Here is a 57,137-nt window from a genome sequence, read left to right on the forward strand (position 1 = left end):
GTGTTGTCGAGCGTGTCGGAGAAGGTCGTTCACCATGCGATGGTGGAGTCGGGCGAGCAGTCGGAGGTCGTCGGCAGGCCAGTCGGCGAGTGCGTCAGCCATATGTCGACGGTCGACGGCCCGGACTGCGTCTACCACCTCATGTCCGGCGTAGGTGATTTGAATCAGATGCGCGCGACCGTCGTTGGGATCGGCGATCCGGTTTATGAAACCTGCGTGTTGCAGGAGTTGCAGTTGACGAGTGATATGCGGGGCTGCGACGTCGAGCCGTATGGCAATTTCGCCGGGCCTCAATGGGCAGTCGGCGTCGGCCAGAACACGCAGTACCGTCATGGCGGCGCGGTTGACGTCTACACCCGCTTCGATGCAGGCCAGGCCATGTCGGCGCATGCGGGTCAGCAGATACGCGATGCGCGTGGTGCCGCGCTCCAATTCGTACGCATCGACCGCCTTATCGCTGGTGCCAGGCTTGGCGTGATCGGCGTACGCAGCGGTGGGAAGGATCATCCGTCGTAATGCCCGCCGTCGATTCGCAGCGTTGCGCCGGTGATGTAGCCCGACCGCGGGCTAGCGAGGAAAGCGACGAGTTCCGCGTATTCCTCAGGTGTGCCGACGCGACCGATGTCGTTCTGCGCCAGCGAGGCCTTCGGCGCGATCTCCTCGAGCGTGTCTCCCCAGCCTTGTGCCTTGCCCATGGCGAGCAGAGCATTCAGCGAGCCAGGGGTACGAATGCCGCCCGCCGCAACGGCATTCGACGTGACACCCGAGTGCTTCAACTCCCGGGCGAGTGAGCGGGAGAGAATATTGCGCGCAGCATTCGCTGCGGCGTAATGAGGTTGCGTGGCGGTCGGCATTTCGCCGGTGACGCTGCTGATCTGGATCACGCGCCCCCATCCGCGCGCCCGCATCTGTGGTACCAATCGCCGGATCATGCGCGCACTCGAGATCACGTTGATGTTATACAGTTCCGCCCACTGCTCGGCTGTGGTGTCCGCCCACGTCGCCCACGGATCGAAGACGCCGACATTGTTGACGAGGATGTCGATCGGCCCTCCCGTCAGCGCATCTGCCACCACAACCTCTGCTCCGACGTCTGTACCGAGATCGCCGAGCGTGGTACTCGCCTCGCCGCCTGCTTCACGGATTACCTTTGCCACCGCCGCCGTTCTGGACGAATCCCGCCCGTGCACGACGACGACGGCTCCTTCCTTCGCGAGGCACAGTGCGATCGCCTCACCCAGTCCACTGCTCGATCCAGTGATAAGTGCCCGTTTACCAGCAAGTTTCAGATCCATATTATCACCGTCTACGCCTTGTTCCGTTGATTAGCGAGTCCTGATCTGCACTGGTAGCCCACCCGCAAGCGAGGTGATGATACGCATCCGATGCCGGGGTTCCCAGCCCTCACGGAGTTGGAATGTGTACCGCTGCAATATCACCGCGAGTGTCGACAGGGCCTCCATATTGGCGAGACGGAACCCGATGCATTTTCGCGGACCGGCATTGAAAGGGAGGTAAGCGTTCCTGTTGATCTTGTCTGTGAGGAAGCGATTCGGCTCGAACTTGTCCGGTTCGTTCCAGAATCGGGGATCGCGATGGATTCCGTACGCGGAGAACAGGACTCGGGAGCCCTTGGGAATGAAATATCCGCCGATCTCGTCGTCCTCGATCGCGGTGCGCATGTTGGCCATCGACGATTGGATACGCTGCCCCTCATCGAAGCATGCCTTGAGATACGAAAGGCGCCCCACATTTGCGTACCCGATCGGTGCTCCGCCGATCGAATCGACCTCCTTGTATGCGCGCTCGAGCGTCGACGGGTTGGAAAGCATCAGGGCGAGTGTCCAGGCTATGGCTTCAGTGGTGGTTTCGAATCCGGCGAAAATCATGCCACTCACTTCCGAGAGCAGCCTGGCTTGTTGCAAATGCGGGCATTCGTCGAAGCTCATCTCCAACAGAGTGTCCAGGAGATCCGGCTCTGCGCCTGAGCCGTCCGCTCTCCGCTGTGCGATGAACCTCTCGAGATCGACGTGTACGGCGGCAAGTCCGGCTTGTCCCCGTCGCTGAAAAGGGCGCGGAAGGAAAGCCGGGAGATCATGCATCATGGAGCGATTCGCGGCGTAGCGGCTGAAATCCCGTGCAGACCGGACGTAGCTGTCCAGCTCCCCGGTCGCCATGATCACTCCGAATACCGCGCGCATCAACCCGTCCAGGACGACGGTGCCGAGTTCATGCTCGAGATCGATCCAATCCGCGGTATCGGCGTACTTCGCCCAGGCATCGACACGGGCAGTGACCCCTGATGTCAGCTTGGGGGTGATTCGCTCCAACGCCTGTTCCGTGAAGTGAGGGTTGAGCGGTCGGCGAACCTGTCTCCAGTCCTCGCCCTCCAAGAACGCCAACGACAGCGGTTGACCGTCCGTGAGCTCCTGGTAAGACTCGCCTTTGACATAGCGATGATGGTGCCGGACCAAGATGTGGTCGACGTGATCCGGGTGGCTGACCAATGTCACCGGTGGGTTATCGCGTCCCGGCACCGGCAGGTCGACTACATCGCCGTACCGGCGAGACACCTCGGGTATGACCGCGTACGTTTCCCGACGCCTGGCCACAACCAACTTCAACAGGGTCGCCAAACTTGGTCCCGGCGGCCGATTTTGGGCCGTATGACTTTGAGTTACCGATGAAGCTTTACTCATCTCTCCTCAATTCACGATGATCAGAATATTGTGTTCGGTTCCAACGCTTTTGATACATGTACTAGTCAGCTGCTCCAACCTTGGTCTCCTCGTTCGCAGCCGAAGTCGGTGCCGCGGAGGGTGGTTTGCTGGAGGCGAAGAACGCTGCGGTGACGGCGCAGACCACCAACAGGCCGACCGGGAGGTAGAGCGAATCGGACAGCGCCGAGCTGAAGGGCGCCTTGATGAAGTCGGGGAGATGGCCGCCTGCGTCGGTCGAGGCGCTGGGGAGTGCATGTGCCGCCATGCGCGCGGCAAGTAGTGCACCGATGCCCGCGCTGCCGAGTGCCGAGCCGAGCTGGCGGGTGGTGTTGTAGATGCCCGAGGCCGCACCCATGTACTCGAGCGGCAGGGTCCGCATGGTGGTCGCGGGCAGAGGCGCCCAGATGAATGCGTTGCCGACACCACAGACCGCCCCCGCCACGACCACCAGCGGGATGGATCCGTTCGGAGTGACGAGGGCGATGAACCACCACACCCCCACCGCGAATGCGGTGAAACCAAACGTCAGCAAATAACGGGGTGGCACCTTGTCCGCCAATTTGCCGACCAGCGGCGACAAACTGCCGGACACGATCGCCATGGGTGCGACGACCAACGCAGCCTTGGTCGGCGACAGATCGCGTACCGCCTGCAGGTAGAAATACGACGGCACTATTTGCGCCGTCGCTGCCGCCGCCAGCGCGCTGGTGACGACATTCCCGAGCGCGAAGTTGCGGTTTCGGAAGACACTCAGCGGTACCAGCGGCTCGAGGCTGTTGCGGTTCTGGTAGATCAGGAACATCACGAGGACGGCGAGGCCGCCGAGGATCAGGCCCCAGATCCAGCCCGCCCAGTGGTAAGCGTTGCCTTCCTGAATACCGATCACGAGCGCCGACATCCCGATTGCAACCAACACCATCCCCACGATGTCGAAACGATGGCTGTTGGTCGGTAGCACCGGAATCAACCGCGCGCCCAACACGAACGCGATCACCCCGATTGGCAGATTCACATAAAAGATCCACTGCCAACCGCCATTATCGACGAGCAAACCGCCGAATATCGGGCCGATCAACGCCGCGATGCCCGCGACGCCACCCCACACACCCATTGCCGCACCGCGCTTGTCCGAAGGGAAGATTCGACCGATCACCGCCATCGTCTGCGGCGCGATCAATGCCGCGCCGAGGCCCTGCACCGCTCGCGCGGCGATCAGCGAATCGATGCTGCTGGCCATTCCGCACCACAGCGACGCCAGCGTAAAGATCGAAAGTCCGCCCAGATACATATATTTCGGCCCGAACCGGTCGCCGAGACGGCCGGTGATGAGCAGCGGCACCGCGAACGTGAGTAGGTACGCGCTGGTCACCCAGATGACCTTGGACAAGTCAGTGTGCAGACCGGTCATGATCGCCGGATTCGCAACTCCGACGATGGTCATGTCCAGCAGTATCATGAAGTAGCCCATGCACAGCGCGCCCAACGCCGCCCAGGGATTTATCCCATTCCCGAACTGTTGATTCGAAGCCACGCCCCGACCTTTCCCCTGACCGCCCGGATCGCGATGGCACACCCGATGATTGGGTGGTACATCGTTGCCCCGTCAGCATTCTCGCTGAACTACTCGCGATAGTTATTTCAGCAGTGGACATTAGCACTATGTCGCGGTGGCGAGTTGACATAATGCTGCCAAGGCAATGGCAGTGTCCTGCCATCGTCGATATTGGTGCGAATAACAACGGTTAAGCATTTGCGAAGAGGTCGGACGTGGCCTAATGTGAAATCGAGCCCGACGAGACGGGCAGCTTCCTTCTGGGTAGGACTTACCCAATGGGGCGGGATTCTTCAAACACTGAAGTCGACTTTCGGTCATATGTTGACCTTTGTCGGCCTCATTATTTTCAAGGGGAATGTTGCATGACCATCGCATATTTGCTCGGGGGACAAATTCCGTTAGCTGCGGGATTAGTCACGGAATACTGCGTTCGATTCCCTGCTATCCGTGAAGTATTCGAGCAGGCGGCGCGCTGGACCGAACTGGACACGTCGGACCTGATCGCCGGCAAGTTCGACGGAGAAGGCGAACTCGTCCAGAGCTTCGGCGCCGTGCGCCAGGCGTCACTGATAGTGGGGATGCACGATGTGCTGGCGAACCGCAACATCCGGCCGGATGTCATCGGCGGGCTCAGCCTCGGCGGTTTGGTGAGCGCCTGCCTCGCTGGCGGAGTTGATCGACAGCAACTGTTCGAGATGCTGCACTACCAACGCCTCATCCCCGAGGTGCCAGCCGACTCGCCACTACAGGGGATGGCCGTGGCAACCTTGGCGGAGAGTGGCGTCATCGAGGAATACGTCAGCCCCGTCCGGCCCGGGATCTACCTGGCCGCGGACTACGGCGTCGTGCCCGGCGAGGACAAACGAGTCATCGTGCTCGCCGGATATCGAGCGGACTTGGCCGCTCTCGCGGCCGAACAACCTACTCGGATCCGAATGTTGGAGGAGTACGTCGGCGCCTTCCATACCCCGCTCGTGCAGCATGTAGCGGATTTCATGGCGCACCATATCTCCGGGATGACCTTCCATGATCCGAAGATCACCCTGTGTTCGCCCCATCAGACCGGCGTCATCAAGACAGCCGACGAGGTTCGCGAGTTGTTCCTCACTCAGTACCTCAACCCTATCCGGGTGCACCTTCTCATGAACGAAGTCAACCATTTCGGCGCAGAGGATGCGATCGTGCTGGGGCCCGGGATGCCCCAAGGCTACGTCGCTAATCGGCTCACCTTGAAGTTTGTCCTCTCAGCGTACGATCTGGCCACTCTCTGAGGACACTGCCGCCGAGACCCCCGCCCTGGTGCGTTCGCCGCGGCGATGATGTTCGCGCGGATGCTCGCCCGTGGCTCACAACAACTCTCGAGCATTCGCGCGACATTTCACAGTTTCAGTGTGGCCGAGTCGCGCCCGGCGCCTATCCGTTGCCGCTACTACCGAGAAGGGCCCCGGAACCACTGGTTCCGGGGCCCTTCTCGGTAGTAGCGGGGACAGGATTTGAACCTGCGACCTCTGGGTTATGAGCCCAGCGAGCTACCGAGCTGCTCCACCCCGCGTTGGGTGTTCACTACCTTACAGACACGCTGTAGTAGGAACCTAATCGCCTGGTGGTGGATGATTTTCCGGGAAGCGGGCCACTCCGAGCAACACCCTCATGATCTCCGGATACCGATCGATGAGAAAGGCCCGGAACCGAGCGGTTCCGGGCCTTTCTCGTAGTAGCGGGGACAGGATTTGAACCTGCGACCTCTGGGTTATGAGCCCAGCGAGCTACCGAGCTGCTCCACCCCGCGTCGGTGAATACAACATTACACAGAGGACGGGAGATGCACCTAATCGGGTGGTCAGAGGGGGTTTTCAGGCCTCGGCGGTAGCTGCGGGGACGAGGTCCGGGGCGGAGCGGGACGTGGAACGGGCGGGGGCGGTGGCGAAGTGGCGGGCGGCGAGCATGAGGGCCAGTGCCGCGGCGAGCATCATGAGGAGGACCGCGACGGAGGTCCAGAACATCGTGTCGTAGAGGGAGATGTCGGCGCGGATGATGGCTCGGCGGGCGAAGGTCATGGGTGAGATGTCTTGGAAGGGGCGGAAGGCGGGGGGTGTTGTGCCGGCGGGGAATACGCCGCCGAAGGTGAAGATCTGGAACATGTAGAAGGCGAAGGCGGCTATGGAGCCGGTTACTCGGCCGAAGAGGATGACGAAGAGTTGGGTCGTGGTGGCGGCTACCGCACCTACGAGGGCCAGGACGGCGATCATGGCGGGCCAGTTGTCCGGGGACCATCCTGTCGAGCGGCCGTAGATCGCGGCGAGGGCGGCTACGGCGATGACGGCTGCCGTGCCGACGGCCGCGCCGCGGAGAAGAGGGGTGGCGGAGCGGAGCAGCGGGGTGCGGCCGGTCGCGTGGCCTCGCAACGGGCGCAACAGCATCCAGAGGATGATGGCGGCCAGGAAGGTGCCCATGACGATGAGGGCGGGGGCGGCGCCTCTGGCGATTTCCTTGTGGCTGCGGTCGCCGCCGCGGACCAGTTGGCTCGGCTCCTGGTTGCGGATGTCCATGGTGATCGGCTGGGCGATCACGTCGGCGGAGGCGTTGGGATCGGTGATGTGGGGGGCGGCGGAGGCGCCGTCGCGCAGGCCGGTGTCGAGCTGGATTGCGCCGTCGTCCAATTGGGTGACGCCGGAGCGGAGTTCGTGGCCGCCGTCGGCGAGTTGACGCAGGCCGGTGGAGAGTTCGGTGGCGCCCGCGCCGAGTTGGACCGCACCGTCACGGAGTTGGGTCGAGCCATCGGCGAGGGCCAGGACGCCGGCGCGGTATTCGGCCTTGGGGTCGGTGAGCTGGCGGGCCAGTTCCTTGGTGCCGTCACGCAATTGGGTGAGCTGGCTGACCAGGGAATCGGGGTCGCCGGGGTGGGCCTGGCCGATCAGGCCCTTCAGCTGGGTGGCGGCATCGGCCAGGGACGGGTCGGGGTTCTTGCTCAGCTCGTCGAGCAGCGGATTCAGTTGGGCCGCGAGCTTTCCGGCGGGCTCGAGTGCGTCGAGGAGGGGCGTGATGACTTGATCGACGCCGTCGCGGATCTGGGTCGCACCGGTGCCGAGTTGATCGGTGCCGGTAACCAACTCGCGGGCTCCGTCGGCGAGTTGCACGGTGCCGGTGTGGAGTTCGCGGGTCCCGGCCACGAGTTGGGTAGCGCCGGTGGCGGCCTCGTCGAGCCCGGTCGAGAGTTGCCCGGAGCCGTCGGCGAGCTGGGCGGTGCCCTGCGCCAACTGGGTCGCACCCTTCGACGCGTCGGCGATGCCGGTGCCGAGACTGTTGACGCCGACCAGGATCTGCGAGGCGTAGCCGCGACCGATGGTGGCGGCGATCTGGTTCTGGGCGTCGGCGATCACACTGTTGGCGACGGCGGGACCGAGGGTGCCGTTGAAGTCGTTGTACCAGACCGCGATTCGGGCGCGCTGCGGGACGGGATCGGTCACGCTCAGCACACTGCGGGTGAAGTCCGCGGGGATGACGACGGAGAAGGCGTAGCGGCTCTCACGCAGGCCCTGCACGGCTTCGGCGCTGCTGACCCGATGGAACTGCAGCTCGCCGCCGGACACCAGCGTGTCGAGAATCTCGGTACCCATATTCTGGGCCTTGCCGTCGGAGACGCCGCCGACATCGTCGCTGGCGACCGCCACCGGGATCTGCTTCAGGTACAGCTCCGGGTCCCACATGATCCACATGTAGACCGCCGAGATCAGGGTGGGGACCACCAGGAACAGCACCACGAGCACCCGAAGCGGTTTCGAGGCCCGGCGCGTCTCGAGCAGCTCGCGGATGCGAGCGCGAATGGATGTCGATCTGTCTGCCACGGCGAAACCCCGATACTGCCCAGTGAAACGGTCGAGCCCAAGCTAGTTGGTCGCTCGTCCAGTATGGGTGGAATCGGGGAAATTGTCCTGCCGAGTCAGCGAATCGCGTCCACCACCAGCGCCGTCGTGTTATCGGTGCCGCCTCGCCCGAGCGCCGCACCGACCAGTCGCTCCGCGGCCGGCCCCGCCGAGGACCCCTGCGCCAGGATCGATTTGATGATCGGCATGCCGAGCTGCTTGCCCACCCCGTCACTGCACAGCAGCAGCCGCCCCGCGCTCGACCCGGTGGACGTCCGGCCGATATCGCCGGGGCGCACCGTGCGCACCGACGTGGTCACCAGATGCCGCATGCCGGGCAACGGGTCGTGCCCACGCGCCCGGAAGTATTCGGCCACCGTGTGATCGGTGGTCATGCGATGCAGGACGCGGCCGTTCCAGCGGTAGGCCCGGCAGTCCCCGACCCACGCGATATCGCACGGCCCGTCCGGCTGCCCCCGACTCGGCAGCACCGCGACCACCAGCACGCAGTCGGCTGCGGACTCGGGTAGCTCGTCCACCAATCCCCGCTGCGCGGCCAGGATTCCAGCCTCCGCGCCGTCGACGACCGCCACCTTCGCCGCGATCGAGGCCGCCAGTCGCGCCGCCCGGGCCGCGGCCAGATGATCACCGACCCCGTCGGCCACCACGAAAGCGCTACGTCCACTCCCCATATCCGTGAACGTGGCGAAGGCGTCCGCATTGACGGTCCGCCGCCCCAGCCGACTCACCCCCGACCCGGCCACCCGGACGAGCGGCGGCCCCGCGATATCGGCCTCGACGGCCGCGATGTCTCCCACCTCGATGGCTTCGGTGTGCACGACCCGACCTCCTGGGACTCGGCCTCACGGGGTGCTGTCGACCAGCACTACCCATTCAACGGGCGAAACCCCTGCTCCGCTCCCGAATTGCCTGTGGGCTTGCTGAGGAACCGCCGAACCGACCCCGCGAATTCAGTGCTACGCCGTGTAACGGATACCATCGCACCCGTGGCCAAGCTCAAGGTTTCCGTAGACGTCCCGATCCCGCCCGACCAGGCCTGGTCGCACGCCTCCGACCTGCCCGAACTGGACAAATGGCTGACCCTGCACGAAGGCTGGCGCGGACCGATCCCCGACGACCTCACGCCCGGTACCCGGCTCATCGGCGTCGCCACCGTCAAAGGCTTCCGCAACCGGGTCACCTGGACGGTCAAGACCGCCGAACCCCCGAACCGCCTGATCCTCAACGGTTCCGGAATCGGCGGCACCAAGTTCGGCATCGAACTGCGCGTCGCACCGAGTTCGACCGGCTCGCAGGTCACCGCGAACTTCGAACTGGGCGGCGCACCCCTGTTCGGCCCGATCGGCTCGGCGGTCGCACGCGCCCTGCGCGGCGACATCGAACGGTCCCTGGAACGATTCGTGCAGCTCTACGGCTGACACGCCGCAGGCACTAGAATCTGGGCATTCGCACAGAATGCCCAGATGCCTGTGCACCGAACAGAGTTGGGGAGGCATGGGCAGTCCCGCGCGCGAGCAACCCCGGCAGGAACGCAGCCGGCTGCGGCGCGAGGCGCTGGTCCGCGCGGCGCTGGAGTTGATCGCCGAGCAGGGGCCCGCCGCAGTCACCCATCGCGGGGTGGCCGCCCGCGCCGAACTGCCGGGGGCGACGACCGGATACTTCTTCGCCTCCGTCCAGGATCTGATCGACGAAGCGCTCGCGCTGCAGGTGCGGGACCGCATCGCCGAATTCGGCCCGATGTTCGAGCACGCCCTCGCCGAACGACCCACCCTCGACGAGCTGCTGCGACTCATCGCGGTCACCGCCGCCCGTTCCCGCACCGCGGTGATCGCCCAGTTCCAGCTGTATCTGGACGCCGGGCGGCGACCCGAACTGGAGGGTCCCGTCACCGAGGCGCTCGAACAGTTCGAAGCGCTCGCCGCGCGGGTGCTGCGCGCCTGCGGGGCCGTCGATCCCGAGGAGGCGGCGGGGCAGATCGTGGCCATGATCGACGGTTTCCTGCTGCATCGCCTCGGCCGACCGCGCACCCGGGCGGTGGAAGCCGATTCCCTGCATCAGGCGTTGCGCGCGCTGGCCCTGTCGCATCTCGCCGGTCCCGAACGCGATTCGGCCGACCGGCTGCTGCAACGACGCGTCGGGCCGGAACCCGAGTAACTCTCGCAAACCCGAGCGGCGCAGCGATTCACCCAAAGATCCTGTACAAATGCACAGATTCCCATAATCTGTACATCCGCACAGATTTCAGCCTCGACCGAGATGAGGACATATGCGTTCGGCACTGACCGGCCTCGCCGCCGCGGCCGCCACCGTCACGACCACGCTCCTGACACCCCTATCGGCGGCCGCCGCCCCGCAGGACTACGACACCTACGTCGCCCTGGGCGACTCGTTCGCCGCCGGACCCTTGGTGCCGACCCAGAACGGCGACGCCGGAACCTGCCTGCAATCAACCGACAACGGGTATCCAGCACAACTGGCCGCCACCCTCGGCGTCCGGAACTTCCGCAACGTGACCTGCTCCGGAGCCAAGGCCCAGGAATTCGGCCAGGCCGGTCCCGGCTGGGGTCGCGGGGCGACACCCCAGTACGACGCCCTGCGCGCCGATACCGATCTGGTCACCCTCACCATCGGCGCGAACGACGCCGGATTGTTCCAGGATCTGATCGGCTGCCTGAACCCGTTGCCGGGCAACGCCGCCCGCGCCTGCGTGGACCGGTTCACCGCCGGCGGCGTCGACCAGCTCGCCGCGAAGGTGGACGCGGCCGCCCCCGTCATCGGCGGCGCGCTCGACGAGATCGCCCGCCGCGCACCGCACGCCCGCATCGTGATCACCACCTACGCCGACTATCTGCGGCCCGGTGGCTGCCCGAGCCTGGCGGCCCCCATCGCGCCGCGCGACGCCGACTACCTGCAGACCACCATCGACCGGCTGGGCGACCGCATCGCCGAGCAGGCCGCCACCCACGGCGCGACCTTCGTCGACCTCCGCCCCGCCGCGCTGGGCCACGACTCCTGCGCCGCTCCCGAGGATCGCTGGATCGAGCCCCTGGTACCCGCGTCCGCGGCCGCGCCGTTCCATCCCAATGCGCGTGGCGGGCAAGCGATCGCGGCGGTGATCGCGAACGCGCTGTGAACGCATAGCGACCGGGGCGGCCGAATCACCCGAATACCCCGCCCCTCTCCCCCGCCGGTAGGACAATTTCCCCGAGACGCCGCCGCCGTGCCGCCCGCACGATCCGCAGCCGTCGCCGACCGGGGAGGGATTCTCGTGACCGATGAATCATGGCGCGCCGGAACGATGTTCGGTCGCTACCGGCTCGACCGGATGATCGGCCGCGGCGGCATGGGGGAGGTGTACGAGGCCTTCGACACCGTCAAGGGACGAACCGTCGCGCTGAAGGTGCTGACCGAGCGGCTCGCCGACGATCCGCGGTTCCGGCAGCGGTTCGAGCGCGAGGCGCATGTCGCGGCCCGGCTCAAGGAAGCCCACGTCATCCCGATCCACGACTACGGCGAGATCGACGGGAAGCTGTTTCTGGACATGCGGCTCGTCGAGGGCATGAGCTTGCGAGAACTCGTCGCGGACAACGGTTTCCTGCCGCCCGCGCGCGCCGTCGCGATCATCGCGCAGGTGGCTTCCGCCCTGGACGCCGCGCACCGGGACAGCCTCGTGCACCGCGACGTGAAGCCGGACAACATCCTGGTCGCGGACGACGACTTCGTGTACCTGGTCGACTTCGGCATCGCCAATACGATGACCTCCGAACGGATGACGACGATCGGTGCGGCGATCGGTTCCTTCTCCTATATGGCCCCGGAACGATTCGCCGACAGTCGGACCACACCCGCCGCGGACACCTACGCTCTCGCCTGCGTCCTGCACGAATGCCTCACCGGGTTGAAACCCTTCCAGGCCCGGACGGCCCCGCAGCTGATGCACGCCCACCTGTACGCGCCCCCGCCCGCGCCCTCGATGATTCGGCCCGGGGTTCCGCACGCTCTCGACCAGGTGGTCGCGCGCGGTATGGCGAAGGATCCGGCCGACCGGTTCCCGACCGCGGGAATGCTGGCCGCGGCCGCCAAAACCGCCGTGGCACACGAGCCCACGCCGGGCATGACCACCATCGGGTCGATGCCGATACCGTATCCCGGTGCGCCGCAAGCAGGTCCACCGCACGCGACTGAGCCGCAGGCCGTACTTCCGCACGCGGGTCCGCCGCAGGCGCAGCCGCGTTCCCGCCGGAAGACACTGCTCGTCGGCATCGTCGTCCTCGTCGCCGCGCTGATCGCCGGGCTGGTCACCTGGCAGGCGCTACGCGGATCAGGCGGTTCGGAACCCGATCTCGCCGCGCTCGACGTCGGCCACTACGCCACCACACCCCGCAAGTTCACGGGGTCGCCCACCGTGGAAGAGGGCCGCGCACTGGCCGCGAGCGCGATCGCCGAGGGGATCCCCGACCCCTTCCAGCTCGATACCTCCCTCGATCACCGCTACGGGACCGCGCAGACGAGTCCGGCCGCCGCCGCGACCATGATCGCCGGAACCAGCACGCCGCTCACCCAGCCGGTGATGGAGAAATACGGGATGATCAGCTCCTACGGGGTGGTCGGTCTCACCAAGCGATTCTCCGATTGGACCAGCAAGCCGGAGGGCAACATGCTGCTGGTCCTGACCATGTCCTATCCGAATCCGGACGCGGCCGCCCGCGCGGCGACGGAGATGGAGGCGGTCGACTTCGCCGCCAGCCCCGACAACGTCCGGATTCCGATCGCCGGATTCGCCCAGGCGCACGCGCACTACCGGCCGACCTCCCCGACCATCGGAGCCACCTGGTCGTACCGCACCTTCGTCACCGCGGTCATCGCGGCGCTGGATGTGACGCGATTCGACGCCGGCGCCCTGGCCCAGCGCGTCGGGCAGGTGTTCACCGCCCAGTCCCCGCTGCTGGACAACGTGCGCATGGTCGTGGAGGCATCGCTGACCATGCAGACCCGCGATCCGGATCAGATGCTGCGCCGCGCGTTCGTCACCAACGACCAGCCGATCTCCCCCACGTACGACAGCATCGGCCCGCGCGCGGCGTTGTTGTGCGAGAACGCCCAAGCGCATCGGGACCGACTGTCCGAGAAGGCCGGGATCGATCGGTGCGCGAACACCACCGAGAGCAATGTGCTGCGCGCCCGCGACGAGGACGCGGCGCTGACGTTCCTCGCCGCGACGATCGAGTCCGACCGAGCCGAGTACATCAAGCGCGACATCGACTCCCCCGCCGAGCTGGGCGCGGCGCGCTGCTTCGAGGCCAAGGACGCGATCTGGGCCGGCGACGCCAACGTGCGGTTCCAGTGCGGCGTGAGGTTCGGCAGACATGTCGCCTTCGTCTGGAGCAATGACGAGCAGGACGTGCGCCGACGCGCCAACGCTCAGTACGTGATCTTGGCGAACAGTTAGGCCGACAGGCGAAACGGCCCGGCGCCAGTCGGTTCCAGGCCGTTTCGCCGCTCGGTGTACGGACGCGAACCGGTCGTTCGGGTCAGGCGACGACGGCCGCGAGGTCCGGCACCGCCGTCAGCGTGACGATCTTGCAGTCGTCGTCGAACTCGAACAGGTCGGTGGAGGCGAAGTCCGGCAGTCCTTCCACCCGGACCCGGATCTGCATGGCGGCGAACTTGCCCACGACGGTGATCGGAGTCAGCAGGCTGACCGTGAAGGGCGTGCCCTCCCGCTCGGCGAAGAATCGGCGGATCTCGTCCCGACCCCGATTGGTGTGGACGCCGATGGGTTCGTGTTGCACGGCGTCGGGCGCGAACAGGTCGACGAGAGCGTCGGTCCGGCGAGCGGTGATCAATTCGACGTAGGTCTCGACGACGGCGCAGATCTCGTCACGAGTGGGCATGGAGGGACTCCTGTTCGGTCTGACTGACATATTGGCAGCTCGGAAAATGTTCGGGTACAGGCGAATTCACGCCACGACGCCCGTTCGGCGCAGCTCGGCGAGGATGCGGTCGGCCGCGGCCTGCGGGGTGAGGGTGGTGGTGTCCAGGCGGACATCGGGGTCTTCCGGCGGCTCGTACGGCGAGTCGATGCCGGTGAAGTTGGCCAGCTCCCCGCGCCGGGCCTTTTTGTAGAGGCCCTTCGGATCCCGTTGCTCGGCAACGGTGATCGGGGTATCGACGAAGACCTCGCAGAATTGATCCGGTCCGATCAGCTCCCGGGCCGCCTCGCGTTCGGCGCGGAAGGGCGAGATGAACGACGCGAGCACGATCAGCCCGGCATCGGCCATCAATCGGGCCACTTCGGTGACCCGCCTGATGTTCTCGACCCGGTCCGCCTCGGTGAAACCGAGATCCCGGTTGAGCCCGTGGCGGACATTGTCACCGTCGAGCAGATAGGTGTGGCAGCCGAGGGCGTGCAGCCGTCGCTCGAGTTCGTTGGCGATCGTCGACTTGCCCGAACCCGACAGCCCGGTGAACCACAACACCTGCGGGCGATGGCCGTTCAGCGCCTGGCGGGCCGGACCGTCCACATCCACCGCCTGCCAATGGATATTGTCCGAACGCCGCAGCGAGTGCGCGATCATGCCCGCGCCGACCGTGGTGTTGGTCAGCCGGTCGATCAGGATGAACCCGCCGGTGTCGCGGTTGTCGGCGTAGGGATCGAACGGCACCGGCCGATCGAAACTGATGTTGCAGACGCCGATCTCGTTGAGCGCCAAGGTGTTCGTCGCCGTCTGCTCCAGCGTGTTGACGTTCACCTTGTGCTTGGGCTTGGTGATCCGGGCCTGCACGGTCATCGTCCCGATCTGGCACAGGTAGGGCCGCTCGGGGAGCATCTCGTGCTCGCCCATCCACACCAGGTGGGCCTCGAACTGGTCCGCGACGCCGGGCAGGGCGTCGGCCGCCGCCAGCACGTCACCGCGGCTGATGTCGATCTCGTCGGCGAGGGTGATGGTGACCGACTGTCCGGCGACCGCCTCGTCGAGATCGCCGTCCATCGTCACGATGCGCGCGACGGTGGACTCCTTGGCGCTGGGCAGCACCCGCAGCCGGTCGCCCGGACGCACCGAGCCGCTCACGATCTGCCCGGAGAAGCCGCGGAAGTCCAGGTCCGGCCGGTTCACCCACTGCACGGGCAAACGGAACGGGGCCTGGTGCGGATCGTCGGTGATCTCGACGGTCTCGAGGTGCTCGATCAGGGTCGGCCCCGTGTACCAGGGCGTGTTGGCGCTGCGTTCGGTCAAGTTGTCGCCGATGTACGCGGACAAGGGAATCGGGACGACATCGGTGAGTCCGATCTCGGCGGCGAAGGTGGCGTACGCGGCGGCGATCTCGTCGAAAACCTGCTGCGAGTAGTTCATCAGATCGAGCTTGTTGACCGCGAGCACGACGTGGCGGATGCCGAGCAGTGACACCAGGTACGAATGCCGGCGGGTCTGGGTGAGCACGCCCTTGCGCGCGTCGACGAGGATCACCGCCAGGTCGGCGGTCGAGGCGCCGGTGACCATATTGCGCGTGTACTGCTCGTGCCCCGGGGTGTCGGCGACGACGAACTTGCGGCGCTCGGTCGAGAAGTAGCGGTAGGCGACGTCGATCGTGATGCCCTGCTCGCGTTCCGCGGCCAAACCGTCGACCAGCAGCGCGAAGTCGAGGCCCTCGCCCTGGGTGCCGACCTTGCGGGAGTCGGCCTCGAGCGCGGTGAGCTGGTCCTCGAAGACCAGCTTCGACTCATAGAGCAGCCGCCCGATCAGGGTGGACTTGCCGTCGTCGACGCTGCCGCAGGTGATGAAGCGCAGCATCGACTTGTTCGCGTGCCGCTCCAGGTACTGCTCGATGTCGTCGGCGATCAGATTGGACGAGTGAGCCATCAGAAGTATCCTTCTTGCTTTTTCTTCTCCATCGAGGCGCTGCTGTCGTGGTCGATCACGCGGCCCTGACGCTCGGAGGTGGTGGTCAGCAACATCTCTTGAATGACGTCGGTCAAGGTTTCGGCGACGCTCTCGACAGCGCCGGTCAGCGGGTAGCAGCCGAGGGTGCGAAACCGCACGCTCTTGAGCTCGGGCTGCTCGCCCGGCCGCAGCGGCATCCGGTCGTCGTCGACCATGATCAGCGTCCCGTCCCGTTCCACGACGGGTCGCGGCGCGGCGAAATACAAAGGCACGATGGGGATCTGCTCCTGCCGGATGTACTCCCACACATCGAGTTCGGTCCAGTTCGACAGCGGGAAGACCCGCAGCGATTCACCCGGCGACTTGCGGACGTTGTACATCCGCCACAGCTCGGGACGCTGCCGCTTGGGATCCCAGCGATGCTCGGCGGAGCGGACCGAGAAGACGCGTTCCTTGGCGCGCGACTTCTCCTCGTCCCGGCGCGCGCCGCCGAACGCGGTGTCGAACCTGTAGTGGTCGAGCGCCTGCTTGAGGCCCTCGGTCTTCCACATGTCGGTGTGCGTCGCGGATCCGTGCGTGAACGGATTGATGCCCTGTTCCACGCATTCGGGGTTCTTGTGGACGATCAGGTCGAGGTCGCCTGCCGCGGCGGTCTCGTCGCGCAGCGCGTACATGTCCCGGAACTTCCAGGTGGTGTCCACGTGCAGAAGGGGGAACGGCAGCCGGGACGGATAGAAAGCCTTGCGCGCCAAGTGCAACAGCACCGCGCTGTCCTTGCCGACGGAATACAGCATCACGGGGTTCTCGCTCTCGGCGACGGCCTCCCGCATGATGTGGATGCTCTCGGCCTCGAGCCGTTCGAGATGGGTCAGGGCGAGTGTCATCGTCGGAGTTCCTCCAGGACAGCGCCGGCCAGTTCGGGGCGGCAGATCAATAGGTCGGGCAGCCAGGGGTTTTCCTGGTTGTAGTGCGGTTCGGAACCGTCGAGCCGCGAAACATGCAGTCCGGCGGCGCGCGCGACCGCGACCGGGGCCGCGGAATCCCACTCGTACTGGCCGCCGGCGTGGGCGTAGATCTCCGCCTCGCCACGGACCACGGCCATCGCCTTCGCGCCCGCCGATCCCATTTCGATCAGCGGAGCGCCAAGCGCCGCGGCCATCGCCAGCACCGGCGCGGGGCGGCGGGTTCGGCTGACCACCACGCGCGGGGCGGCGGGCAGCGGCGGGTACGCGGCGACGGGATCGGCGCTCGAGTAGGTGACGCCCAGCGCGGGCATCGCGACCGCACCGGCGGTGAGCACGCCGTTCTCGACGAGCGCTACGTGCACGGCCCAGTCGGTGCGCCCCGGCTCGCCGAACTCGCGGGTGCCGTCGAGCGGGTCGACGATCCACACCCGGTGAGCGGCCAGCCGGTCGCGATCGTCCGCGCCCTCCTCGGAGAGCACGGCGTCATCGGGAAAGCGCCGGCTCAGGGTCTCGACCAGGAATTCGTGACTGAGCCGATCGCCCAGCTCGCGGATGGCCGCGGGATCGACCCCCGCGGACAGTCCGCCGCGATGGGCGAGCAGGAGAGCACCTGCGGCAGTGGCTGTTTCAGCGGCCGCGGCGGCGTCCCGGCTACTCCTCGAGCCCCCTCGGGGGTGGGTGGGTGTATGGGCCAATTCCATTCTGAACTCCGGTCATTCGGTGATTGCGCGGGCCAGCGCACCGGCGGAGTACACGACGAGCGCGTCCTTCTCCACCAGGCCGCGGGCCCAGTTGTTGACGAGGGTGTCGGCCAGGCCCATCAGGCCCGCCCAGACGAAGGGGATGAGGGCCGGGTCGTCCCGGAGGCGCCGGCCCTCGGCGTCGGCCGCTTCCTCGAGCGCCCGGCGCAGTTCCGCGAACTGCTGATCGGTCGATTCGCGCAGGGCGCGGATCGAATCACGTTCGGTGACTTCGCTGTCGGCTTCCCGCCAGCTCGCCACCAGGTGCCCGACGCGGGCCCATTGCCGGGTCGTTTCGGGGACCACGGCGGTCAGCAGTGCGGCGACCCCTTGGTCGCGAGGCAACGATCGGACGTATTCGGTGAGCTCGAGCTGACTCTCGTGCAGGAGCATCACGAAGATGTCCTGCTTGTGGGCGAAGTACTGGTAGATCAGGCCGGTGCTGATGCGGGCCCGTTTCGCTACCGCGCGGTTGGTGAGTGCGCTGTATCCGCCTTCGTCGAGTAGTTCGGCGGCGGCGTCCAGCACGCTCCGTCGTCGTGCCTGGGCGTCGCCGTAGATCGAGTTGCTGCCCTTCGTTGCGCTCATGTTGTGACAGTAACCACAGAATGACCATTGGTCAATCTAATATTGACCAATGGTCATTCTGTGGTTACGGTCACAACCTATGAACAACCCACGTGTGAACAACGTCGTGACATACGACTTCTCGGGCAACCGGGTGCTGGTGACCGGCGGATCGAACGGGCTCGGCCTGGCCATCGCGCGCAGCTTCTCGGTTGCCGGCGCCAAGGTCACGATCACCGGCACCCGCGCGGATGCCGCCGCCTACGACCACGACCTATCCGAATTCGACTACCTGCAGTGCTCGATGACCGACCGCGACCGGATCGCCGAGATCGCGGCCGGCCTGGACGGCCTCGACGTGCTGGTCAACAACGCCGGACAGTCCCTGACCCAGAAGGGCGAATGGAACCCCGAGGTCTTCGAGGAGTCGCTCCGGGTGAACCTGGTCAGCGGCTTCCGGATGGCCACCGCGTGCCTGCCGCTGCTGCGGGCCAGCGGCCTCGACGGCGGCGCGGCCGTCGTCAACGTGGCCTCCATGGCCAGCTTCTTCGCGGTCGGCATGGTGCCGGGCTACGGCGCCGCCAAGGCCGGCATCGTGCAGATGACCAAGACCATGGGCGCCGAATGGGCGAGCAAGAACGTGCGGGTCAACGCGATCGCACCCGGACTCACGGCGACCAATATGACTGCCGCGCTGCAGAAGTACCCGGAGTACAGCAAGCCCACGCTCGACCGCACGCCCGCGCGACGCTGGGCCGACCCGATGGTCGACGTCGCTCCGGTGGCGCTGTTCCTGGCCAGTCCCGCAGCACGTTTCGTCATCGGCCAGACCCTGGCCGTCGACGGCGGCTTCTCGATTCAGGGCTGAGCACGATGACCACCACTTCTCCCGAACGGCTGCGCATCACCGACCTGCGCGATCCCGTCCTGACCGACTTCCAGCGCCAGACCTGGGCGCAGGCCGAGTCGTACCCGATTCCCCTCAACCTCGACACCGTCCTCGCGGCCGCCCGCGAACGGACCGGACTGACGGACTTCGGGCCCGACGACTTTCACGAGCGACTCTCGTTGCAGCTGAACGAGATCGACGAGGATACCAATCGCTCGCCGGTCGCTCGGCTGACCACATTCCTGAGCAGCGTCCGCTACGCCGCGAACCGGCAGCGGGTCCTCGACCTGCTGCGCCGCCATCCCGAGATCCACGACATCGAGATCACCGCTCCGATCGTCGTCGTCGGGCTGCCCAGGTCCGGAACCACGCACCTGGTCAATCTGCTCGCCGCCGACGCCCGGTTCCGGTCATTGCCGTTGTGGGAGAGCCAGGAACCACTGCCCCGGCCGGGCGACGAGATCGGCCCGGATGGTCTGGACCCGCGCATCGCGCGGTCGCAGCGCAGGTGGGACGACATGCTGGCGAAGAGCCCGCTGGTCGCCGCCATGCATCCGATGAACCCCGACCACATCCACGAGGAACTCGAACTCGAGTGCCTGGACTTCTCGAGCTACAACTTCGAGTGGGCGTCGAGCATGGCGCCGCGATGGCGCGACTACTACCTCGCGCACGACCAGCGCCCGCACTACGAGTTCCTCGCGACGATGCTCAAAGTGCTGCAGTGGCACCGTGGTCCGAACCGCTGGATCCTCAAATGCCCTCAGCACTTGGAGCAGCTCGGACCGTTGATGGACACCTTCCCCGACGCGACCGTGGTGATGACCCACCGTGATCCGGTGTCGGTGGTGCAGTCGGCGGCGACCATGAACGCCTACGGGGCCCGGATGAACTTCCACCACGTCGACGTCGACACGGTGTTCGAATACTGGGCCGACCGAGTCGCGCGACTCCTCGACGCCGGGACCCGCGATCTGGCGGCGGTGCCGGCCGAGCGCCGCATCGACGTGTTCTTCGACGAATTCATGGCCGACGACATCGGCACCGTCGAACGGATCTACGCACAGACCGGGATCGAGTTCACCGGCTTGGCCCGCGCCCAGATCGACGAGTACCTGGCGAGCCACCCGCGCGGGGTCAACGGTCAGATCGTGTACGACCTGCGCGCCGACTTCGGCCATGAACCCGCCGAACTACGAACCCGATTCGCCCACTACCTCGAGAAGTTCCCCATGAAGGCAGAAGTCAAATGAACCAGCATCTCGCACAGCAGGTCGACGAACTGATCAAGCAGCGCCCGGGCAAGTCGCTGCTCGAGCCCGAGTACACCGACAAGGCCGTCGCGATCAACGACTTCCTCTACATGTCGGGCGGCACCAGCGCGGTGTACATGATCGTCACCCCGGCCGGCCGCGTGATCGTGAACGCCGGCTGCGGATTCGAGGCGCCGCACCACCGAAAACTGTTCGACGACATCTATTCCGGGCCCACCCGGTACATCATCACGACGCAGGGCCACACCGACCATGTGGGCGGGGTGGCCGGGTTCCGGGAGCCCGGCGCGGTCTACGTGGCGAACGCGCTCAACCCGTCGGTGCAGCGCGACGATGCCCGCGTGCTGCCCCGGATGCGGCAGTGGTCGCGCGTCTGGTTCGGCTGGGACCTGGACACCGTGCGCCGCTTCGCGCAGGAGCGGCCCGACGTGCCGAACATCCAGGACGAGCCGACCCCGGACCTGATGTTCGACAAGCGGCTCGACCTCACCGTCGGCGGGATGCGGATCGAACTGCACGCCGGCGTCGGCGAGACGGTGGACGGTGCGATGGTGTGGCTGCCGCAGCATCGGATCGCACTGATCAGCAACCTGCTCGGGCCGCTGTTCGGGCACTTCCCGAACCTGAACACCATTCGCGGCCAACGGTATCGGTTCGCCGAGCCCTACCTCGAGACCATCCGGACGCTGCGGGATCTGCGGCCGCGAATGCTGATCACCGGCCGGGGCGCGCCGATCGAGGGCGAGGAATTGATCGACGCGGTGCTCGAGCGGATGTACAACGCCGTCGACCACATCCACCGCGCCACCTTGGACGGCATCAACGCGGGCAAGGACGTCGAGACGCTCATGCGGGAGGTGACCCTGCCCGGCCATCTCTTCGTCGGCCAGGGCTACGGCCTGGTCAAGTGGGGGGTCAAGACCATCTGCGAAACCTATCTGGGCTGGTTCGAGCACCGGGCGACCACCGAGCTGTACCCGGTCGCGCGCGAGCAGACCCTCGCCGACCTGGTCTCGCTCGCCGGTGCGGAAGCCGTCGGAGACCTGGCCCGCGCCCACCTCGCCGACGGGCGCGTTCCGGAGGCCACCGCGCTGGCCGAGGCCGTCATCGCGCACCTCCCCGACGACCCGGCGGGCACCGCGTTGCTGCTCGACTGCCACCGAGCCCTGCTCGCGGATCCCGTGACGGCGGAGAACTTCTGGGAGTCGGGCTGGCTGAAACACCGCATCGGCGTGCTCGAACGGCAGGACTCCCGGACGGGTTAGGTCGCGGATTCGCTGTCGCGCGTCCGTGACATGCGTCCGGACGCGCGACGCCATCCCGACGGCCGAAGCCACCAGTCGCCCAGCAGAATTCGGTGGCCGCCGACCTGAATCAAGGTCGGCGGCCACCGCGCTGCTACGGACGGAACGGATACACGCGGGTCGGCGGCGCGCAACGACAGCACGCACGGCAATGCGGCGAGCGGGTCACCGCTCGCCGCATTCGCCCGCCACGACTTCCTATTTCGAGCTGGTGGATTCGTTTGCGGTGGTGGCGGATTCGAGTCGTCGGCGAACCTCCGGCAGCACGTTGTCGGTCAGCAGGTGCACGCTCTTCCAGGCTTCGTCGAGGGGCATGCCGCCGATCAGGGGGTGCAGGGTCACCGCCGCTCGCGGGCCGCCCGTGACGAGTTCGTCGATCAGCTGGTCCGGGGTCACCACCCGGTAGCGGCCCGAGGCCTTCACTTCCTCGATGCCGGTGACCCCGCGCACGTGCATGACCGATCGCATGTCGGGGGCGGCCCACGCGCCGTATTCGACGGCCTCCCACATGATGTGCTCGCCCAGCTCGGCCCAGGCCTTGTCCGGGTCCTCGTGCACGAAGACCATGCCGGGCCGGTGTTCGGCCACCATGTGCACCCGGGGCTTGATCCCGGCCTCGGCGCACAGGTTCCGGTAGTACGCCATCAGGTCGGGCAGGTAGTCGGAGAGCTGCAGGGGCAGGCCGAAGCGGACCGCGCGCCGGGCGGTCGCCTCGGCCGAACCGCCGACCATGATCAGGCGTTCCGGCGGGCTGATCGGGCGCGGGGTGATCTCGACGCGCTCGCCGCCGCGTTCGACGGGGTCGCCGCGCCACGCGGTGAGCAGGGTGTCGAGCAGTTCGTCCATCAGTCGCCCGCGGCGGCGAAAGTCCTTGCCCAGCGCGGCGTATTCGATCGGCCGGTAGCCGAGTCCGAGGATGACCGTCATCCGGCCGCCGCCGACCTGGTCGACGACGGCGATGTCCTCGGCGAGGCGGACCGGATCGTAGAGCGGGCCGAGGGCGGCGGAGATGATGACGCGGATCCGCTCGGTGGCGGCCATGATCATGCCGGCCTCGAGGATCGGGTTGGCGCTCCAGCCGAACCCGCTGGCGTGGTGCTCGTCGAGGCTGATGGCGTTGATCCCGTGGCTGTCGCCCCAGCGGGCCATCTCGAGCGCGGTCCGGAAGATCTCCGCCTGGGCGGTGGGCTGCGGGTCCGGGAGCGCGAAGGTGAACCGCAGTTGTGCTTCAACCATGTCTATTTTCCGTTCTTTCCGCTCACCAGCGCCCGCGGTTGCGATCGTCGCAGGTGAGGGCCGTATTCGACCCCCGTTCGAGGGTTCTCCGATCGAGGCGAGCCGACCGTAGCACAACCTTTGAACAGTGTTCAACGGTGAGTTACGCTGAGTGGGTGACCGATTCCGATGTCGTCGAGATGCGCAGGACCCAGATCCTCGAGGCGGCCGCGAGCCTGCTCGAGCAGCACGGCTACGCGGGCCTGTCCATCCGGCGGCTCGCGACCGAGGTCGGCATGAGCGTCGGCCTGATGTACCACTACTTCGCCGACAAGCACGCGGTGTTCGACGCGCTGATGCAGAACGAACAGCGTGAGCTGACGGAGTTCCTGCGGGACGCGCCGCGCACGGGCGGCGTGGACGGGCTGCTGCGGGACCTGGTGCCCCACACGAACCGGCAGTGGCGGCGAGCCGGGCGGATGGCGGCGGTCTGGCGGGTGGAACGTACCGAGAATCCCCATGAACCACACGATCAGCTGTTGCGGATCGCGAGAGCGCAGTTCGCCGCGCTGCGCGAGGCACTCGCCGAAGCCGCCGCGGCATCGGGGCGGCGGCTGCGCGCCGAGCCGGAGATCATTCCCGCGGTGTGGGCCGGACTGATGGGCCTGGCCGATCTCACCGTGCACGGGTGGGTGCACGACATCGACTACGACGCGCTGGTCGATCTCACCGTCACCGGTCTCAGCAGGCAAATCCTCGAAGTGGAGTGAAGGACCGGTTTACCGGTCCTTCCACCGATTACACCGGCGAGGAAATTGCTTCGCCTATCGAACAGTTTGTTCGACATTCAGTTTCTTCGCGCTATTGACACGTAGCCGCGCAGACACCACACTTCTTCCGAATAATGTATCGAACACCACGTTCGATTTTGAGTGTGGCGAGCGGCACCCCCGTTCGCACCGGTCAGCACCGGTGCGCAGCTGCCGGGCATCCGCACTCCGCGATCAGGGGGGCGGGCCACCGCATGGCGAATACGAGGAGGTGTGCGTGTCCGTAGTCAGGGAACCGGCGCGCCGTCAGGCAGGATCGGCCCGCATCGGATCGGCTCCGCTGCGGGCGCTGCGCGAGAACGCCGCCGACACCGTGCTGTCCAGCCTGGGCACGCTGGGCCGGGCCGCGCGCTCGGGATTCGTGGCGACGCGGGTGGTCGCCGAGGATCTGGCGCGTCTGCGGTTCCAGTGGCGAGAAGCGATGCAGCAGGCCTGGTTTCTGATCACCGTGTCGGCGCTTCCGGGGGTGCTGATGGCCGTCCCGTTCGGGGTCATCGTGTCCGCGCAGGTCGGCAATGTGGTGCATCAGCTGGGAGCGAATTCGCTGATCGGCGCGGCCGGGGGCCTCGGTGTGATCAAACAGGGCGCGCCGCTGGCCACCGGGCTGCTGCTGGGCGGCGCGGGTGCGGCGGCCATCGCGGCGGATCTGGGCGCGCGCACGATTCGTGAAGAGGTCGACGCCATGCGGGTGATGGGCATCGATCCGGTGCAACGCCTGGTCGCGCCCCGGATGGTGGCGATGCTGTTCGTCGCGCCACTGCTCAATATTCTGATCCTGGTCGTCGGCATGGTCGCGGGCTACATCGTCGCCATTGCCGCGCTGGGGGTGACGCCCGGCAGTTATTGGGAATCGTTCGGCGCGTTCGCGACTCCGGTGGACGTGTGGGTGTCGCTGATCAAATCGGTGATCTTCGGATATCTGGTCGTGGTCATCGCCTGCCAGCGCGGGCTGGAGGCGAGGGGCGGGCCGCGCGGGGTGGCGGACGGGGTGAACGCCGCCGTGATCCTGTCGGTGGTCTCGATCGCCGTGGTCAACACCGCCATCACGCAGGTGGTCACCATGTTCTTTCCGACCCGGGTGGCCTGATGGCCGCCACCTACACTCCGCCGCTGCTGCGGCCGACTCGCCGCGTGCTGAGCCGGGTACCCCTGTGGGCTCCGCTCGAGACCCTGGGTTTCATGCTCGGCTTCACCTGGCAGGTGCTGTCGGCGATCCCGTTGACGCTGAGTCACTATCGCGCGCAGGTGATGCGCACGATCACGGACATGACGTGGGGTCGCGGCTCGGTCATCGTGGGCGGCGGCACCGCCGCGGTCATGGTGGTGATGGGCGCTGCCGTCGGCGCATCGCTGGGAATCGAGGCCTACAGCGCACTCGATACCGTTGCGCTGGGCCAGATCTCGGGTCTGGTGTCGGCGTTCGCCAATACCCGCGAACTCGCACCGATCGCGGCGGGGGTGGGTTTCGCCGCGCAGGCGGGCTGCCGGATGACCGCCGAGATCGGCTCCATGCGCATATCCGAGGAGATCGACGCGATCGAATCGCTCGGCATCCGGTCGATTCCGTTCGTTGTGACCACACGGGTGATCGCGGCCATCGCCTCGATCGTGCCGACCTTCCTGATCGCGCTCATCGTGAGTTACGTGTCGGCGGCGCTGGTGGTCACCACCTTCCACGGCGAGTCCCCCGGCGTCTACCAGCACTACTTCACCACCTTCGTGCTGAGCTGGGATGTGGTGGCGGCGGTGATCAAGGTGGCGGTGTTCGCCGTCGCGGTCATCCTGATCCATTGCTACCAAGGGTTTTTCGCCGTCGGCGGGCCCGAGGGGGTGGGCATCGCCTCCGGGCGCGCGATTCGGGCCAGCCTGGTCGCCATCATCACCCTCGACATGCTCATGACCATCGTCCTGTGGGGATTCACCTCCCCCGTCACATTCTCGGGGTGAGCGACTGATGCCCGCATACGGATTACCCGGAGTCACCACGACTCCCGGCCGGGCCCGCCGTTCCGGTCTGCTCGCGGCCGCCCTGGCCGCCACCGTGCTGATCGGCTGGCAGGCGGTGCCGAAACGCGCCGATCCCGGCACCGTCACCGTCGACCTGGTCACCGCGCGGGTCGGCACCGGCATCGAGCCGGGCAGTCCGGTGCGAGCCGACGGCGTGCAGGTCGGCGAGGTCAGGGCGCTCGCCCAAGACGGACTCGGCCGGCAGCGCATCACGCTGCGGCTCAGCGAATCCCAGCTGCGCGGGCTCACCGACGCACTGAGTCTGGACTACGCGCCGGGCAACCTGTTCGGCATCAGCGAGATCGAGCTGCACCCGGGCGCGGGCGGACGGCCGCTGCGCGAGGTCGCCCAGGTCGATCTGACCGGTGACAATGGCGCGCGCACCAACGACGCCACCCTGTCCACGCTGTTGCGCTCGCTGGGACAGCTGACCGGTGAAGTGCTGACGCCGCAACTGATCTCGGTGCTGCGGCAGATCTCCGACGACACCCGCGCCTTCGCACCGCTGTTCCAGGCGATCGTCTCGATGGTCCAGTCGGTCGCCGACACCCAGCAACTGCCGCCCTCGCTACTGCTGAACCGGTACGGCAGCGCGCTGGCCGGACTACCGCCCACGCTGACAGGACTGCTGGACGTGCTCAATGGCGCTTTCTCCAATCAATATCTGGGTCAGGACGGCAAGATCGCGAAGTTCGACGCCAATGTGAACATGATCAAGGACGACCTGCTGGGGGCCCTGGTCCGGGTGCTGAACGCGGGTGACGCGCACTATTCCGGGCTCACGGCCGCGCTCACCCCGATCCTGAGCGGCTTGGCCGCGACCGTCCCCGATCCGGCCGCGGCAGGTGCGGATCTCACGCTGCTGCTACAGCGATTACGCGCTGCCCTGCCCGATACGCCGGGCGGACCGGTTCTGAATCTGGCGGTGGACCTGCGCGGCGTACCCGGCCTGGCGATTCCGCTGGTGGCGGCGCTCGCCCCGCCGACGGCGGCGTCGGTGCCGCAGCTGCCTGGAGGTGCCCGATGAAATCCGTTCCGTCCCTGCTGTTGCGGCTCGCCGCCTGCACCGCTGCCATGGGGTTGCTGCTGTACGGCGTCCTCCAAGCACTCGACCGTCCGGTCGCGGGCGGCACCACCACCTACTCCGCGGTTTTCACCGACGCGAACGGCCTGCGTGCGGGAAACGATGTGCGCCTCTTCGGCGTCCGGGTGGGCAAGGTCAGCTCGCTGGCCCTGGACGGCACGAAGGCCAAGGTCGTCTTCACCCTCGACCGCGATCGCACCATCTACGGCAACACCACACTGGCCATTCGATATCAGAGCCTCACCGGCGCACGGTATCTCGACATACAGCAGGCCGAACAACCCGGACAGCGCGTCGACCCGGCCCGCATCATCGGGGTGGAGCACACCGTCCCCGCCTTCGACGTCACCACGCTGTTCAACGGTTTGCAGCCGGTGCTGGCCGAGCTGAGCCCGGCCGATCTGAATCAGTTCGCGACCGGCATGCTCGGGGTCATCGAAGGCAATGGCACCGGGCTGGGTCCGGCGCTGGGGGCCATCGAGACGCTGTCGCGGTACACCACCGACCGGCAGGCGGTCATCTCCCTGCTGGTGCGGAATCTGGCCGTCATCGCCGAGCGGATCGGCGGCAGTTCCGGCAACGCCATGACCATGCTGTCGCGGCTCACCGATCTGTTCGCGACGCTGCAGGAGCGGGTGGGCGGCCTGATCGACTTCAGTCTCACCATCCCCCCGGTGCTGGTCCCCGCTCGGAGCCTGCTGCGTACCGTCGGCCTCACCGGGGATCCGAACGCCGATCTGAATCGTCTGGTGAAGAACGCCTTCCCGGATACCGGGCAGGCTCTCGACGTGCTCGGCCGGCTGCCCGGACTGCTGCAATCACTGTCGGCGCTCATCCCGGCGAGCGGGTCCGAGGTGAACCGGGCCTGCGGCCACGGCGCCGCCCCGGCCCCCGCGCCGCTCCAGGTCCTGATCAGCGGACAAAGGATCGCTCTGTGCAACAACTGACCCTCCCGAAACCACTGTTCCGCGTGGGCCGCAAGCCGCCGCCGAACGAGCGGCAGCAGCGGCGGATCGAATTGCGCTGGGGCATAGTCACGCTCGTCGCCGTTCTGGTGGCGGCGACCGGCATCGCGGTGCTGTCGCTGGTGCGCACCGGGGTCAGCACCTACACCGCCTACCTCGGCGACGCCGCCGCGCTGCGGGTCGGCGACGAGGTGCGCACCGCCGGCATCACGGTCGGCGAGGTGCGGTCGCTGGATCTCGAATCCAACCGGGTGCGCATGACTTTCACGGTCGACAAGGACGTGTTCGTCGGCCAGGAGACGACCCTCGATGTCCGGATGCTGACCATTGTCGGCGGGCACTATCTGGCGCTGCTGCCCGCCGGAACCCAACCGCTGGGGACACGTCCGATCCCGGCCGACCGGGTGGTGCTCCCCTACAGTCTGACCCGCCTGTTCCAGGACGCCGTCACCCCCGTCGATCAGATCGACGGCGACACCTTGCGCCGCAATTTCGGCGCGCTCACCACCGCCGTGGACGGCAGCCCGGACGGCTTCCGCCGCATGCTCACCGCCGTGGACAGCATTGTCGGAATGCTGAACAAGCAGAACTCCGATGTGTCCCGCGCCCTCGGCGTCGCCGACGAATACCTTTCCGCGCTGGCTGCCAACAAGGCGGTCCTGGGTCGCTTGATCACGAAGTTCCGGCTGCTGGAGACACTGGTGGCGGATAACAAGGTCGCCGTCGGCGCCTCGCTGAACGATCTGGCCGCCGTGGTGTCGCAGGCCGCTCCGATCGCCAGACTGTGGACCGCCGAACTGAAACCGCTCGCCGCGCCGGTCGCCGACGCCGCGGCACGGCTCGGTGAACTGGGCGCGAAGCTGGGCGACCTGCTCGAATCCATCCGTGCCTTCGGCTCTCGGCTGCTGCCACTGGCCACCGTGCAGGGACTGTCGGCCGACCAGTCCGCGACAACCATTTCCGCACCGGCACTGTGCATTCCGATACCGGGCAGGGGTTGCTGATGCTCACCAGACTGTTCGCTTCCCGCGGATTCCTCTCCTTCGGCCTCATCGCGACCCTGCTGGCGGCGTCGGCGCTGGGCTATCAGCTGCTGCACCCCACCCCGAAGATGCGGTCCTACTGCGCCGAAATGCCGGATGCCATCGGACTTTACGAGGGCAGTGAGGTCACCGTCATGGGTGTGCGGGTGGGCCGGGTGACCGGCATCGACAACAACGGCGCGACCGCGCGGGTGCGTTTCGAGCTCCCCGCGAATCGCAAGCTCGCACTCGACGCCGGGGCCACCACGCTCGCCGACGCCCTGGTCGCCGATCGCAAGCTCGCCGTCATCGGCGCGGAACCGGCGGGGGCGGGGTGGGATTCGAGCAAGTGCCTCACCAAGACGCTCACCCCGAAGAGCCTCAGTCAGACCTTTGCCGCATTGTCGAAGCTCGCCGACGAACTGAACGGGGCGTCGGATCCGGCGCATCCGAAGATGATCGAAAACGGTGTGGCCGCACTGGATCACCTGTCCGCCGATACCGGTGCGCAGATCAACGCCATCATCGGTCAGCTCGGCACCGCATTGAACGCCCCCGATGCCGCCATCGGCCACATCGGCGGGCTGCTCGACGCGCTGAGCTCGCTCTCGCACAGCGCCGCGACAAATTGGGCCGATGTCAAGGACATGCTGTTGCGGCTGACCCAAGCGCTCGACGACGTCAACAATCTGGCCGTGCCGCCCGTGCTGACCTTCCTGCAGAAGATGGCCGACGTCCTGCCCGCGCTCAACGACCTCACCGTCATGTTCGGCGGACCGCTGCTGCACAGCCTGGAGTCGGTGCAGAACCTGCCGCAGTTGCTACGGGCCGGAGTGGACAGCCTGCGTGGGCTGCTCGCCATGACGCCCGCCTTGACCTCGGCGTTCACCAACTCCGTCGATCCGGAGACCAGAGCGGTGACGCTGGCCTACGCGCCGCCCCGGATAGCGGTGCGCACGCCCGACGCCCAGCAGGTGTGCGCGGCGATCAATGTGGTGACCGCCGGTGCCTGCACCGACGCCGGCTCCGGCCTGGTGAATCTGCCACTGGCCCAACTAGTTCTCGGATCGGTGGGAGCACGATGACACGCCTTTCAGTGCGTCGCGGAGCGATCGCCACGCTGACCGTCGCCGTGTTGGCCGCAGGCGGCTGCGGTTTCGATCCGGCCACCGTCCCGGTACCCGGCACCGGCGTATCCGGGGCCTCGTACGCCCTGCACATCCAATTCGCGAACGCGCTGAATCTGCCGCCGGGCGCGAAGGTGATCGCCGACGGCGTGCCGGTCGGCAATCTCACCGGTCTGCACATCGTCGACGAGAACCCTTCCGCGCGTGGCTATGTCGTCGCCGATGTCGAGGTGCGGGCCGCGGTGCGCCTGCCCGGCGATCTCACCGCCGAACTGCGCCAGGCCACCCCGCTCGGCGATGTGCACATCGCGCTGGTCTCGACGCCGGGCAGCACGGCCGCGCCGCTGGCCCCCGATGCCACCATCCCGCTGGCCCACACCCAGCAGGCGGTGCAGGTGGAAGACACCATGGCGGGGCTGGCCACCGCGTTGGGCAGCGGCGCGGTCTCCTCCATTCAGAACACCATGCGGCAGATCAACTCCGCGTTGCCGCCCGATCCGCGCGAGACCGCGCGCATCTTCGGCGTACTGGGCGCGGATCTCACCGACGTGGCCGGCGATCTGGGCACCCTCGATCAGCTCTTGAACGGGCTGAACGCGGTCGAGACCAGCGTCGGGGACTATCTGCCGACCCTGCAGCGCATGCTCACCGATGACGGCACCGCCCACGTGGTGGCGGCGACCCAGTCGGTGATCGGGGTGTTGTTCATCTTCACCAATATGGCGCCGGTCGCGCACAGCGCGGTCTGGCTCGCGCCGCTGGTTGCGGCGACCGATGCGGCGGCGCGGGCGTATGTGCCGATGCTGTTCGGTCAGCGGCCGTTGAATCTCGATGAACCGTCGAATCTGAAGATGCTGGTGGATCTCGTTCAGAACAAACTCATTCCCTTCGCCGAACACGGGCCGAAGGTGAATCTCACCGGAGTCTCGGTAACGGAAGCCGGTTCGCCCGCCGACCGGACCGATCGTGTCATCGGGACCCTGCGCATGATCGGAGCCGTGCGATGAGCCGCGCGACCGGACGCATAAAGCCCGCGTCGATCGCTTCGCTGGGCGCGCTGCTGGCGGTGCTGGTGCTCGGCATCGCGTATCTGACCTTCGGGGTGCTGCGCGCCGAGCCTTTCGCCCACTACACCACCGCGCGGCTGCTGGTCCACGGTTCCGGGGGCGTGAATCCGGGAACCCCGGTGCTGCTCACCGGAATTCGCGTCGGACGGGTCACCGAGGTGAGCAGGGAGGCCGATGGCGTGCGCATCGAGCTGCGGATCTCCGGCGATCACCGGATCCCGGCCGCCAGCGACATTCGCATCGAGAATCTGTCCGCGCTCGGCGAGCCCTACATCGAATTCCGGCCGACCGACGATCGGGGCCCCTACCTGAGCGACGGTCAGGTGCTCGATACGCGGAAGCTGGCAGCGCCGGTGCTGATCCCCGAATTGTCGGTGCGCGCAGTCGAATTCGTCGCACAGCTGGATCCGGCGCGCATCAGTTCGCTGACGGCCACCCTGGATCGCGCCCTGCGGGGCACCGAGGCGCAGATGCCGCGCTTGCAGCGCGCCACCACCCTGCTGGCGGCCACCATTCTCAGCCGCACCGATACCTTCCGGCAGCTGCTGACCGACCTGCAGACCATGGGCGCGGACATGGACTGGACCGGTCCCACGCTGGCCACCTCGGGTCCGTACTGGAGCCAGTTCGGCACCCGCATCGACCAGCTGATCAACGACGCGTCAACACTTTTCGAGGTCGGCGACGCCCCGCACGACTACCTGAACGGCGATGGAGTCGTGCCGGTCCTGAACCGGCTGGCCGACCTGATGACCCGGCTCGGCCCCGACATGGCCGAGTTGGCCCCGATTCTCGCACCGCTCACCGCCGAGGCCACACCGGTGCTCGGCCGCCTGGATATCGGCGCGCTGATCTCCCAGGCAGTGAATTCGGTCGGCGCGGAAGGTGCGATCCACCTGCGCGTCGATCTGAAGTAACCCACCAAGAAGGACATAGAGCCGCAGCCCCGCAAGGAAATTGGAGCCGACATGACCACCACCGAGGACACCGCATCGAGGGCCACCGCGCCTGCCGAACCACCGGCCGAAGCAGCCGGCCCAGCACCGGCCCGGCGCGGGCGGCAGATATCTGTGCGCTCGTCCACGGTGCTCACCGCGGCACTGGCCGCGGCGCTGACCGCGACGTCGATCACCTTCGGAGCGCTGTGGCTGTCCGATCGCGGCGAACTCCGCGATCGCGATGCCGCCGCCACGGCCGGTAAGCATGCCGAACAGGTGGCCATGGACTACGCCGTCGGCGCGTCCACCATCGACTACCGCGACACCAAGTCCTGGTTCGACCGCCTCAAAGCCGGCACGGCCGCCGACCTGGCCACCAAATTCGACTCCACCGCACCGCAGTTGGAGCAAATCTTGCTCCCGTTGCAGTGGTCGTCCAAGGCCGCCCCGCTCCGCGCCGCGGTCACCTCGGTGGACAACGGCATCTACCAGGTCGACGCCTTCCTGAATGTGAGCTCGACCAGCGTCCAGACCCCGCAGGGCGGCAGCACCACGGTCACCTACCGGGTGACCATCGACGAGAAGTCCGGTTGGAAGATCACCGCCGTGGGCGGCGGCATCGACGGGGCGATCGCGACCAAATGACCCGAGTGGGCCACCTTTCCATGCCGATCCACCTCTTGTAATCGAACACAATGTTCGACATATAATTCGAGAGGTGGTGGGCGCGCGACAGCTCGCCGCCGAGAGCGAACGAAGGAGTTCAGTCCATGCCGGAGACCTATGCGTCCCGCTCCTCCACCCTGTGCGAGGCGTTTCAGGCGACCATTCAGCGAAACCCGGACAAGATCGCGGTGCGCTCCGTCGGCGGCGCTACGACGCTGACCTTCCGGGAGTGGGGCGAGCAGGTGCGGCGGCTCGCCGCCGGATTCTCGGCGCTGGGCGTGCGGCGCGGCGACACCGTCGCGCTCATGATGGCCAATCGGCCCGAGTTCTATCCCGTCGATGTCGCACTCCAACACCTCGGGGCCACCCCGTTCTCCATCTACAACACCTCCGCCCCGGAACAGATCCGCTATCTGCTCACCGATTCCGAGGCCCGGATGGTGGTGTGCGACGAGAACTACACAGCGCAGATCAACGCCGCCACGGCGGGCACCTCGGTACGGCACGTGATCCGCACCGACGGTGATGCCGGTGACCTGCCCACGCTCGCCGATCTCGCCGCGACGGTGGCGCCAGCAGACTTCGAATTCGAAAGCACCTGGCGGGCCGTGCGACCCGACGACGTGCTCACCCTCATCTACACCTCGGGAACGACGGGCGATCCGAAGGGCGTGCAGCTCACCCACGCCAACATGCTCGCCATGGTGGACGGCACCGAACAGATGGCGCAGGCCGGACCGGACGAGCGGGTGATCTCGTTCCTGCCGTCGGCCCATGTCGCGGACCGGTGGTCGGCGCTCTACACCCTGTCCGTGCTCGGCAATCAGGTCACCACCGTGGCCGACCGCAAGGATTTCGCCGCCGCGCTGGTGGAGGTCGGCCCGACCGTGCTCGGCGCAGTGCCGCAGGTGTGGCAGAAATTGAAGGCGGCCGTCGATCAGCGAGTGGACGAGGCGACCGGGGTGCGGGCCGTGCTTGCCCGGTGGGCGATCGGCACGGGTCAACGGGCCTCGAACCGGCGATTGAGCGGCCGGCCGGTGTCCTGGGACCTGGAGCTGCAAGCCCGGATCGCCGACGCGCTGGTGCTGTCGAAGCTGCGTAATGCGCTGGGCCTGAACGATATCAAGCTGGCGCTGTCCGGCGCCGCGCCGATCTCGGCGGATGTGCTGCGCTTCTTCAACGGCCTGGGCATCCCGGTCTGCGACGCCTGGGGCATGTCGGAGCTGTCGGGCATGGCGACCATGAGCCCGCCGGGCCGGGTCCGGCTCGGCACCGTCGGCACCATCGTGCCGGGGTCGAGGTTGCGGATCGCCGCGGATGGCGAGGTGCTGGTCAGCGGACCCATCGTGATGAAGGGCTACCTGAACAAGCCGGAGCAGACCGCCGAGACCATCGATGCCGAGGGCTGGGTGCACACCGGCGATATCGGCGAACTCGACGCCGACGGCTACCTGCGCATCGTCGATCGCAAGAAGGAGTTGATCATCAATGCCGGCGGCAAGAACATGTCGCCCTCCAATATCGAGAACCGGATCAAGGCGCACGCACCGCTGATCGGCCAGGCCGTCGCCATCGGCGACGATCGCAAGTACAATGTCGCGCTGATCAGCCTCGATCCCGACTCCGCCGCCGCCTTCGCCGAAAAGCACGGCCTGGCAGCCGATCCGGCCGTCCTGGCCAAGGATTCCCGGGTGCGTACCCTGGTGGAACAGGCCGTCGAACGGGCCAATGCCGAACTGTCCCGGGTGGAACAGATCAAGAAGTTCACCATCGTGGCGGACTTCTGGGAACCCGGCAGCGCGGAGCTGACCCCCACGATGAAATTGCGGCGCAAGCCCATCAGCGAACGCTATGCGACGGCTATCGAAGCCATGTATTCCTGAGCGGACGTCCTGGTTACGAGCAGAGGGGCCGCAGGCGATCTTCGAATCGCCTGCGGCCCTTGTTCATAGGGTGCGAGTTGGGTCAGCTTTTCCCGCCGTGCTCGCCCGTGATCCGCGCGTCGTAGCCGGCCCGTTGTCCCTGATCGATATTCAGAAACACGCGATCCGCGCCGATCAATCGGGCGGCCAGATCTCCGGCCCGCACCGGCAGCAGCGCTTGCAGCCGCACCAGGCCCTTCAGGAATCCGGGCACGAATATCATCGCCCGGCGGCGAGCGATGGCACGCACCACCGCCGCCGCGACATCATCCGGTTCGACGGTCGGCACTCCACGCAAACCTGTTGTCCCAGAAATTAGTTCGGTATTGGTGAAGGAGGGCAGGACGGTGGACACGGCGATACCCGCAGCGGCGTACTCCTGCCGGATGGCATCGCTCATGCCCACCACCGCGAACTTGGTGGCGGAGTAGATCGCGCCGCCGGGAATGCCGCGCGATCCGGCGGTGGAGGCCACGTTCACGATGTGCCCACGACCACGTTCCCGCATCCCGGGGAGCACCGCGCGCATGCCGTTGAGCGGGCCGTGCACGTTGATGTTCACCGCCCGCCGCGCCAATTCCGCATCGTGCGAGAGGAATTCGCCAATCGGCATGATCCCGGCATTGTTGACAAGGATGCCGATCGGCCCGAGTGCGCTCTCGACACGCTCCACGAAGGCGGTGAAGCTCGCCGCGTCGGAAACGTCCAAGGACAGACCGATCGCGCCCGGGAGTTCCGCGGCCGCCGATTCCGCTGCCGCGGTGTCGATGTCACCGATCGCGACTCGCATGCCGTCGGCCGCCAGGCGGCGGGCGATGGCGCGGCCGATGCCACGGCCGCCGCCGGTGATCGCTACTACCGTCATGTCAGAACCCCGGAATCTTCTGGACGAACTGGATCAACGGCACGAGGGTGCGCCGCCAGAGTTCTTCGGACACTCCGAACTTGGCGTCGGCGATCACCGTGCGCGAGGTCGCGACGGCTTGCGGCTCCGTATATTTCAGCAAGCCCTCGGATCCGTGACGGCGGCCGACTCCCGAGGCCCCCATACCGCCCATGGGTGCGGCGATCGTCGCGAAGGCAGGCCCATAGCCCTCACCCACATTGACCGTGCCGCAGCGGATCTGCGCGGCGATCGCCTCGCCCGCGGCCGGGGATTCGGCCCAGACGCTGGCATTGAGGCCGTATTCGCTGTCATTGGCGCGCGCCACGGCCTCGGCTACATCCCGGACCGAATACACCGACACCACCGGGCCGAAGGTTTCCGCTCGTGCGCACTCCATGTCGTCGGTGACACCGGTCAGCACGGTCGGCTCGTAGAACAGCGGTCCGATATCGGGCCTGGCCCGGCCTCCCGCGATCACGGTGGCCCCCTTCGCCTTCGCGTCCTCGACGTGCCGTGAAACGGTCTTCAGCTGGTCTTCCGACATGAGTGAGCCCATATCCACGGAGAAGTCGTAGTTGGTGTCCAGCACCATGTCCCGGGTGTAGCGACCGAGAATCTCCACGAACTCCGCCGCGAGGGGTTCCTCCACGTAGATGCGCTCGATGGCCATGCACAGCTGTCCGGCATTGCCGAAGCAGGCGCGCAGCGCGGCCTTGGCGACGACGTGCGGATCGGCCCCGGCGGTGACGATCATGGGATTCTTGCCGCCGAGTTCGGCCGAGCAGCCGATCAATCGGCGGGCGCATTGCTCGGCCAGCAGCCGCCCGGTGGCCGAGGAACCGGTGAACATGAGGTAGTCGCACGCGTCGACCAGGGCCGAGCCGACGGTCCCGCCGGGACCGGGCACCACGGCGAGCAGGTCGCACGGAATACCGGCCCGGTACAGGAGCTCGACCGCGGCCAGCGTGCTGTAGGGAGTCTGGCTGTCGGGCTTGATGACGACGCCGTTGCCGGCGAGCAATGCGGGCATCGCGTCGGAGATCGACAGCGCGATGGGGAAATTCCAGGGCGCGATAATGCCGACGACGCCCTTGGGCTGGTAGTGGACCTTGGTCTTGATGATGCCCGGCAGCGGCGCGGGCACCCGTTTGGGCGCGAGCAGGGCTGGTCCGTATTTGGCGTAGTAGTGCGCGTTGAAGGCCAGGTCGAGCAATTCCTCCTGCGCCGAGGCCCGGGATTTGCCGCACTCGGCCTGCAGCATGTCCAGGATCTCGTCCCGATACTCGAACACCAGGGACCGGAATTTCGACAGGACGGCCGCCCGCTGCCGGAGCGGCCGCTGGGCCCACTCGCGCTGGGCACGGCGGGCTTTCGCGATCGCCGCGGTCACGTCGGCGGCGGTGCCAACCGGGATGGTGGCCAGCTCGCGACCGGTGAACACCTCCGGGATCACCCGCTCCGACCGAGTGTCGGGGTCGTCGATGGCCACCAGGGTTCGGAGTCGGTCGAATGTCGTTCTCGACGGGAGGGGCATCGTCGCACCTTCTGTTCGCTCACGGTGCCGCGGACTGCGGACTACCGATCCGCCGCCGGGCAGCGGCGGATCGGCGCGGACCAGATTACCAGCTGAGCGGGGTCTTGATCAATCACTCTGTCGAACATATTGTTCGATATTGACGGCGGTACTCCGACAGCGCCGCGCCCCCTGTCCCGGGCCATCCGCGCCCCCGATCCCCCTGCGAGGTTCCCGATGGCCTACGTGATCGCGGCCCCCTGCGTCGCCGACTACTCCTGCGTGGAAGCGTGCCCTATCGACTGCATTCGGCCGCGCCCCGACGACCCCGATTTCAACAGCACCGAACAGCTCTACATCGACCCGACCAGCTGCATCGAATGCGATGCCTGTGTCACCGTGTGCCCGGTGAGCGCGGTGCACGACGCCTTCCACCTGCCCGAGGTCTGGCGCGACTACGAAGCCGTCAACGCCGACTACTTCCAGGCGACCCGATGAGCCGCCCGCTTCGGGTCGCCGTGGTCGGCGCGGGGCCGGCGGGTATGTACGCGGCCGGACACCTGCTGGAGGGTCCGGCCGGCACCTACCTGCGCGGCCGCACCATGCGGCTGTCCACCGGTCCGGTCGAGGTCGATATGTTCGACCGGCTGGCAACGCCCTGGGGGCTGGTACGCCACGGCGTCGCCCCGGACCATCCGGACAAGAAGCAGGTACAGCGAGTCTTCGAGGAGATCGGCGCGCGTCCCGGATTCCGCTTCTTCGGCAAGGTCACGGTGGGCGTGGATATTTCCGTCGCCGAGCTGGGGCAATGGTACGACGCGGTGATCTTCGCCGTCGGCGCGACCGGCGATGATGTGCGGCTCGGTATTCCAGGCGAGGAGCTACCCGGGTCGCACTCGGCGCGGGAATTCGTGTCCTGGTACAGCGGACATCCCGATCACCGCTTCCTCGACGTGGATCTGTCGCAGCCGCGCGCCGTCATCGTCGGCAACGGCAATGTGGCACTGGATATCGCACGGGTGCTGCTCACGCCGGTCGAAGTGCTCGCCCATACCGATATCGCCGATCACGCGCTCGAGACGCTGCGCGACAGCAAGGTTCGCGAGGTGGTCGTGCTCGGACGGCGAGGCTACCGGCACGCCGCCTTCCACGCCCCGGAGCTGTCCGAGCTGGGCGAGCTCGCCGGCGTGGACGTGGTCGTCGAGTATGGCTCCGACACGGTGGATTACAGCGATTCCGAGCGCCGATCGACGCTGTTGCGCGGCTATGCAGAGCGGCCCGAAGGGACCGCCGACCGCAAGCTGGTGCTGCGCTTCCTGGGCACCCCCGTCGCCGTCCAGGGGGACGAGCGGGTCAGCGGACTGCGCGTGGCGAACAATCGATGGAACGGCGGCGGCATCGAACCCACCGGCGTCGAGGAGACCATCGACGCCGGGCTGGTGCTGCGCGCGATCGGTTATCGGGGCACTCCCGTACCCGGTCTGCCGTTCGACGAGCACACCGGCGTGATCCCGAATATCGAAGGCCGCGTGACCGATTCCGATACACCTATCCCGGGGATGTACGTGACCGGATGGATCAAGCGGGGACCTCGGGGCATCATCGGCACCAACAAGAAGTGCGCCCGCGATACCGTGCGCGCGCTGCGCGCCGATCACGAGAACGGCCTGTTGCGCGGCGACACCACGCTCTCGGCGGCGGCTGCGGCGCGCGTGGTTCGGGAACGCTGCCCCGAGGTCGTCGACTGGCGGGGCTGGAACCGCATCGACCGGCACGAAGTGGCGGCCGGAGCCGAATGGCAGCGACCCCGGGTGAAGCTCACCGACCCGGACGCCCAACTGGCCATCGCGGCCGGACGCTGACCGTCAGGGCCGCCGACTCACCCGTCGGCGGCCCGCCCGGCGAGTTCGGCGAGCAGCGCGGCCGAGTCCTGCCACCGCTCGGAGGCCATCAGGCCGGCGTCCACCCGGAATCGCGCGCAGAGCAGATCCACTCCGGCGCTGTCGTATTTGACCTCCGCCGTGGTGAATTCGAATCCGATGAGCCCGTCCCGTTCCAGTGGCGCACCTGCGAGGCTCATCTTGCAGTACAATCCGGTCGAGCTGCCGATGACCAGCAGCGTCGCCCGTCCGGTACGGCGCAGGTTCGCAATGGTCGTCGCGCTCGCCAGTACGGCGAACACGCGCTCGGCGTCTACGGCCAGCTCGGCGCGCCCCAGCAGGCAGACGTGCGGGAAGCCCGCCGCATCCACCGTGAGCAACGGAAAGATCGGATCCCACGCGCCGGCCTCCGGCCGCCCGGCGAGCAGCGCGCGAACCTCGTCGGGAACCTTCACGACCAGCGCTCGAACAGCGAATGCTCGATCTCGAACTGGTCCAGCACCTTTCCGACCGTCTGGTTCAGCAGATCCTCGATGGTGCGCGGCTTGTGATAGAACGCCGGGACCGGCGGCAGCACCGTCGCACCGGCCAGGGTGACGGTCTCCATATTCCGAATGTGGATGAGGTTGAGCGGCGTCTCCCGGGTGACCAGCACCAGGCGGCGGCGCTCCTTCAGGCACACATCGGCGGCCCGCCCGACCAGGTCGGCGCTGGTGCCCGCGGCGATGGTGCCCAAGGTCTTCATGGAGCAGGGCATGACGACCATGCCGCAGGTGCGGAACGACCCCGAGGAGATCGACGCGCCCAGATTGGCCGGGTCGTGCACGACATCAGCCAGGGCTTCGAATTCGCCGGGCGACATGCCCATTTCGAGCTTGATGCTCAGTTCCGCGCCCCGAGTCAGCACCAGATGCGTCTCGACGTCCTCGCGCCCGTGCAGCGCCCGCAACAGGGCGTAGCCCAATTGCGGTGCGCTCGAACCGGATACGCCGACGATCAGTCTGCGGGTCATGATTGCCTCCCGGAATGGTCGCCGAAGGTGAGCACCGCTTTGACGGCGGTGCCGTCCTGGGTCGCGGCGACGGCGTCGTGAATCTTGTCGAAGGGGAAGGTCGTGATCATGCGGTCGAGCGGGAATCGTCCGGCCCGGTACAGCTCGATCAGCAACGGTATGAAGGTCGCGGGCTCCGCATCGCCTTCGACCACGCCGCGAATGGTCTGGCCCTTGCCAACCAGTTTGGTCTGGTCGATTTCGAGCGGATTCGCGCGGCCGCGCACACCCACGGTGGCGCACATGCCCGGACTCCGCAGCACGCCCAGAGCAGTGCGGATCACACCGGGATCGCCCACGCAGTCGATGGCGTAGTCGATGCCGCCCAGGCTCGAACGGATCGCGTCCTTGGCCTCGGCGGGATCGAAAGCCGCTGTCGCGCCGAGCGACAGGGCGAGCTCGCGGCGCGCCGGCAGCGGATCCACGGCCACGATGTCCGTGCAGCCCGCCACCCGGGCGGCCAGCACCGCCGACAGCCCCACCGAGCCCGCACCGAAAACCGCGAGCGCCGAACCGGGTTCGGGGCGCAACGAGTTCAATACGGTTCCGGCCCCGGTCAGTACGCCGCAGCCCAGCGGCGCCAGCACCTCGAACGGCACATCGTTGTCGACCGGCACCACCGTGTGCGCCAGGGCCAGAGCGTAACCGGAGAGAGCCGACTGACCACAGAACCGGCCCCGCACGTCACCGTCGACGGCACGCATACCGGTACTGCCGTCGGCCCGCACGCCCATCAGATTCAGCGCACCGGCTTCGGTGCAGTAGGCCATCCGCTTGCGCTCGCAATTCCGGCACCGTCCGCACCAGGCGTAACTCATGACCACCCGGTCGCCGACGGCGAGCCCGCGCACCTCGCCGCCGATCGCCGCGACGGTCCCCGCGCCCTCGTGACCCAGCACGATCGGCGGCTGCCCGGCGACGTGCATCCCGGCCACGGTCAGGTCGGTGTGGCACAGCCCGGAGGCCGCCATGCGGACCACCACCTCGTCGGGACGCGGAGCTTCGAGTTCGACGTCCTCGATCGAGAAGGGCCCGCCCGGCGTGCGGATCAGCGCTGCCCGGGTGAGCAACTCGGGTCGCTGGCGTTGGAATCGCGGTCTGGTGTGGAGCTCGGCGGTCGCCGGCGACGGACTCGCCGCCGTCTTCGCTGCCGCGGCCTCCTGATCGCCGCCCGCAGTGTCCTGTTCGGCGGCAGGGGTTCTCGTCAGGTAGAAGTAGCCGGGCCGGCTCCGGCCCTTGGCCACCATCGCGCCGATGACGGTATCGCCGTCGATTCGCCGGAAGTGGTCGAACATCGGACGCTCGTCGTAGATCATCGTCGCCGTCGCCGCACCGCGATAGACCACCCGGCGCAGCGTCGCTCCCCCGAAAATCGGGTTGGGAAAGCGCTTCCCGGCGGGATCGAAGCACACGATGGGCGACACCGTGTCCGCGTCTTTGAACGACTTGCCCGCCCAGAGCATGGCATCGAGCTGCTGCTCGATGGGATGCCCCAGACCGAAATGGGCGCCGTCCCACTCCCCCAGCATGAATTCCTCGCCGATGCTCTCCGCGGCGTCGAACAGGTCACTCAACTCTTCGAGAGTGGTCCGGTGCCGCGGATCGATGAGGGATTCGAACCGGTCGTACAGGCTCACGACTGCCTCGATTTCGCGGCCGCGTCGACGTCGCGCATCAACGCGTGTATGCGACCGTCGCGCGCGAACGCGTAGTCCAGCAGGGGATTGATGATGCCGCGCAGCGCCGAGATCGCCGTCCACCACGTCGGGGCGAACACATTCGCCCGGCCCTTCTCGATACCGCGAACGATGGCGGCTGCCGCGTCATCGGGAGTCAGCCTGGTGCGCAGGAACTTCGGAATGAGATTCTCGAAGCGCACGGCGAGCGGATCGGCGAGCACGTCCTCGAAGGACTTGGTGCGCACGAATCCGAAGCGCGCGGTGCTGACCCCGACCCCGGCGCCGGACATCTCGATGCGCAGCGCGCGCCCGAACTGTTCGACCGCACCTTTGCTCGCCGCATAACCGGCGGCCAGCATGCCGGGCGCGAAGGCGTACACCGACGACACCACGACCAGGTGCCCGCGTCGCCGCGTCACCACCGGCAGGGCCGCGCGCACCGTCCGCCACACACCCAGCACGTTCACATTGATGACCCGGTCGAAAGCGGCGGGATCGATACTGCTCACCGAATCGACCGGGGTGGGGATGCCGGCATTGGCGATACAGATGTCCAGGCCACCGAACCGCTCGGTGACCAGATCGACAGCCGCGACCATGGCATCGAGATCTGTGACGTCCGCGCCGATGCCGAGCACCCCGGGTCCGATGCGCTCGGCCGCGACCTGCGCCTCGGACTCCTTCAGATCGACCAGCACCACGCGAGCACCGCGCTGATACAGCAATCGTCCTGTCGCCCAGCCGATTCCACTCGCGCCACCGGTTACCAGCGCGACTTTGCCCCGCAACTCCACGATTCCCTACTTCCCGTCGACCGTCATATCGCGTCCCAGGCCGATCCGGCGCAGACCGCGGGCATTGAAGAACCGCAGACCCCATTCGACGAAGCCCTGTTTGCGCGACGAATAGGGGAACCACCACATCTCGCTGTCGGTGGTCGGCACCCGCGGGACCGCGATCGACTGGGTACGAGTGAATTTCGTGACCGCCGTGGCCCCGGACCTCGAACCGATGCCGGACTTCTTCCAGCCGCCCATCGGCACATCCAGGCAGGTGGTGGTCGCGCTGTAGTCGTTGACGTTGACCGATCCGGCCTCGATTCGCCGGGCCACCCGCTCACCGCGCCCTACATCGCCGCTGAATACCGTTGCGGAGAGCCCGAATTCGGAATCGTTGGCCAACCGGATGGCTTCCTCGGCATCGGCGACCTTCATGATCGGCAGCACCGGTCCGAAGGTCTCCTCCACCATCACCTTCATGGTGTGATCCACATCGACAAGGACGGTGGGCTCGAACCAGTTGCCGGACCGATCCACTCGGTTGCCGCCGGTCAGGGCACGGGCGCCCTTCGAAATCGCTTCGCGCACATGATCTTCCACAATGTCGAGCTGGGGCGCCGCGGTCATGGCCCCGAGCTCGACTCCGACGTGCGGGCCGTCGGTTCCGCTCCGCAGCGCCTTCACATTCGCCACCACGCGCTCCACGAACTCGTCGTAGATCGGCGCTTCGACATAGACGCGCTCGGCGGAGACGCAGACCTGACCGTTGTTGGCGAGAGCCGCGAACACCGCGCAATTGGCGGCCCGTGACACATTCGAATCCCGCAGCACCACGAAGGGGTCCTTGCCGCCGAGCTCCAGGCTCACCGGCGTCACCGTCTTGGCGGCCCGCTCGGCGACCAACTGGCCGGTGCGCACCGATCCGGTGAAGTGCACCAGATCCACGGCATCGACCAGGGCCGCACCCGTCTCACCCGCGCCGATCACGATATCGAGCACCGGCGGCGCACCGATGTCCTCACGCCAGGCGCGCACCACTTCGCGGGTGGCCAGCGGAGTGACCTCCGATGGCTTGAGCAGTACTGCCGCACCCGCGAACAGTGCCGGAATGCCGTCACCGACGCACAGCACGGTCGGGAAGTTCCACGGGCCGATCACCCCGACCAGCGGGTACGGCCGCCGCACCACGGTGAAACGGCGCGTCGCCAGCAGGGGCAGATGCGGTCGAACATTCGTGTCCGCCAGCCATTTCGGGCTGCCCGCCGCCATCGTATTGACGATGTCACCCATCCAGCCCAGCTCGGTGGCGGCGTCGGAGCGCGGTTTGCCGGCCTCGGCCTGCATGAGCTCGAGCATGCGCTCCTGGTTGTCCAGCAACCAGTCTCGCAGGTTCTGCAGGTGCCGGGTGCGCCCGGCGACACCGAGCTCCTCCCAAGCGGGCTGGGCGGCGCGCAGGGCCGCGGCCTGGGCGTGCACCTGCTCGGTGGTCGCCACCGGCAGTTCCGCGAGCAGTGTGCCGTCCGCGGGGCGGCGCACCTGGAGGACCGGTGCGGGCGCCGAATTTCGAGAAGAGGTTTTGGTCGTCATCGCCAGCCTCCGGTAGAGCGCACAAGCGCAATTGATGAACTATTTGTCGAACATAGTGTTCGGCATAGACGGGTGTTGTCAACAGTCTCCGGCGCCGCCCGATTCGGCCGCACCGGGCACGTCACGGTAGTTCGCGCAGGTGGATCGGCATGCCATCCTTGGCCATCGGCAAGCTCCAGCGGTCCCACGGGACCTCGTACCCGGGCTCGACCGACCATTCGAAGCGGCGCAGCATCTGATGCAAGGTCGCCTTGATCTCCATGCCCGCGAAGTACATGCCGATGCACTTGTGCGCGCCCGAACCGAACGGCACCCAGGCGTTCTTGTGCGCCTTGTCCTCACGGCGCCCCTCACTGAAGCGCTCCGGGTCGAAACGCTCGGGCTCGGGCCAGAGTTCGGGCAACTGGTGGCTCATCTGCGGATTGATCAGCACATAGGTGTTCTTGGGTACGAAGCGCCCGAGGATCTCGGTGTCCTTAACCGTGTACCGCATCATGTGCGGAATCGGCGCGACCATACGCAGCGCTTCGCGCATGACCATATCCAGGGCGGGCAGCTTGTCCAGATCGTCGAATTCCACGAACGGCTTGTCCAGAGCGAGCGACTCCGCGCGGCAGCGCTGCTGCCACTCGGGACTCTTCGCCAGGTGGTACAGCATGGTGGTCATGGTGATGGTGGCGGTGTCGTGCGCGGCCAGCATCAGGAAGATCATGTGGTTGACGACGTCGGCGTCGCTGAACTCGTCACCGTTCTCGGTGCGGGCGTGGGCCAACACGGTGAACAGGTCATTGCCGGTGGCGGCGCGTTTGGCCGCGACCCGGTCGTACATGTAGCGCTCGAGCACCTTGCGGCCGTCCAGACCACGCGCCCAGCGGGTGCCCAGCAGCCGATAGCGACCACCCGGCAGCCGGAAACGAACAAGCGAAGAGCCCGCGTACACACAGTCGGTGAAGGCGTTGTTCAACTCGTCGGCCTCGGGCCCCGATTCCTCACCCATGAAGACGCGGGTCGCGACATCCAGGGTCAGCTGCTTGAGCCGGCGGCTGGCTGGGAAGTCCTGCCCCGGTCGCCAGCCCGCCAATGCGGTCGCGATGGCCGGGTTCATCTCGTCCAGATAGTTGATCAGGCGAGGACGGCCGAACGCTTCCTGCATCACCCGCTTGTGGAAGAGGTGCTCGTCGAAGTCGAGCAGCAGCAGGCCGCGGGTGAAGAACGGGCCGATCACCTTGCCCCAGCCGGGACCGGTGGCGAAGGCACGATCCTTGTTGCGCTGCACCACATCCCAGGCATCGGGGCCGAGGGCCGTCACGCCGGTGAGGCCGATCAGACCGAACCAGGACACCGGGCCGTAGCGGTGGTACCGCTCCAGGCACCATGCCGCCGGATCCCGGAAGTACCGGAAGGTGTCGGCCACCAGCGGCAATCCCGGATCGCCCTCGATCGCCTGCAATTCACTGCCGGGCGGCGGCGGGGCCGGCTGCTGCGACCGCAGTACGGGCAGCTCGAGATCCTCGGGCATCTTGAGTAGCGACTTCACCGCCGCCTCCTTCGAAATACGGCGTCGACACACCACTATGTCGAACAGTCTGTTCGATTTTGCATTCGTGGGGTCGCGGGTGTCAAGACCTCGGGCCGCCACGACCGAGGTCGCGGCGGCCCGATAGGTCTATTCGAGTCGCGGCCGTCGATGCCCGAAACAGCCCGAGCTCCGTGCGGCAGTGGCGGTTCAGCCTTGTCCGGCGGCCCCGCTCGCCGGGGCGCTGCCGTAACGGGACAGCCAGCCCACACGGGCCAGCGTATTGGCCAGGCGGGCGTCATTCCGGGGCGAACCGTAGGCGATGTGGTCGATGATCGAACTGTTGATCAGGCGAATTATCAACGCGGCCACATACTCGATATCGACATCCGCCCCGATCAGCCCCTGCTCCTGCTCCTGCGCCATCCGACCCACCGACAGCGCGGTGTACTCCTCGATCCAGCGCCGCTGCAGGCTGTTGATGCCATCGTCGTAGGTCGAGACCTCGGTGATCGCCCGCATGATGTGCGCGTGCCGCCGATACACCTTGATCATGCCGCGAATGGTCTTGGCGGCCGGTTCTGGATTGTCCACATGATTCAGCGCCCACCACACATCGGCCGCGGTGGCAATATCGGCCAGCGCCTGTTCGGCCAACTGCATGAGCAGCACCGATTTGTCCGCGAAGTGCACATAGAAGGTCGAGCGTGAGACATCGGCCTCGGCCAGCAGTCGTTCCACCGGAATCTCGGTGAATCGCTCACCGCCACGCAGCAATGCGTCCGTCGCGTCCAGAACGCGCCGCGCGGTCGCGGTCCGCCGATCGCGGTGAGTGGTCTTGCTGCGGGTTACAGACGCCATGTCCAAATCCTAACGGGCAGGTCGTGCGGCTGCCGAACTACCCGTCCGACAGCACGTGCGGATGCACCTCAGATCAGCTTGCGATTCGCCATCCGGAAGACGTTCGGCACCGCGAGGAACAGGAACGGGTCACCGGTCATCACGATACGACCGGAGGTCATCCCCTCGGCGATGAAACGGCCCGGATCGACGGCTCCGCTGCCCATGCGCACCATATCGGCCAAGCCGATGGTCACCCTCGAGCTCGCGCGCGCACTGGCCTTGCGGGCAATCCTGCAACGACCGTTGCGAATCACGATTTCGAAGGGGTCGGATCCGCGTTCGCCGGGACGCAAGATGTTCAATTCGAGAGTCCCCGCGAGCGGTTCGCCGCCGAGCGCTCGCGTGGCCGCGCCGTCGAACAACAGGCGCATGGCGATCGGCAGTGCCGCGAGCACCGCCCGACGGAGCGGACCACTCTCCAGCTTCGCCAGTTGAGCCGGCGTGCGACCGGCGATGAAATGCGCGTTGGCTAGCGTCAGACGGTCCTTGACCAGCACGGGAAACTCCTATTCATGTCTTCCTTTATCGAACAGATTGTACGATACTCTGTGTACTTTATGGCGAACAGGAGTTGGCATGAAACGCTTTTCGAGTCTGCGCGAGTACATCGAGGCGCTGCGTGAGATCGGCGAGCTCGTCGAGGTCGAGCGCGAGATCGACTGGAATCTCGAGATGGGCGCCATCTCCCGCCGCATCTACGAAACCGGCGCCCCCGCGGCCCTGCTCAACTCCATCAAGGACACGGAGCCGGGTTTCCGAGCCCTGACCGGGGTGGTCGGCACCAGCCGCATTCCGGGACAGCACCTCTCCAGGCTGGCCCTGACCCTCGGCCTGGATCCGCACGCGAGCGCCCGCGACATCATCGACACGCTGGTCGCCGCGCGCGAGCGCGAACCCATCCCACCGGTGCTCGTCGACACCGCCCCCTGCAAACAGAACATCAAGCTCGGCGACGACGCAGATCTGAACGCGCTCCCCTCGCCGTTCATGCACGACGGTGATGGCGGCCGGTATCTCAATACCCTCGGCATCATCATCGTGCGCAGCCCCGACGGGCGCTGGACCAACTGGGCTATCGCCCGCGTGCAGATGCTCGACGCCCGCCGCGCGACCGGAACCGTCATGCCGTTCCAGCACATCGGACAGATCTTCGCGCAGTGGCGTGAGCTGGGCCAGGACATGCCCTTCGCGATCGCGCTCGGCGTGGAGCCCATGGCCATGTTCGCCGGCTCCAGCCCGCTCCCCCGTGATCTCGACGAAGTCGCCTATGTCGGAGGTTATTTCGGCGAGCCTGTCGAGGTGATCAAGTGTGAGACGAACGACCTCGAGGTGCCCGCGACCGCCGAGATCGTCATCGAGGGCCGGATCTCCATCACCGAACTCGCCCTCGAAGGTCCCTACGGCGACTTCGGCGGATACTTCTTCCCCGACACCCCGGCCCCCGAACCGGTGTACCTCGTCGATGCCATCACCTACCGGGACGATCCGATCTTCCCGTACTCCTCCTCGGGCGAGCCCGCCGACGAGACCCACACCGTCGTCGGCCCGGGCATGACCGCCGAAATGGTCGTCACCCTGCGGGCCGCGGGTCTGCCCGTCGCCACCGCCTGGTGTCCCTTCGAATCCGCTTGCGGCTGGCTGGTCGTCACCGTCGCCGACGACTGGCGCGACATCGAACCCGACGCCCGGGCGCTGTCGCGGCGCATCGGTGAGACCGTGCTCGGCACCCGGGGGCACGGCACCCCGCTCAACGCCATCATCGTGCTGGAAGACGATGTCGATCCCTCGAATCTGGGCGAGGTCATCTGGGCGCTGCAGGGCCGCTACGACACCCGGCCCGCCAATCAGATCCTCATCGAGGGCGTCCTGAACTGGCCGATCATGCCCTACATGTTCCCGGCCATCGGCGACTTCCCGCAGGGCTGGATGAATCCCCGCGTCGTCTACAACTGCCTGCCGCCCGCCGGGATGGAACTGCCCGCGCGCACCGGCTTCGAACACAATGTGCCGGAAGAGATCCGGGAACGGGTGCTGGCCAATTGGGCCACGGACGGATTCCCCGACCTGCGGCCCTGACCACGAGAGCCGGTGCCGCGATCCGCGGACACCGGCTCTGTTCATTCCGAGTGGTCCACCATCGGATCGATGGTGGACCGGGGTCTCGGTCATCGGCGCGGGCGTTCTCGCTCCCGGGTGCGGTAGAGCTCGTCGATCCGGTCCGCGTAGCGTTCGAGAATGTCCTTGCGGCGCAACTTCATCGTCAAGGTGACCTCGTCGCGGCCGGGCTCCCAGTAGGTTGGCAGGACGGCGTAGCGCTTGATCTGCTCGACGCGGGAAAGCTTGGCGTTTCCCGCCTCCACGGCCGCTCGCACGATGTCGATCACCCGCGGGTCCTTGGCGAGCGCGCCCGGATCGGGGCTGAGGCCGTGGGTTTCGGCGAAGGTGGCCGATTCCTCGGGGTCGAGCACGATCAGCGCGACGTTGTAGGGCCGTCCGTCGCCCGCCGCGACCACCCAGCCGATCAACGGCGCCTCGGCGCTGATGGCCTGCTGAATAGTGTTGGGCGACATGTTCTTTCCGCCCGCGTTGATGATGAGCTCCTTCTTGCGGCCGATGATGCGCAGGTAGCCGTCGGCGTCCTGGGTGAACAGGTCGCCGGTGTGCAGCCAGCCGTCCGCGTCTACGGTTTCCGCGGTACGTTCGGGATCGTTGCGATATCCGCGCATCATCCAGGGGCAACGAACGTGGATCTCGCCGTCGGCCATGATCCGCACCTCCGCGCCGGGCAGCGGGCGGCCGACCGTTCCAGGGCGGGCGGCATCACCTGCGGCGGCGGTCACCATGCCAATTTCGGACATGCCCCATACGTCGGTCAGCGGAATACCGATGCCGCGCATGAATTCGAAGACCTCGTTCGGTGTCGTGGCCGATCCGGTCACCGCCCAGCGCACCCGGTCCATCCCCATCGCCCGCCGCACCCTGGACAACACCAGCCGATCCGCCACCGCGCGCCACGCCGCCAGTGCGAACGGCACCTGCTGTCCGGTGACCTGGTGTCGCGCAACGGCTCTGCCCACGCCGATAGCCCAGCGCGCGGCCAGTCGCGCCGGCAGCGGGGACGCGGCCAGCTTCGCCTCGACGCCGTCCTTGGCCTTCTCCCAGATCCGCGGCACCCCACCCCAGACATCCGGGCGCACATCGGTCAGTACCGTGCTGACAGTGGTCATATCGGCGACGGTGGTGATCTCCGTGCCGTGCATGACGTGCGGGTAGTACGTGGCCGCGCGTTCGGCGACATGGGCAGCCGGTAGATAGGACAATGCGCGATCTCCGGGACGAAATTCGAATTCGGTTGCGATGGCGCCGGCCAGCGCGAGCATCCCCCGATGCGTCATCTCCACCCCCTTGGGCGGCCCGGTAGTTCCGGAGGTATAGATGAGGAACAGCACATCGTCAGGATCGACTGCCCGCCAAGTGGATTCGAAGTCGAACCCCACGGCCGGCCGGAGTCCGTCCAGATCGCCGTCCTCCACGCAGAGCACCCGCTCGGTGCCTCCGGCCGCGCGGATCACCTCGGCGAACCGCTGTTCGCAGATCACCGCCGCCGGGTCGGCGTGGTCGAGCAGGTATCGGATCTGCTCCACCGAACTGGTGTTGTAGATGGAGAACACCGTCGCACCCAGGTGCATGGCGGCCAGATCCGCGACGAAGAACTCCGGGCGGTTGGTGAGCATCAAGGCGACGCTGTCGCCACGTGAAACACCGAGTGCGGCGAGTCCGCCTGCGATCCTGCGCACTTCATCGGCGTAGTCGCTCCAACGCAGTGATATCCGGCCGTCCGAGGAGCGCACGGCTGTGCGATGCGACTGCGATGCCGCGGTGCGCTGGAATGCCGCGCACATGGTGGCGGGTTCAGGCATACCGGATCTCCTGGTCGAGGTGTACGGTCGCGAGCTGGTCTCGCAACCAGCGACCGGCATCGTGGATGGCGGCTCTCGCCTCGGGAATCAACGGGCCGAAACCTTGGAAGACATGAACCTGACCGGGCCAGATCTGGAGCTCGCAGGCAACGCCGGCGGACCGCAGCGAAGCCGCTACCCGCCGGGCATCATCGAGCAGGCATTCGGTGCCGCCGACCTGGATCAAAGTCGGCGGCCACCCGGCCTTGTCCGCGGACAGCACGGCCGCGCGTGGATCCTCGGGCGATATATAGCTGAACACCGCCGCCGCACAGCGGCACAGATAGTCGACGGGCAGGAACGGATCGGGACTCACGGCGTTGCGCGACACCGGACCGACGGTGGTGAAATCCAGTGCGGGAGAGAACATCAACGCCGCACCCGGCGTCGGCAGACCGCGCCGCAAGAGCTCGCGCAGCAACGCGCCGATCAAGTGAGCGCCGGCCGAGTCGCCGGCGAACGCGATCTCGCGGGGATCGAATCCCCGGTCCAGGAGCGCGCGGTACGCGCACAACGCGTCCTCGAGCGCGGCGGGAAACGGATGCTCGGGAGCGAGCCGGTAGTCCAGCACGAACACCGGCAGCCCGCTCGCCGCCGACAGCCACCCCGCCAGCTTGCGATGCGAACGAGGCGAACCGAATACGTAGCCGCCGCCGTGCAGGTAGAACACCATCGGACCGGACGCCGGGGCGGTCCGGACGCGGTCGCCGCGCACCCACTCCCCCGTAAGTCGGCCGGGTTCGGGCGGACCCCCCTGCCGGGTTCGCGGACCGATGCCACCGGTCGCCGTCCGCAGTGCCCACAGCTGCGCTCCACGCACTTCGGCGCGTTGGCCGAGCGGGCGCACGGTATGGCGCAGCGTCGCGGCCAAGACCCTGCTGCGCAGGCTGGGTCGCCTGTTCATGATTCGTCTCCTAGAAATCGCAGGATCTCCGCCGCGACCCGCTCAGGGTCCTCCAGCTGCGGGCAGTGCCCGAGGCCTGGAAGCTCGAGCAGGCTCGCGTTCGGCAATCCGGCTGAGTAGCCGTCGATCTGATCGCGGGTCGCGATGGGATCGCGAGTACCTCGGATGAGCAGGGTGCGGGTGGTGATCTCCCCGACGTCGCGGATCCGCAGATCCGCCGCCTCGATCGCGGCGAAGGCCGCTGGAACATCGCAGCTGGTGAGCGCATGGAACAGGTGCCGAGCCAAGGCCGTCGGCACACGCTCGCCGTGAACCACCCCGAGCACCGTGTACAGCAGGCGCTGCCGCACCACGGGAACTGCCAGCGCGGGCATCACCAACGGTTTCGCGGGCACAGCCACCCGATGCCCGCGCACGAGAACGCGAATCAGCTTCTCCGCCTTCTCCGAAGTCTGCATTCCCATCGGGCTGATCGCGACCAGGTTGCGCACCCGGCCACGCCGCGCCAGCTCCAGCGCGGCGAATCCACCGAGCGAGTTGCCGACAACGTCGACCACTCCGAATCCGGCGGCGTCGAGATCGCGTTCGGCATCGTCGGCGATGGCCCGCGCGGAGAGCGGACCCGAATTCAGCTGCCGGCCACCGAGATTGCCGAGCAGCGCCGGTGCCAGCACATCCCGGTACGCGGTCAGTCGGGGCAGCACCGGCTCCCACAAGCGGGGACTCGCACCGCCCGCATGCAGTAGCACGAGCGGCTCACCGGAACCGCCGCGCAGCGCTCCGTTGCGCTGGGCGACACCATATTTCGTAGTATCCATCGCCGACCTCAGTAGGACCTGGGTAGTTTCAGCGAATGCTGGGCGACGAAGTTGAGAATCATTTCTCGGCTGATCGGAGCGATCCGGGCCAGACGAGCGGCGAACCAGAGGTCCGAGACACCGTACTCGATGGTCAAGCCATTGCCGCCGTGCGCCTGTACGGCGGCATCGACGGCCTGCAGCGCGGCCTCGGCCCCGGCATATTTCGCGATATTCGCGGCCTCACCGGCTCCGCACGCACGCGCGTCTTGCAGCGCGGCGGCCTTCTGCATCATCAGCCGGGCCAGCTCCAGCGAGATCTTCGCTTCAGCCAAAGGATGCGCGATACCCTGATGCGAGCCGATGGGCACGCCCCAGACCTCGCGATCGCGGGCATAGGACGCGGCCTTCTCCAGGGCGCGCCGTGCGATTCCGCACGCGATGGCCGCGCCGATGATCCGCTCCGGGTTCAGACCGTCGAAAAGGACCGGGAGACCACCGTTTTCGCCGCCGATCAACCGGTCGGACTCGATGGGAATGTCGTCGAAGAACAGCTGCCACTGCTGCTCGGGGCCGATGAACTGCATGGGAATCGGTTTGCGCGTGAAGCCCACGCAGTCGACGTCGACCACGACCAGGGTGGGCAGGCCCAGCGTCCCGTCGGCATTGCGCATACGAGCGATCACCAGGATCGCGTCAGCGTCCTCCACCGCGGAGATGAACGTCTTGGAGCCGTTGAGGCGATAGCCCTCACCGTCGCGACGCAGCTCGGTGCGCAGCTCGTGGGTGTTGGATCCGGCATCGGATTCGGTGACCGCGAAGGCCATCTTCACCGTGCCGTCGGCGATTCCGCGCAGCCAGCGTTCCTTCTGCGACTCGGTGCCGTGTGTGGAGAGAATGGGTCCGGAGATGGCGGCGGACACCACCACCATGCCCGGCAGAGTTCCCGTCGCGGCAGCGACTTCCTCCACCACCACCGCCAACTCGCTGATTCCCGCGCCTCCGCCGCCCCATTCCGGGGCCACCCGGATGCCGATGAATCCAGCCTCAGCGAGAGCTGCCCACAGTTCGGTCGGCGGCTTGCCCTCGGCGTGCTTGCTCCTGGCGTAACCTTCGGCGTAGGGCGCGCAGATTCCGCGCACGGCGTCACGAATGGCCAACTCCTCCGAGGAGGGGAACAGGCTCAGGGTTGGTGTCGAATCCACTGCGGTCCCCTCACTTCTCGGTAGGCGCTATGCGGACGCGGTAGGCCGAGCGAGCGACCTCGTCGGCGTTGGCGCTCGCCGATTGGATACCGGCCACGCCGTAGAACGCATTGCGCAGACCTTCGGGCAGCATCCGAGTGGATCGTGCGACGAATCCGGTGCTGCGGGGAACGGTCACCAATCCGGCGCGGCCGCGAGCGACCGCCGCCACGATCGCCGCGGCCACCTCCTCGGGATCCACCACGGCGACCGCTTCCTGTAAACGATTGCGCTGGATGCCCGAGGCGAGTTCGGTGCGAACCAAGACCGGGGTGACGGTCGTGACGGCGACGCCGTGCGGCCCGATTTCTTGATTCAACGCGTCTCCCAGCGCCACGACGGCCGCCTTGGTCGCGCTGTACACCGCGACACCCGGCACCGGAATGATCCCCGCCAGGGACGCGATGTTCACAATCTGCCCCGCACCGCGCGGGACGAAACGAGCCGCCGCGAGCCTCGAACCGATCACCACCCCACGCAGGTTGACAGCGATCTGCCGATCCGAGATCGCCTGGGACTCTTCGAGAAACGGACCGGTGGGCATGATGCCGGCATTGTTGACCAGCACATCGAGCTCACCGAGCTCCTCGCCCGCCGCGGCCAGGAACTGCGCGAAGCTCGCCTCATCGGTGACGTCCAAGTCGAGTCCCACCACCGTCCCTCCGAGCTCCTCAGCCAATTCGGCAGCGGTCCTGCGCGCGAGTACCCCGTCGATGTCGCCGATCGCCACCCGGCCGCCCGCGGCGAGGAAGCCCTGCGCCACCGCACGGCCGATGCCGCGAGCCCCGCCCGTTATCGCCACCCGACAGCCGATCGGGATCTGTTTCGCCATTGAATTCACCCCTCGCAGAAGTATGCACTGTCGAACAGAGTGTTCGATACATGAGGACATTAGACGTCTGACAACGGAGCCCGTCAAGATATGGACATGACTACCGCGGATCGGGTCTACGGCGGCGCGAGCACGAGCGATCGCCGCGAGCGACGCCGAGCCCAACTGATCGACGCGGCACTCGACATCTGGAGCGCGCAGGGCTGGGCCGGGGTATCGGTGCGCGCGAGCATCACCCGGGCAGGACTGAGCGAACGCTACTTCTACGAAAGTTTCAGCAACCGAGACGAATTGCTGATCGCCGCCTACGACCTGGCCGCCACCACGATTTTCGAGGCCACCGCGAGAGCCGTCGAGCACTCCACCAGCACAGCCACCGCCGACCTGATCCACGACATGATGGCGGCGGGATTCCAGGCGGCAGCGGAGGATCCACGCCGCACCCGAGTCGTGTTGAGCGACCCATCGGGCAATGCCGCTCTCCTCGAACGCCGCCGGCACATCTACACCCGGTTCGAGCAACTCATCGCGACCCTGGTCGAGCAGCACATGCCCGACGGCCGCACCGGCACGGTCCTCGCCGCCGCCGTCATCTTCTATACCGGCGGTCTGGCCGAACTGATGCGCGCGTGGGTGAACGGTGAATGGCAAGTCCCCCCGGATGTCGCCATCGACCTCGGCGCGACCCTGCTGACATCAGCGCTCGTGAATTAGACGCGCACGAGGCCAGGAACAGATGGCGCCGAGCCGAATAACGGTCCTCGCGCGCGGCGGCACCGCGGTCGACCCGACCACGTTGTTCACCCGTCAACCGGCCGAATCGACCTCGGCACATCGATCATTCAGCCAGGCCGCGCAGTCGATTCGAACCGCGGACTCCGTAGCGTTCGTATGGAGCAACTCTCGCGAACTACCGTTCACGGTCGGGTTGTCGCCGGCAGGAGTGCGGGGGCGACCCAGGTGGTGAGGTAGTCGCGGAGTTCGGTTCCCAGGCGCGGTGGCCGACCGGGGTCGACGACGAAGGACTGCACGATGCGCAGCATGTACTCGACCAGTTCATCGAGTCGAGCATCGTCGAATCCGGCGGCGTCCCAATCGACCGCCATGCGTTCCAGGATCGCGCGTCCGAGACTTGCCGCGGTGTCGGAAGTGACACTGACAGAATAGTTTCCGGCACGACCGGGATTGAGCAACAGGCTCAGGTAGCGATCGTCGGGCAAGCATTCCAGGGTGTAGGCGATGCCCTCGACCACCGCTTCCGCCGCGTCGGCGATCGGATCCAGATGGTCGGCGAGGATATCCAGAAAACGGCCGATCTCGGCCATCGCCGTCGCGGCGAGCAGGGCGTCGGCATTGGCGAAGTAGCGGTAGACGGTCTGGCGGGTGACGCCGAGGTCGCGGGCGATCTCGGCCATAGTGAATTCTCCGCCGGTGCGCTCGATGGCGGTCCGTGCGGCGGCCAGGATGCGGTCGACGGCCTCGGCATCGTCGGCCGGGGCGGTCCCCGACCAGCCGTGAGTGCGCAACAGAATCCTCCTGGCTGGTCGGCGTAGTGCGCCGACTCTATCGAATTCGCAGACCAGGCAGGCTCCGGCAGCTTCTCCCACGATTTAGACCATACACAATCGAAAATGTGTATTGTCTCGGTCCATGGACTTGCATACAGCCACCGGGTTGACCGAAGACCTGACCCGCCGCGCACTGAGATTGGTGCTCGACCGCACCACCGAGATGGCCGAGTCGACATTGCGGGTGCCGCTGCACTACTACCGCGATCCGAAGATCACCGAGGTCGAGGAGTCGCAGATCCTGCGCCGCACCCCGCTGATGATCGTGCCCAGCGCCCGCATCCCGGAGCCGAACGACTACGTGGTGCGCACCGTGCTCGGCGATTCGCTCCTGGTCACCCGGGATCGGTCCGGCGGCACACACGTGTTCCTGAACTACTGCCGCCACCGGGGCGCGCAACCGGCGTGCGGATCCGGCAACGCCACCCGCTTCACCTGCCCCTACCACGCCTGGAGTTACCGCAACACGGGCGAACTCGCCGGCATGCCGGGTAAGGAGGGATTCCCCGACGTCGACCGCGCGGACTACGGACTGGTCGAGCTACCCAGCCAGGAGCGGCACGGATTCATCTGGGCCACACTGACCGCCGGCGGGTCGATCGACATCGACGCCCACCTCGGGTCGATGGGACCGGAACTGGCGCAACTGGATTACGCCTCCTACGGCTACCACGACGACCGCGAGTTCCTCTCGGAGGTCAGCTGGAAGGGCGCGATGGAGGCTTTCGCGGAGAGCTACCACTTCCCATTCGTCCACGGGGAGAGCGTGATCGGCCAGAACACCTTCGCCAACACCTCCACCCACGACCGTTTCGGCCGCCACCACCGGATGGGCTTCCCGTTCAACTGGATCACGGCCCTGGACACCGACCCCAGCGGCCCCTGGGATCCGATCATGAATATGGGTGTCGTGTACTGGATCTACCCGAACCTCATCCTGGCCAACAGTCCGGTCGGGGTGGAGATCCTGGAAATGCTGCCGGCCGGGGCTCCCACCCGGTGCAGTGTCAAACACAGCTGGATGGCCAAGATTCCCGCCACCAACGACGAGCAACGCGCCGTCTACGACACCATCTACGACCAGGTCCACGCCGCGGTCCGCGACGAGGACTTCGCCATGCTGCCCCAATGCGGCGAAGGCGTACGCCAGGGCCAGCACGACCATATGGTCATCGGTCGCAACGAGATCGGCGTTCAGCACATGATCAAGACCTTCGCCGCCGAACTGGGCGTCGCGCTGGGCTGAACGCTCCGGAGTCGAAGCAATCGACCGACGATGCGGAGTGGCCCACCAATACGAAAGTGGCCCGGAACCAGTTGGTTCCGGGCCACTTCCTAGTAGCGGGGACAGGATTTGAACCTGCGACCTCTGGGTTATGAGCCAACGAGTGGCAGTTCCACGCTGGCCGGCGGGT

General features: G+C 66.9%; 52 protein-coding genes and 2 tRNA genes (1 of these 54 running past the window's edge). 24 read left to right on the forward strand and 30 right to left on the reverse strand.

Going from position 1 to position 57,137, the window contains the following annotated elements:
* From ACQP06_RS28295 to ACQP06_RS28310, 4 genes are all read right to left on the reverse strand, one after another.
* On the reverse strand, positions 1 to 507 hold the 5' portion of the coding sequence (locus ACQP06_RS28295; RefSeq protein ID WP_433667631.1) for a MarR family winged helix-turn-helix transcriptional regulator. 6 nt of this gene lie to the left of the window's left edge; only the first 507 of its 513 coding nucleotides appear in the window; it begins with the start codon at positions 505 to 507; the stop codon falls past the left edge of the window.
* On the reverse strand, positions 504 to 1,295 hold the full coding sequence (locus ACQP06_RS28300; RefSeq protein ID WP_433667633.1) for an SDR family NAD(P)-dependent oxidoreductase: 792 nt from the start codon (positions 1,293 to 1,295) through the stop codon (positions 504 to 506). The genes ACQP06_RS28295 and ACQP06_RS28300 overlap by 4 nt, the downstream gene beginning before the upstream one ends.
* Before the next feature lie 30 nt (positions 1,296 to 1,325).
* Positions 1,326 to 2,699, reverse strand: a complete 1,374-nt coding sequence (locus ACQP06_RS28305) for a cytochrome P450 (RefSeq protein WP_433667634.1) — start codon at positions 2,697 to 2,699, stop codon at positions 1,326 to 1,328.
* Positions 2,700 to 2,760: 61 nt separating this feature from the next.
* On the reverse strand, positions 2,761 to 4,251 hold the full coding sequence (locus tag ACQP06_RS28310) for a DHA2 family efflux MFS transporter permease subunit (RefSeq protein WP_433667636.1): 1,491 nt from the start codon (positions 4,249 to 4,251) through the stop codon (positions 2,761 to 2,763).
* 386 nt (positions 4,252 to 4,637) lie between these two features.
* Here ACQP06_RS28310 and ACQP06_RS28315 point away from each other — a divergent pair, with 386 nt between their 5' ends.
* Positions 4,638 to 5,546 carry a hypothetical protein gene (locus ACQP06_RS28315; protein WP_433667638.1) on the forward strand — a complete coding sequence of 303 codons (909 nt, stop codon included), beginning with the start codon at positions 4,638 to 4,640 and terminating at the stop codon, positions 5,544 to 5,546.
* 207 nt (positions 5,547 to 5,753) lie between these two features.
* Here ACQP06_RS28315 and ACQP06_RS28320 read toward each other — a convergent pair.
* From ACQP06_RS28320 to ACQP06_RS28335, 4 genes are all read right to left on the reverse strand, one after another.
* Positions 5,754 to 5,827 (reverse strand) — tRNA-Met (locus ACQP06_RS28320).
* 163 nt (positions 5,828 to 5,990) lie between these two features.
* A tRNA-Met gene (locus ACQP06_RS28325) sits at positions 5,991 to 6,064 on the reverse strand.
* Positions 6,065 to 6,128: 64 nt separating this feature from the next.
* Complete coding sequence (locus tag ACQP06_RS28330) at positions 6,129 to 8,120, reverse strand: YhgE/Pip family protein (protein WP_433667640.1); 1,992 nt, start codon at positions 8,118 to 8,120, stop codon at positions 6,129 to 6,131.
* Between the two features lie 95 nt (positions 8,121 to 8,215).
* On the reverse strand, positions 8,216 to 8,977 hold the full coding sequence (locus ACQP06_RS28335; RefSeq protein ID WP_433667641.1) for a PP2C family protein-serine/threonine phosphatase: 762 nt from the start codon (positions 8,975 to 8,977) through the stop codon (positions 8,216 to 8,218).
* Positions 8,978 to 9,145: 168 nt separating this feature from the next.
* On the opposite strand from ACQP06_RS28335, the gene ACQP06_RS28340 reads away from it, so the two are divergent.
* The 4 genes from ACQP06_RS28340 to ACQP06_RS28355 all read left to right on the forward strand — a co-directional run bounded on the left by ACQP06_RS28340 (position 9,146) and on the right by ACQP06_RS28355 (position 13,608).
* Positions 9,146 to 9,577 carry a type II toxin-antitoxin system Rv0910 family toxin gene (locus ACQP06_RS28340; protein WP_433667642.1) on the forward strand — a complete coding sequence of 144 codons (432 nt, stop codon included), beginning with the start codon at positions 9,146 to 9,148 and terminating at the stop codon, positions 9,575 to 9,577.
* A gap of 76 nt (positions 9,578 to 9,653) precedes the next feature.
* Positions 9,654 to 10,313 (forward strand): TetR/AcrR family transcriptional regulator, encoded by a 660-nt coding sequence (locus ACQP06_RS28345; RefSeq protein ID WP_433667644.1) that lies wholly within the window; start codon positions 9,654 to 9,656, stop codon positions 10,311 to 10,313.
* 112 nt (positions 10,314 to 10,425) lie between these two features.
* Positions 10,426 to 11,292: an SGNH/GDSL hydrolase family protein gene (locus ACQP06_RS28350; protein ID WP_433667646.1), complete on the forward strand. Its 867-nt coding sequence runs from the start codon at positions 10,426 to 10,428 to the stop codon at positions 11,290 to 11,292.
* Positions 11,293 to 11,427: 135 nt separating this feature from the next.
* Complete coding sequence (locus ACQP06_RS28355) at positions 11,428 to 13,608, forward strand: protein kinase domain-containing protein (protein WP_433667648.1); 2,181 nt, start codon at positions 11,428 to 11,430, stop codon at positions 13,606 to 13,608.
* Positions 13,609 to 13,690: 82 nt separating this feature from the next.
* Here the strand turns inward: ACQP06_RS28355 and ACQP06_RS28360 are convergent, their stop codons facing one another.
* The 5 genes from ACQP06_RS28360 to ACQP06_RS28380 all read right to left on the reverse strand — a co-directional run bounded on the left by ACQP06_RS28360 (position 13,691) and on the right by ACQP06_RS28380 (position 18,335).
* Complete coding sequence (locus ACQP06_RS28360; RefSeq protein ID WP_433667650.1) at positions 13,691 to 14,053, reverse strand: nuclear transport factor 2 family protein; 363 nt, start codon at positions 14,051 to 14,053, stop codon at positions 13,691 to 13,693.
* Between the two features lie 66 nt (positions 14,054 to 14,119).
* Positions 14,120 to 16,021 carry a sulfate adenylyltransferase subunit CysN gene (cysN, locus tag ACQP06_RS28365; protein ID WP_433667652.1) on the reverse strand — a complete coding sequence of 634 codons (1,902 nt, stop codon included), beginning with the start codon at positions 16,019 to 16,021 and terminating at the stop codon, positions 14,120 to 14,122.
* Positions 16,021 to 16,926: a sulfate adenylyltransferase subunit CysD gene (gene cysD, locus ACQP06_RS28370; RefSeq protein WP_433667654.1), complete on the reverse strand. Its 906-nt coding sequence runs from the start codon at positions 16,924 to 16,926 to the stop codon at positions 16,021 to 16,023. The genes cysN and cysD overlap by 1 nt, the downstream gene beginning before the upstream one ends.
* A complete protein-coding gene (locus tag ACQP06_RS28375; RefSeq protein WP_433667656.1) occupies positions 16,923 to 17,708 on the reverse strand; it encodes a 3'(2'),5'-bisphosphate nucleotidase CysQ in 786 nt (261 codons plus the stop codon). Before ACQP06_RS28375 ends, cysD begins: the two co-directional genes overlap by 4 nt.
* 12 nt (positions 17,709 to 17,720) lie before the next feature.
* A complete protein-coding gene (locus ACQP06_RS28380; protein WP_433667658.1) occupies positions 17,721 to 18,335 on the reverse strand; it encodes a TetR/AcrR family transcriptional regulator in 615 nt (204 codons plus the stop codon).
* 79 nt (positions 18,336 to 18,414) lie between these two features.
* On the opposite strand from ACQP06_RS28380, the gene ACQP06_RS28385 reads away from it, so the two are divergent.
* Genes ACQP06_RS28385 through ACQP06_RS28395 form a run of 3 tightly spaced genes read left to right on the forward strand, consistent with a single transcriptional unit; the run spans position 18,415 to position 21,742 of the window.
* Complete coding sequence (locus tag ACQP06_RS28385) at positions 18,415 to 19,182, forward strand: SDR family NAD(P)-dependent oxidoreductase (protein ID WP_433667660.1); 768 nt, start codon at positions 18,415 to 18,417, stop codon at positions 19,180 to 19,182.
* 5 nt (positions 19,183 to 19,187) lie between these two features.
* The gene (locus ACQP06_RS28390; RefSeq protein ID WP_433667662.1) at positions 19,188 to 20,456 is read left to right on the forward strand and encodes a sulfotransferase family protein; all 1,269 of its coding nucleotides are present in this window, start codon (positions 19,188 to 19,190) and stop codon (positions 20,454 to 20,456) included.
* Complete coding sequence (locus ACQP06_RS28395; protein ID WP_433667663.1) at positions 20,453 to 21,742, forward strand: alkyl sulfatase dimerization domain-containing protein; 1,290 nt, start codon at positions 20,453 to 20,455, stop codon at positions 21,740 to 21,742. The genes ACQP06_RS28390 and ACQP06_RS28395 overlap by 4 nt, the downstream gene beginning before the upstream one ends.
* Before the next feature lie 237 nt (positions 21,743 to 21,979).
* Here the strand turns inward: ACQP06_RS28395 and ACQP06_RS28400 are convergent, their stop codons facing one another.
* Positions 21,980 to 23,017 (reverse strand): LLM class flavin-dependent oxidoreductase, encoded by a 1,038-nt coding sequence (locus ACQP06_RS28400; RefSeq protein WP_433667665.1) that lies wholly within the window; start codon positions 23,015 to 23,017, stop codon positions 21,980 to 21,982.
* Between the two features lie 155 nt (positions 23,018 to 23,172).
* Here ACQP06_RS28400 and ACQP06_RS28405 point away from each other — a divergent pair, with 155 nt between their 5' ends.
* The 11 genes from ACQP06_RS28405 to ACQP06_RS28455 all read left to right on the forward strand — a co-directional run bounded on the left by ACQP06_RS28405 (position 23,173) and on the right by ACQP06_RS28455 (position 34,585).
* The gene (locus ACQP06_RS28405) at positions 23,173 to 23,766 is read left to right on the forward strand and encodes a TetR/AcrR family transcriptional regulator (protein ID WP_433667667.1); all 594 of its coding nucleotides are present in this window, start codon (positions 23,173 to 23,175) and stop codon (positions 23,764 to 23,766) included.
* Between the two features lie 340 nt (positions 23,767 to 24,106).
* Positions 24,107 to 24,913 (forward strand): ABC transporter permease, encoded by an 807-nt coding sequence (locus ACQP06_RS28410; protein ID WP_433673445.1) that lies wholly within the window; start codon positions 24,107 to 24,109, stop codon positions 24,911 to 24,913.
* Positions 24,910 to 25,773 (forward strand): ABC transporter permease, encoded by an 864-nt coding sequence (locus ACQP06_RS28415; protein WP_433673446.1) that lies wholly within the window; start codon positions 24,910 to 24,912, stop codon positions 25,771 to 25,773. The genes ACQP06_RS28410 and ACQP06_RS28415 overlap by 4 nt, the downstream gene beginning before the upstream one ends.
* Before the next feature lie 7 nt (positions 25,774 to 25,780).
* Positions 25,781 to 26,860: an MlaD family protein gene (locus ACQP06_RS28420; RefSeq protein ID WP_433667669.1), complete on the forward strand. Its 1,080-nt coding sequence runs from the start codon at positions 25,781 to 25,783 to the stop codon at positions 26,858 to 26,860.
* Complete coding sequence (locus ACQP06_RS28425; protein WP_433667670.1) at positions 26,857 to 27,864, forward strand: MlaD family protein; 1,008 nt, start codon at positions 26,857 to 26,859, stop codon at positions 27,862 to 27,864. Before ACQP06_RS28420 ends, ACQP06_RS28425 begins: the two co-directional genes overlap by 4 nt.
* Complete coding sequence (locus ACQP06_RS28430) at positions 27,852 to 28,886, forward strand: MlaD family protein (RefSeq protein ID WP_433667672.1); 1,035 nt, start codon at positions 27,852 to 27,854, stop codon at positions 28,884 to 28,886. The genes ACQP06_RS28425 and ACQP06_RS28430 overlap by 13 nt, the downstream gene beginning before the upstream one ends.
* A complete protein-coding gene (locus tag ACQP06_RS28435; protein ID WP_433667674.1) occupies positions 28,886 to 29,989 on the forward strand; it encodes an MlaD family protein in 1,104 nt (367 codons plus the stop codon). Before ACQP06_RS28430 ends, ACQP06_RS28435 begins: the two co-directional genes overlap by 1 nt.
* Positions 29,986 to 31,038, forward strand: coding sequence for an MlaD family protein (locus tag ACQP06_RS28440; RefSeq protein ID WP_433667676.1), 1,053 nt, complete (start codon positions 29,986 to 29,988; stop codon positions 31,036 to 31,038). The genes ACQP06_RS28435 and ACQP06_RS28440 overlap by 4 nt, the downstream gene beginning before the upstream one ends.
* Entirely contained in the window at positions 31,035 to 32,015 is a 981-nt protein-coding gene (locus ACQP06_RS28445; RefSeq protein WP_433667678.1) for an MlaD family protein, read from the forward strand. Before ACQP06_RS28440 ends, ACQP06_RS28445 begins: the two co-directional genes overlap by 4 nt.
* A gap of 51 nt (positions 32,016 to 32,066) precedes the next feature.
* A complete protein-coding gene (locus tag ACQP06_RS28450) occupies positions 32,067 to 32,681 on the forward strand; it encodes a hypothetical protein (protein ID WP_433667680.1) in 615 nt (204 codons plus the stop codon).
* Positions 32,682 to 32,806: 125 nt separating this feature from the next.
* On the forward strand, positions 32,807 to 34,585 hold the full coding sequence (locus ACQP06_RS28455; protein ID WP_433667681.1) for an AMP-dependent synthetase/ligase: 1,779 nt from the start codon (positions 32,807 to 32,809) through the stop codon (positions 34,583 to 34,585).
* 82 nt (positions 34,586 to 34,667) lie between these two features.
* Here the strand turns inward: ACQP06_RS28455 and ACQP06_RS28460 are convergent, their stop codons facing one another.
* On the reverse strand, positions 34,668 to 35,489 hold the full coding sequence (locus tag ACQP06_RS28460; RefSeq protein WP_433667682.1) for an SDR family NAD(P)-dependent oxidoreductase: 822 nt from the start codon (positions 35,487 to 35,489) through the stop codon (positions 34,668 to 34,670).
* A gap of 1 nt (position 35,490) precedes the next feature.
* Positions 35,491 to 37,044 carry a succinic semialdehyde dehydrogenase gene (locus ACQP06_RS28465; protein WP_433667684.1) on the reverse strand — a complete coding sequence of 518 codons (1,554 nt, stop codon included), beginning with the start codon at positions 37,042 to 37,044 and terminating at the stop codon, positions 35,491 to 35,493.
* 216 nt (positions 37,045 to 37,260) lie between these two features.
* Between ACQP06_RS28465 and ACQP06_RS28470 the strand changes: the two genes are divergently transcribed.
* Together ACQP06_RS28470 and ACQP06_RS28475 are read left to right on the forward strand one after the other, a co-directional pair.
* On the forward strand, positions 37,261 to 37,521 hold the full coding sequence (locus ACQP06_RS28470; RefSeq protein ID WP_433667686.1) for a 4Fe-4S dicluster domain-containing protein: 261 nt from the start codon (positions 37,261 to 37,263) through the stop codon (positions 37,519 to 37,521).
* On the forward strand, positions 37,518 to 38,885 hold the full coding sequence (locus ACQP06_RS28475) for an FAD-dependent oxidoreductase (protein ID WP_433667688.1): 1,368 nt from the start codon (positions 37,518 to 37,520) through the stop codon (positions 38,883 to 38,885). The genes ACQP06_RS28470 and ACQP06_RS28475 overlap by 4 nt, the downstream gene beginning before the upstream one ends.
* Positions 38,886 to 38,902: 17 nt before the next feature.
* Here the strand turns inward: ACQP06_RS28475 and ACQP06_RS28480 are convergent, their stop codons facing one another.
* The 8 genes from ACQP06_RS28480 to ACQP06_RS28515 form a co-directional block, all read right to left on the reverse strand.
* Complete coding sequence (locus ACQP06_RS28480; protein WP_433667689.1) at positions 38,903 to 39,358, reverse strand: hypothetical protein; 456 nt, start codon at positions 39,356 to 39,358, stop codon at positions 38,903 to 38,905.
* The gene (locus tag ACQP06_RS28485) at positions 39,355 to 39,915 is read right to left on the reverse strand and encodes a UbiX family flavin prenyltransferase (protein ID WP_433667691.1); all 561 of its coding nucleotides are present in this window, start codon (positions 39,913 to 39,915) and stop codon (positions 39,355 to 39,357) included. Before ACQP06_RS28485 ends, ACQP06_RS28480 begins: the two co-directional genes overlap by 4 nt.
* On the reverse strand, positions 39,912 to 41,591 hold the full coding sequence (locus tag ACQP06_RS28490; protein WP_433667693.1) for a zinc-binding dehydrogenase: 1,680 nt from the start codon (positions 41,589 to 41,591) through the stop codon (positions 39,912 to 39,914). Before ACQP06_RS28490 ends, ACQP06_RS28485 begins: the two co-directional genes overlap by 4 nt.
* A complete protein-coding gene (locus ACQP06_RS28495) occupies positions 41,588 to 42,427 on the reverse strand; it encodes a short-chain dehydrogenase/reductase (protein ID WP_433667695.1) in 840 nt (279 codons plus the stop codon). The genes ACQP06_RS28490 and ACQP06_RS28495 overlap by 4 nt, the downstream gene beginning before the upstream one ends.
* 6 nt (positions 42,428 to 42,433) lie before the next feature.
* Positions 42,434 to 43,999 carry an aldehyde dehydrogenase family protein gene (locus ACQP06_RS28500; protein WP_433667696.1) on the reverse strand — a complete coding sequence of 522 codons (1,566 nt, stop codon included), beginning with the start codon at positions 43,997 to 43,999 and terminating at the stop codon, positions 42,434 to 42,436.
* Positions 44,000 to 44,120: 121 nt separating this feature from the next.
* The gene (locus tag ACQP06_RS28505; protein ID WP_433673447.1) at positions 44,121 to 45,518 is read right to left on the reverse strand and encodes a cytochrome P450; all 1,398 of its coding nucleotides are present in this window, start codon (positions 45,516 to 45,518) and stop codon (positions 44,121 to 44,123) included.
* 207 nt (positions 45,519 to 45,725) lie between these two features.
* Entirely contained in the window at positions 45,726 to 46,376 is a 651-nt protein-coding gene (locus ACQP06_RS28510; RefSeq protein WP_433667698.1) for a TetR/AcrR family transcriptional regulator, read from the reverse strand.
* A 68-nt stretch (positions 46,377 to 46,444) separates the two neighbouring features.
* Positions 46,445 to 46,915 (reverse strand): hypothetical protein, encoded by a 471-nt coding sequence (locus tag ACQP06_RS28515; RefSeq protein ID WP_433667700.1) that lies wholly within the window; start codon positions 46,913 to 46,915, stop codon positions 46,445 to 46,447.
* Between the two features lie 79 nt (positions 46,916 to 46,994).
* On the opposite strand from ACQP06_RS28515, the gene ACQP06_RS28520 reads away from it, so the two are divergent.
* A complete protein-coding gene (locus tag ACQP06_RS28520) occupies positions 46,995 to 48,494 on the forward strand; it encodes a UbiD family decarboxylase (RefSeq protein ID WP_433667702.1) in 1,500 nt (499 codons plus the stop codon).
* Positions 48,495 to 48,583: 89 nt separating this feature from the next.
* Here the strand turns inward: ACQP06_RS28520 and ACQP06_RS28525 are convergent, their stop codons facing one another.
* From ACQP06_RS28525 to ACQP06_RS28545, 5 genes are read right to left on the reverse strand one after another with little or no spacing between them, the layout of a single operon-like run.
* Positions 48,584 to 50,338 (reverse strand): AMP-binding protein, encoded by a 1,755-nt coding sequence (locus tag ACQP06_RS28525; RefSeq protein WP_433667703.1) that lies wholly within the window; start codon positions 50,336 to 50,338, stop codon positions 48,584 to 48,586.
* Positions 50,331 to 51,281 carry an alpha/beta hydrolase gene (locus ACQP06_RS28530; RefSeq protein ID WP_433667705.1) on the reverse strand — a complete coding sequence of 317 codons (951 nt, stop codon included), beginning with the start codon at positions 51,279 to 51,281 and terminating at the stop codon, positions 50,331 to 50,333. Before ACQP06_RS28530 ends, ACQP06_RS28525 begins: the two co-directional genes overlap by 8 nt.
* Positions 51,278 to 52,099: an alpha/beta fold hydrolase gene (locus tag ACQP06_RS28535; RefSeq protein ID WP_433667707.1), complete on the reverse strand. Its 822-nt coding sequence runs from the start codon at positions 52,097 to 52,099 to the stop codon at positions 51,278 to 51,280. Before ACQP06_RS28535 ends, ACQP06_RS28530 begins: the two co-directional genes overlap by 4 nt.
* An 8-nt stretch (positions 52,100 to 52,107) precedes the next feature.
* The gene (locus ACQP06_RS28540) at positions 52,108 to 53,265 is read right to left on the reverse strand and encodes an acyl-CoA dehydrogenase family protein (RefSeq protein WP_433673448.1); all 1,158 of its coding nucleotides are present in this window, start codon (positions 53,263 to 53,265) and stop codon (positions 52,108 to 52,110) included.
* Between the two features lie 28 nt (positions 53,266 to 53,293).
* Complete coding sequence (locus tag ACQP06_RS28545) at positions 53,294 to 54,154, reverse strand: SDR family NAD(P)-dependent oxidoreductase (protein WP_433667709.1); 861 nt, start codon at positions 54,152 to 54,154, stop codon at positions 53,294 to 53,296.
* A gap of 96 nt (positions 54,155 to 54,250) precedes the next feature.
* Here ACQP06_RS28545 and ACQP06_RS28550 point away from each other — a divergent pair, with 96 nt between their 5' ends.
* The gene (locus ACQP06_RS28550) at positions 54,251 to 54,868 is read left to right on the forward strand and encodes a TetR/AcrR family transcriptional regulator (protein ID WP_433667711.1); all 618 of its coding nucleotides are present in this window, start codon (positions 54,251 to 54,253) and stop codon (positions 54,866 to 54,868) included.
* A 203-nt stretch (positions 54,869 to 55,071) separates the two neighbouring features.
* On the opposite strand, the gene ACQP06_RS28555 is transcribed toward ACQP06_RS28550, so the two are convergent.
* Positions 55,072 to 55,680 (reverse strand): TetR/AcrR family transcriptional regulator, encoded by a 609-nt coding sequence (locus ACQP06_RS28555; protein ID WP_433667712.1) that lies wholly within the window; start codon positions 55,678 to 55,680, stop codon positions 55,072 to 55,074.
* A 124-nt stretch (positions 55,681 to 55,804) separates the two neighbouring features.
* Here ACQP06_RS28555 and ACQP06_RS28560 point away from each other — a divergent pair, with 124 nt between their 5' ends.
* Positions 55,805 to 56,968 (forward strand): aromatic ring-hydroxylating oxygenase subunit alpha, encoded by a 1,164-nt coding sequence (locus ACQP06_RS28560; protein WP_433667714.1) that lies wholly within the window; start codon positions 55,805 to 55,807, stop codon positions 56,966 to 56,968.
* Positions 56,969 to 57,137: the final 169 nt, after the last annotated feature.

The sequence above is a fragment of the Nocardia sp. CA-136227 genome (genome assembly GCF_050955695.1).
Lineage (GTDB): Bacteria > Actinomycetota > Actinomycetes > Mycobacteriales > Mycobacteriaceae > Nocardia.

Excerpts from the sequence above, each read along its gene's own strand:
- ACQP06_RS28435 (WP_433667674.1), top strand. The coding sequence starts at position 28,886 with ATGCTCACCAGACTGTTCGCTTCCCGCGGATTCCTCTCCTTCGGCCTC.
- ACQP06_RS28485 (WP_433667691.1), bottom strand. The coding sequence starts at position 39,915 with ATGACCCGCAGACTGATCGTCGGCGTATCCGGTTCGAGCGCACCGCAA.
- ACQP06_RS28420 (WP_433667669.1), top strand. The coding sequence starts at position 25,781 with ATGCCCGCATACGGATTACCCGGAGTCACCACGACTCCCGGCCGGGCC.
- ACQP06_RS28535 (WP_433667707.1), bottom strand. The coding sequence starts at position 52,099 with ATGGATACTACGAAATATGGTGTCGCCCAGCGCAACGGAGCGCTGCGC.
- ACQP06_RS28380 (WP_433667658.1), bottom strand. The coding sequence starts at position 18,335 with ATGAGCGCAACGAAGGGCAGCAACTCGATCTACGGCGACGCCCAGGCA.
- ACQP06_RS28300 (WP_433667633.1), bottom strand. The coding sequence starts at position 1,295 with ATGGATCTGAAACTTGCTGGTAAACGGGCACTTATCACTGGATCGAGC.
- ACQP06_RS28510 (WP_433667698.1), bottom strand. The coding sequence starts at position 46,376 with ATGGCGTCTGTAACCCGCAGCAAGACCACTCACCGCGATCGGCGGACC.
- ACQP06_RS28360 (WP_433667650.1), bottom strand. The coding sequence starts at position 14,053 with ATGCCCACTCGTGACGAGATCTGCGCCGTCGTCGAGACCTACGTCGAA.
- ACQP06_RS28465 (WP_433667684.1), bottom strand. The coding sequence starts at position 37,044 with ATGCCCCTCCCGTCGAGAACGACATTCGACCGACTCCGAACCCTGGTG.
- ACQP06_RS28505 (WP_433673447.1), bottom strand. The coding sequence starts at position 45,518 with ATGCCCGAGGATCTCGAGCTGCCCGTACTGCGGTCGCAGCAGCCGGCC.
- ACQP06_RS28560 (WP_433667714.1), top strand. The coding sequence starts at position 55,805 with ATGGACTTGCATACAGCCACCGGGTTGACCGAAGACCTGACCCGCCGC.
- ACQP06_RS28385 (WP_433667660.1), top strand. The coding sequence starts at position 18,415 with ATGAACAACCCACGTGTGAACAACGTCGTGACATACGACTTCTCGGGC.
- ACQP06_RS28520 (WP_433667702.1), top strand. The coding sequence starts at position 46,995 with ATGAAACGCTTTTCGAGTCTGCGCGAGTACATCGAGGCGCTGCGTGAG.
- ACQP06_RS28315 (WP_433667638.1), top strand. The coding sequence starts at position 4,638 with ATGACCATCGCATATTTGCTCGGGGGACAAATTCCGTTAGCTGCGGGA.
- ACQP06_RS28400 (WP_433667665.1), bottom strand. The coding sequence starts at position 23,017 with ATGGTTGAAGCACAACTGCGGTTCACCTTCGCGCTCCCGGACCCGCAG.
- ACQP06_RS28390 (WP_433667662.1), top strand. The coding sequence starts at position 19,188 with ATGACCACCACTTCTCCCGAACGGCTGCGCATCACCGACCTGCGCGAT.
- ACQP06_RS28525 (WP_433667703.1), bottom strand. The coding sequence starts at position 50,338 with ATGCCTGAACCCGCCACCATGTGCGCGGCATTCCAGCGCACCGCGGCA.
- ACQP06_RS28475 (WP_433667688.1), top strand. The coding sequence starts at position 37,518 with ATGAGCCGCCCGCTTCGGGTCGCCGTGGTCGGCGCGGGGCCGGCGGGT.
- ACQP06_RS28460 (WP_433667682.1), bottom strand. The coding sequence starts at position 35,489 with ATGACGGTAGTAGCGATCACCGGCGGCGGCCGTGGCATCGGCCGCGCC.
- ACQP06_RS28305 (WP_433667634.1), bottom strand. The coding sequence starts at position 2,699 with ATGAGTAAAGCTTCATCGGTAACTCAAAGTCATACGGCCCAAAATCGG.
- ACQP06_RS28375 (WP_433667656.1), bottom strand. The coding sequence starts at position 17,708 with ATGGAATTGGCCCATACACCCACCCACCCCCGAGGGGGCTCGAGGAGT.
- ACQP06_RS28425 (WP_433667670.1), top strand. The coding sequence starts at position 26,857 with ATGAAATCCGTTCCGTCCCTGCTGTTGCGGCTCGCCGCCTGCACCGCT.
- ACQP06_RS28500 (WP_433667696.1), bottom strand. The coding sequence starts at position 43,999 with ATGACGACCAAAACCTCTTCTCGAAATTCGGCGCCCGCACCGGTCCTC.
- ACQP06_RS28445 (WP_433667678.1), top strand. The coding sequence starts at position 31,035 with ATGAGCCGCGCGACCGGACGCATAAAGCCCGCGTCGATCGCTTCGCTG.
- ACQP06_RS28530 (WP_433667705.1), bottom strand. The coding sequence starts at position 51,281 with ATGAACAGGCGACCCAGCCTGCGCAGCAGGGTCTTGGCCGCGACGCTG.
- ACQP06_RS28550 (WP_433667711.1), top strand. The coding sequence starts at position 54,251 with ATGACTACCGCGGATCGGGTCTACGGCGGCGCGAGCACGAGCGATCGC.
- ACQP06_RS28545 (WP_433667709.1), bottom strand. The coding sequence starts at position 54,154 with ATGGCGAAACAGATCCCGATCGGCTGTCGGGTGGCGATAACGGGCGGG.
- ACQP06_RS28455 (WP_433667681.1), top strand. The coding sequence starts at position 32,807 with ATGCCGGAGACCTATGCGTCCCGCTCCTCCACCCTGTGCGAGGCGTTT.
- ACQP06_RS28350 (WP_433667646.1), top strand. The coding sequence starts at position 10,426 with ATGCGTTCGGCACTGACCGGCCTCGCCGCCGCGGCCGCCACCGTCACG.
- ACQP06_RS28345 (WP_433667644.1), top strand. The coding sequence starts at position 9,654 with ATGGGCAGTCCCGCGCGCGAGCAACCCCGGCAGGAACGCAGCCGGCTG.
- cysN (WP_433667652.1), bottom strand. The coding sequence starts at position 16,021 with ATGGCTCACTCGTCCAATCTGATCGCCGACGACATCGAGCAGTACCTG.
- cysD (WP_433667654.1), bottom strand. The coding sequence starts at position 16,926 with ATGACACTCGCCCTGACCCATCTCGAACGGCTCGAGGCCGAGAGCATC.
- ACQP06_RS28470 (WP_433667686.1), top strand. The coding sequence starts at position 37,261 with ATGGCCTACGTGATCGCGGCCCCCTGCGTCGCCGACTACTCCTGCGTG.
- ACQP06_RS28440 (WP_433667676.1), top strand. The coding sequence starts at position 29,986 with ATGACACGCCTTTCAGTGCGTCGCGGAGCGATCGCCACGCTGACCGTC.
- ACQP06_RS28450 (WP_433667680.1), top strand. The coding sequence starts at position 32,067 with ATGACCACCACCGAGGACACCGCATCGAGGGCCACCGCGCCTGCCGAA.
- ACQP06_RS28395 (WP_433667663.1), top strand. The coding sequence starts at position 20,453 with ATGAACCAGCATCTCGCACAGCAGGTCGACGAACTGATCAAGCAGCGC.